The organism is Streptomyces sp. NPDC006476 (assembly GCF_040612015.1).
Lineage (GTDB): Bacteria > Actinomycetota > Actinomycetes > Streptomycetales > Streptomycetaceae > Streptomyces > Streptomyces griseorubiginosus_B.
Genome location: NZ_JBEXPK010000042.1, coordinates 1 through 57186 on the forward strand (window position 1 = coordinate 1; position 57186 = coordinate 57186).

The 57186-nt window shown below is 71.2% G+C and carries 46 protein-coding genes (1 of these 46 only partly in view); 19 read left to right on the forward strand and 27 right to left on the reverse strand.

Annotated features, from left to right (window positions below):
• Positions 1-330: 330 nt before the first annotated feature.
• A complete protein-coding gene (locus ABZZ74_RS35480; RefSeq protein WP_356772101.1) occupies positions 331-1572 on the forward strand; it encodes a PP2C family protein-serine/threonine phosphatase in 1242 nt (413 codons plus the stop codon).
• 356 nt (positions 1573-1928) lie between these two features.
• Here the strand turns inward: ABZZ74_RS35480 and ABZZ74_RS35485 are convergent, their stop codons facing one another.
• The 5 genes from ABZZ74_RS35485 to ABZZ74_RS35505 all read right to left on the reverse strand — a co-directional run bounded on the left by ABZZ74_RS35485 (position 1929) and on the right by ABZZ74_RS35505 (position 12980).
• Positions 1929-3578 (reverse strand): hypothetical protein, encoded by a 1650-nt coding sequence (locus tag ABZZ74_RS35485; protein ID WP_356772103.1) that lies wholly within the window; start codon positions 3576-3578, stop codon positions 1929-1931.
• Between the two features lie 144 nt (positions 3579-3722).
• Positions 3723-5072 (reverse strand): hypothetical protein, encoded by a 1350-nt coding sequence (locus ABZZ74_RS35490; protein ID WP_356772105.1) that lies wholly within the window; start codon positions 5070-5072, stop codon positions 3723-3725.
• A 141-nt stretch (positions 5073-5213) separates the two neighbouring features.
• Positions 5214-10115: a DNA repair ATPase gene (locus tag ABZZ74_RS35495; protein WP_356772107.1), complete on the reverse strand. Its 4902-nt coding sequence runs from the start codon at positions 10113-10115 to the stop codon at positions 5214-5216.
• Between the two features lie 94 nt (positions 10116-10209).
• Entirely contained in the window at positions 10210-12288 is a 2079-nt protein-coding gene (locus ABZZ74_RS35500) for a flotillin family protein (protein ID WP_356772109.1), read from the reverse strand.
• 59 nt (positions 12289-12347) lie between these two features.
• Positions 12348-12980: a hypothetical protein gene (locus tag ABZZ74_RS35505; RefSeq protein ID WP_356772111.1), complete on the reverse strand. Its 633-nt coding sequence runs from the start codon at positions 12978-12980 to the stop codon at positions 12348-12350.
• Between the two features lie 194 nt (positions 12981-13174).
• On the opposite strand from ABZZ74_RS35505, the gene ABZZ74_RS35510 reads away from it, so the two are divergent.
• Positions 13175-14233 carry a helix-turn-helix domain-containing protein gene (locus ABZZ74_RS35510; protein WP_356772113.1) on the forward strand — a complete coding sequence of 353 codons (1059 nt, stop codon included), beginning with the start codon at positions 13175-13177 and terminating at the stop codon, positions 14231-14233.
• A gap of 6 nt (positions 14234-14239) precedes the next feature.
• Here the strand turns inward: ABZZ74_RS35510 and ABZZ74_RS35515 are convergent, their stop codons facing one another.
• Positions 14240-15010, reverse strand: coding sequence for a TIGR03943 family protein (locus tag ABZZ74_RS35515; RefSeq protein WP_356772115.1), 771 nt, complete (start codon positions 15008-15010; stop codon positions 14240-14242).
• Entirely contained in the window at positions 15007-16197 is a 1191-nt protein-coding gene (locus tag ABZZ74_RS35520) for a permease (protein ID WP_356772117.1), read from the reverse strand. The genes ABZZ74_RS35515 and ABZZ74_RS35520 overlap by 4 nt, the downstream gene beginning before the upstream one ends.
• 173 nt (positions 16198-16370) lie before the next feature.
• Between ABZZ74_RS35520 and ABZZ74_RS35525 the strand changes: the two genes are divergently transcribed.
• A complete protein-coding gene (locus tag ABZZ74_RS35525) occupies positions 16371-18287 on the forward strand; it encodes an NAD(P)-binding protein (RefSeq protein ID WP_356772216.1) in 1917 nt (638 codons plus the stop codon).
• A 62-nt stretch (positions 18288-18349) separates the two neighbouring features.
• Here ABZZ74_RS35525 and ABZZ74_RS35530 read toward each other — a convergent pair whose 3' ends face one another.
• The gene (locus tag ABZZ74_RS35530) at positions 18350-20170 is read right to left on the reverse strand and encodes a prolyl oligopeptidase family serine peptidase (protein ID WP_356772119.1); all 1821 of its coding nucleotides are present in this window, start codon (positions 20168-20170) and stop codon (positions 18350-18352) included.
• A 114-nt stretch (positions 20171-20284) separates the two neighbouring features.
• Here ABZZ74_RS35530 and ABZZ74_RS35535 point away from each other — a divergent pair, with 114 nt between their 5' ends.
• Genes ABZZ74_RS35535 through ABZZ74_RS35545 form a run of 3 tightly spaced genes read left to right on the forward strand, consistent with a single transcriptional unit; the run spans position 20285 to position 22372 of the window.
• Entirely contained in the window at positions 20285-21124 is an 840-nt protein-coding gene (locus tag ABZZ74_RS35535; RefSeq protein WP_356772121.1) for a class I SAM-dependent methyltransferase, read from the forward strand.
• A gap of 30 nt (positions 21125-21154) precedes the next feature.
• Positions 21155-21529: a nuclear transport factor 2 family protein gene (locus ABZZ74_RS35540; protein WP_356772123.1), complete on the forward strand. Its 375-nt coding sequence runs from the start codon at positions 21155-21157 to the stop codon at positions 21527-21529.
• Between the two features lie 45 nt (positions 21530-21574).
• Complete coding sequence (locus ABZZ74_RS35545) at positions 21575-22372, forward strand: SURF1 family protein (RefSeq protein ID WP_356772125.1); 798 nt, start codon at positions 21575-21577, stop codon at positions 22370-22372.
• Positions 22373-22397: 25 nt separating this feature from the next.
• On the opposite strand, the gene ABZZ74_RS35550 is transcribed toward ABZZ74_RS35545, so the two are convergent.
• The 4 genes from ABZZ74_RS35550 to ABZZ74_RS35565 form a co-directional block, all read right to left on the reverse strand.
• A complete protein-coding gene (locus tag ABZZ74_RS35550; RefSeq protein ID WP_356772127.1) occupies positions 22398-23444 on the reverse strand; it encodes a hypothetical protein in 1047 nt (348 codons plus the stop codon).
• A 113-nt stretch (positions 23445-23557) separates the two neighbouring features.
• Positions 23558-24133 carry a SigE family RNA polymerase sigma factor gene (locus tag ABZZ74_RS35555; protein ID WP_133044365.1) on the reverse strand — a complete coding sequence of 192 codons (576 nt, stop codon included), beginning with the start codon at positions 24131-24133 and terminating at the stop codon, positions 23558-23560.
• A 444-nt stretch (positions 24134-24577) separates the two neighbouring features.
• Positions 24578-25636: an aspartate-semialdehyde dehydrogenase gene (locus ABZZ74_RS35560; RefSeq protein ID WP_356772129.1), complete on the reverse strand. Its 1059-nt coding sequence runs from the start codon at positions 25634-25636 to the stop codon at positions 24578-24580.
• A 40-nt stretch (positions 25637-25676) separates the two neighbouring features.
• Positions 25677-26948: an aspartate kinase gene (locus ABZZ74_RS35565; protein ID WP_356772131.1), complete on the reverse strand. Its 1272-nt coding sequence runs from the start codon at positions 26946-26948 to the stop codon at positions 25677-25679.
• A 187-nt stretch (positions 26949-27135) separates the two neighbouring features.
• Between ABZZ74_RS35565 and ABZZ74_RS35570 the strand changes: the two genes are divergently transcribed.
• Together ABZZ74_RS35570 and ABZZ74_RS35575 are read left to right on the forward strand one after the other, a co-directional pair.
• Complete coding sequence (locus ABZZ74_RS35570; protein ID WP_356772133.1) at positions 27136-27825, forward strand: response regulator transcription factor; 690 nt, start codon at positions 27136-27138, stop codon at positions 27823-27825.
• Positions 27822-29189, forward strand: a complete 1368-nt coding sequence (locus ABZZ74_RS35575) for an ATP-binding protein (protein WP_356772135.1) — start codon at positions 27822-27824, stop codon at positions 29187-29189. Before ABZZ74_RS35570 ends, ABZZ74_RS35575 begins: the two co-directional genes overlap by 4 nt.
• On the opposite strand, the gene ABZZ74_RS35580 is transcribed toward ABZZ74_RS35575, so the two are convergent.
• Positions 29155-29655, reverse strand: a complete 501-nt coding sequence (locus ABZZ74_RS35580; protein ID WP_356772137.1) for an SgcJ/EcaC family oxidoreductase — start codon at positions 29653-29655, stop codon at positions 29155-29157. The two genes, ABZZ74_RS35575 and ABZZ74_RS35580, sit on opposite strands and share 35 nt — an antisense overlap.
• A gap of 326 nt (positions 29656-29981) precedes the next feature.
• On the opposite strand from ABZZ74_RS35580, the gene ABZZ74_RS35585 reads away from it, so the two are divergent.
• The gene (locus ABZZ74_RS35585) at positions 29982-30839 is read left to right on the forward strand and encodes a PhzF family phenazine biosynthesis isomerase (RefSeq protein WP_356772139.1); all 858 of its coding nucleotides are present in this window, start codon (positions 29982-29984) and stop codon (positions 30837-30839) included.
• Here the strand turns inward: ABZZ74_RS35585 and ABZZ74_RS35590 are convergent.
• The 3 genes from ABZZ74_RS35590 to ABZZ74_RS35600 all read right to left on the reverse strand — a co-directional run bounded on the left by ABZZ74_RS35590 (position 30823) and on the right by ABZZ74_RS35600 (position 32511).
• Positions 30823-31482: a DUF5063 domain-containing protein gene (locus ABZZ74_RS35590; RefSeq protein WP_356772141.1), complete on the reverse strand. Its 660-nt coding sequence runs from the start codon at positions 31480-31482 to the stop codon at positions 30823-30825. The genes ABZZ74_RS35585 and ABZZ74_RS35590 overlap by 17 nt on opposite strands.
• Positions 31475-32074 carry a recombination mediator RecR gene (gene recR / locus ABZZ74_RS35595; protein ID WP_055536881.1) on the reverse strand — a complete coding sequence of 200 codons (600 nt, stop codon included), beginning with the start codon at positions 32072-32074 and terminating at the stop codon, positions 31475-31477. The genes ABZZ74_RS35590 and recR overlap by 8 nt, the downstream gene beginning before the upstream one ends.
• Positions 32075-32166: 92 nt before the next feature.
• Positions 32167-32511 (reverse strand): YbaB/EbfC family nucleoid-associated protein, encoded by a 345-nt coding sequence (locus tag ABZZ74_RS35600; RefSeq protein WP_356772143.1) that lies wholly within the window; start codon positions 32509-32511, stop codon positions 32167-32169.
• Positions 32512-32784: 273 nt separating this feature from the next.
• On the opposite strand from ABZZ74_RS35600, the gene ABZZ74_RS35605 reads away from it, so the two are divergent.
• Positions 32785-33537, forward strand: coding sequence for an SLATT domain-containing protein (locus ABZZ74_RS35605; RefSeq protein ID WP_356772145.1), 753 nt, complete (start codon positions 32785-32787; stop codon positions 33535-33537).
• Between the two features lie 55 nt (positions 33538-33592).
• Here the strand turns inward: ABZZ74_RS35605 and ABZZ74_RS35610 are convergent, their stop codons facing one another.
• The 4 genes from ABZZ74_RS35610 to ABZZ74_RS35625 all read right to left on the reverse strand — a co-directional run bounded on the left by ABZZ74_RS35610 (position 33593) and on the right by ABZZ74_RS35625 (position 38432).
• Entirely contained in the window at positions 33593-35122 is a 1530-nt protein-coding gene (locus tag ABZZ74_RS35610; protein ID WP_356772147.1) for a substrate-binding domain-containing protein, read from the reverse strand.
• Between the two features lie 91 nt (positions 35123-35213).
• Positions 35214-37283, reverse strand: a complete 2070-nt coding sequence (locus tag ABZZ74_RS35615; protein ID WP_356772149.1) for a protein kinase — start codon at positions 37281-37283, stop codon at positions 35214-35216.
• Between the two features lie 88 nt (positions 37284-37371).
• Positions 37372-37830, reverse strand: coding sequence for a helix-turn-helix domain-containing protein (locus ABZZ74_RS35620; RefSeq protein WP_356772151.1), 459 nt, complete (start codon positions 37828-37830; stop codon positions 37372-37374).
• Positions 37827-38432 (reverse strand): type 1 glutamine amidotransferase family protein, encoded by a 606-nt coding sequence (locus ABZZ74_RS35625; protein WP_356772153.1) that lies wholly within the window; start codon positions 38430-38432, stop codon positions 37827-37829. Before ABZZ74_RS35625 ends, ABZZ74_RS35620 begins: the two co-directional genes overlap by 4 nt.
• A 190-nt stretch (positions 38433-38622) precedes the next feature.
• Here ABZZ74_RS35625 and ABZZ74_RS35630 point away from each other — a divergent pair, with 190 nt between their 5' ends.
• The 4 genes from ABZZ74_RS35630 to ABZZ74_RS35645 all read left to right on the forward strand — a co-directional run bounded on the left by ABZZ74_RS35630 (position 38623) and on the right by ABZZ74_RS35645 (position 44024).
• On the forward strand, positions 38623-39996 hold the full coding sequence (locus ABZZ74_RS35630; RefSeq protein ID WP_356772155.1) for an aspartate aminotransferase family protein: 1374 nt from the start codon (positions 38623-38625) through the stop codon (positions 39994-39996).
• A gap of 140 nt (positions 39997-40136) precedes the next feature.
• Positions 40137-40838 carry a GntR family transcriptional regulator gene (locus ABZZ74_RS35635; protein ID WP_356772157.1) on the forward strand — a complete coding sequence of 234 codons (702 nt, stop codon included), beginning with the start codon at positions 40137-40139 and terminating at the stop codon, positions 40836-40838.
• Positions 40835-43288 carry a dolichyl-phosphate beta-glucosyltransferase gene (locus tag ABZZ74_RS35640; RefSeq protein ID WP_356772159.1) on the forward strand — a complete coding sequence of 818 codons (2454 nt, stop codon included), beginning with the start codon at positions 40835-40837 and terminating at the stop codon, positions 43286-43288. The genes ABZZ74_RS35635 and ABZZ74_RS35640 overlap by 4 nt, the downstream gene beginning before the upstream one ends.
• An 85-nt stretch (positions 43289-43373) precedes the next feature.
• Positions 43374-44024, forward strand: a complete 651-nt coding sequence (locus tag ABZZ74_RS35645) for a hypothetical protein (protein ID WP_208781117.1) — start codon at positions 43374-43376, stop codon at positions 44022-44024.
• A gap of 3 nt (positions 44025-44027) precedes the next feature.
• Here ABZZ74_RS35645 and ABZZ74_RS35650 read toward each other — a convergent pair whose 3' ends face one another.
• From ABZZ74_RS35650 to ABZZ74_RS35665, 4 genes are all read right to left on the reverse strand, one after another.
• Positions 44028-44318 (reverse strand): DUF3303 family protein, encoded by a 291-nt coding sequence (locus ABZZ74_RS35650; RefSeq protein WP_356772161.1) that lies wholly within the window; start codon positions 44316-44318, stop codon positions 44028-44030.
• Positions 44319-44414: 96 nt separating this feature from the next.
• Positions 44415-45671 (reverse strand): hypothetical protein, encoded by a 1257-nt coding sequence (locus ABZZ74_RS35655; RefSeq protein WP_356772163.1) that lies wholly within the window; start codon positions 45669-45671, stop codon positions 44415-44417.
• A gap of 191 nt (positions 45672-45862) precedes the next feature.
• Positions 45863-47680, reverse strand: coding sequence for a 5'-nucleotidase C-terminal domain-containing protein (locus ABZZ74_RS35660; protein ID WP_356772165.1), 1818 nt, complete (start codon positions 47678-47680; stop codon positions 45863-45865).
• A gap of 156 nt (positions 47681-47836) precedes the next feature.
• Positions 47837-49120 (reverse strand): adenylosuccinate synthase, encoded by a 1284-nt coding sequence (locus ABZZ74_RS35665; protein ID WP_356772167.1) that lies wholly within the window; start codon positions 49118-49120, stop codon positions 47837-47839.
• A gap of 206 nt (positions 49121-49326) precedes the next feature.
• On the opposite strand from ABZZ74_RS35665, the gene ABZZ74_RS35670 reads away from it, so the two are divergent.
• Positions 49327-50169, forward strand: a complete 843-nt coding sequence (locus tag ABZZ74_RS35670) for a diacylglycerol kinase (RefSeq protein WP_356772169.1) — start codon at positions 49327-49329, stop codon at positions 50167-50169.
• A gap of 39 nt (positions 50170-50208) precedes the next feature.
• Here the strand turns inward: ABZZ74_RS35670 and eutC are convergent, their stop codons facing one another.
• Both eutC and ABZZ74_RS35680 read right to left on the reverse strand, forming a co-directional pair.
• On the reverse strand, positions 50209-50979 hold the full coding sequence (gene eutC / locus ABZZ74_RS35675) for an ethanolamine ammonia-lyase subunit EutC (protein ID WP_356772171.1): 771 nt from the start codon (positions 50977-50979) through the stop codon (positions 50209-50211).
• Positions 50976-52355 (reverse strand): ethanolamine ammonia-lyase subunit EutB, encoded by a 1380-nt coding sequence (locus tag ABZZ74_RS35680; protein WP_356772173.1) that lies wholly within the window; start codon positions 52353-52355, stop codon positions 50976-50978. The genes eutC and ABZZ74_RS35680 overlap by 4 nt, the downstream gene beginning before the upstream one ends.
• A 149-nt stretch (positions 52356-52504) precedes the next feature.
• On the opposite strand from ABZZ74_RS35680, the gene ABZZ74_RS35685 reads away from it, so the two are divergent.
• Positions 52505-54016: an APC family permease gene (locus ABZZ74_RS35685; protein ID WP_356772175.1), complete on the forward strand. Its 1512-nt coding sequence runs from the start codon at positions 52505-52507 to the stop codon at positions 54014-54016.
• A gap of 64 nt (positions 54017-54080) precedes the next feature.
• Here the strand turns inward: ABZZ74_RS35685 and ABZZ74_RS35690 are convergent, their stop codons facing one another.
• Entirely contained in the window at positions 54081-54572 is a 492-nt protein-coding gene (locus ABZZ74_RS35690; protein ID WP_356772177.1) for a MarR family transcriptional regulator, read from the reverse strand.
• Positions 54573-54646: 74 nt separating this feature from the next.
• Here ABZZ74_RS35690 and ABZZ74_RS35695 point away from each other — a divergent pair, with 74 nt between their 5' ends.
• The 3 genes in view from ABZZ74_RS35695 to ABZZ74_RS35705 are tightly spaced (at most 40 nt apart) and all read left to right on the forward strand, a layout consistent with a single transcriptional unit that may run on beyond the window.
• Entirely contained in the window at positions 54647-55531 is an 885-nt protein-coding gene (locus ABZZ74_RS35695) for an ABC transporter ATP-binding protein (protein WP_356772179.1), read from the forward strand.
• Complete coding sequence (locus ABZZ74_RS35700) at positions 55531-57099, forward strand: ABC transporter permease (RefSeq protein ID WP_356772181.1); 1569 nt, start codon at positions 55531-55533, stop codon at positions 57097-57099. Before ABZZ74_RS35695 ends, ABZZ74_RS35700 begins: the two co-directional genes overlap by 1 nt.
• A gap of 40 nt (positions 57100-57139) precedes the next feature.
• Positions 57140-57186 carry the beginning of a hypothetical protein gene (locus ABZZ74_RS35705; RefSeq protein WP_356772183.1) on the forward strand. The gene runs 172 nt beyond the window's last position, so 47 of the gene's 219 nt are visible here — the first part of the coding sequence; it begins with the start codon at positions 57140-57142; its stop codon lies off the right edge, out of view.

A 57186-nucleotide genomic window follows, 5' to 3' on the forward strand; every position in this document is an offset into this window, starting at 1 on the left:
GCCGGCAACCACGCGTCCCTGCGGCTGCACCACCCATCCCCCCAGACCGCACGACTCCTCGCCGACACCGGCTCCGATCGCGTGCTCCTGTGACGGCTGTGGGAGAGACATGGTGCACAGCGGTACGGAGAGCCACCTTTTCTGATCATGTGTGACATGCCGTTCTCTGGAGTAATGGGCTGTTCGGGGTGACCGGCCGCGTCACTCTGTGCGGGTTGATCACGGTCGTGTCAGGAGCCCGTGTGTCGGTGCGGGCGCGGGACTCGCGGCACGAGGTGAGCACGGACACGGTCATCGATGCTTTGACGACGCCGGTGCGGGGGTGCGGTTGTGACGGAAGGCGAGCGCCGACCTGACGAGGTCATGCTGGACCGGTCGGAAGGGTTCGGTGAGCGGCTGCTGGGGGTCCTGCTGGACCGAGCACACGAGATGCCGCCGCAGCTGATCGCCCCGCTGATCGCGGAAGAGGTGGCCAGGGTCGGCGGCCACGACGTCTCGATCCTGTTGCAGGACTACGGCCAGCTGGTGTTGGTGCCGCTGTCAGGTCGGCGGCTGATGGTCGGCGAGCCCGAGCCGATCGACGACTCTCCCGCCGGCACGGCCTTTCTGCAAGCGACCACTGTCGAGGTGCCGGGGGCCGACGGCGTCCGGATGTACCTGCCGTTGCTGGACGGCAGCGACCAGGTGGGCGTGATGGCCCTCACCCTGGACACCGTCGATGACAACGACCGGCGGCTGCTGCGCAGACTCGCCGGCCTGGTCGCCGACATGCTGGTCACCAAGCACAGCTACACCGATCAGTTCTTCCGCGCCCGGCGCCGTGAACCGATGAGCGTGGCCGCGGAGATCCAGTGGTCCCTGCTGCCACCGTTGGCAATGGCCGTCCCGCAGGTCGCGGTGGCCGGAATCCTGGAGCCCGCCTACGACGTAGCGGGAGACAGCTTCGACTACGCCCTCAACGAGGACATCCTGCACGTGGCCATGGTCGATGCGATGGGCCATGGCCTGGACGCAGCCACGATGGCGACCGTCGCCGTCGGGGCCTACCGGCACGCCAGACGTGCCGACATCGGTCTGTCCGAGATCTACGCGTTCATGGACCGGGCCATCGCCGAGCAGTTCGGGCCCGACCACTTCGTCACCGCCCAGATGATGCGTCTGAACATCGTGACGGGCCACCTGCAATGGGTCAACGCGGGCCACCCCGCACCGCTGCTGATCCGCGACCACCGGGTCGTCCGGCAACTGGCAGGCCCTACCACCCTGCCCGTCGGCTTCGGCGGTGAAGAGCCTCGGATCAGCGGGCAGATGCTCCAACGCGGCGACCGGGTGCTGTGCTTCACCGACGGCCTGATCGAAGAACACGAAGCCGGCGAAGAACAGTTCGGCGAAGAACAACTCATCCACTGGGTCAATCGCATCGAACACACAACGAAGGGGGTACGAGCGGTGGTGCGCTCACTCTCCCACGCTCTGAAGGAGCAACGGGGCGGCCGCACCACCGACGACGCGACCCTCTTCCTGATCGAATGGCGCGGGGGCGGCGCCGACCACCTCGTGCTCCTGGAGTGAGCCGACAACCGCCCGGCGAAGACAGGGCCGACGCCACAGGGACCCGCTGCCTGACTGCGTCCGCGTTTTTTGCGGCGTCGCATCGTGGTCCTTGTGACTGCGCTGGGCCTCCTCGCCGTCCGCTGGTCCCACCGCACCGGTCGCCGCCCCCTCCGATGACGAACGACACCCTCTACGCCGCGGAAGCACAGCCGCTGGGAGCCGTTTGGGAGCCCCGGCTCCCGCCTCCTGATCATCATGCGCGCTCGCCACCGAAGGCCGGGCCGGCGACGGGACGTACCCCCCGCGGCCCGGCCTCAAGGTGGCCGGTGGGGCCGTAGCTGAGGAGCGTTGCCGGCTCGCTCAGGCGGCCGGTGCTACTTGGCGGCCTGGGTGGTGATCTCCCAGGTGGTGTTGTCGCCGTGCTGCTGGGTCCAGAACAGCCGCCAGCCGTCGCGGAACAGTGTCGGCACCTTGGCGCCGAGGATGCCGTGCGTGCCCGGGTCGCCGTCGGAAGCGTGGATGCCGGTGATCTCGTTGTCACCGTCGTTCTGGATACCGCCGTTCACCGAGGACAGCATGTTGTCCAGGGTCGCCGAGGGGTCGCGGCCCTCGGCCAGGAAGCGCACCGGCTGGGCACCGCCCGAGTAGTCGGTGGTCGTGGCGAAGACGTACCCGGAGTCCAGGGCACTGCGCTGGGTGTGCACCGTGTCGCTGGCGTCCTCGACGAAGGCGACGTGCGTGCGGTCGAGGAAGGTGACGTTGTCGATGCCGGTGTGCGCCTGGTCTCCGGTGTAGAAGACGCTGAGCTTGCCGTTGTCGGAGCGGGGGTCGCTCTGGGTGAGCTTGTAGAGGGTGCCCCAGCCGCCGTAGCCGTCGTTGGCGGTGCTGGTGGTGTTGGTGTCGCCGGTGGCGTCGAAGTAGAACTCGCGGAAGTCCGTGCCCGGGCGGAACTGGCCGTTCTCCGGACGCTTGAACGGGGTGGCCTTGGCCGCCTTCGCCAGGGCGTTCGCGTCGAACGCCTTGCCGCTGGTGTCGGTCTTGGTGTCGTGGATGGTCACCCAGTGGGTGCTCAGGGCCGGGCCGTAGTTGGTCAGGTCCTTCTCGTCGTCGGTGAACGCTCCGCCGGTGGGGTGCGCGCTGTCGACGCCCTGGTACGCGATGGGCGAGCCGCTGCGGCGGGAGACCACCTGCAGAGCCTGGAGCCTGCCGCCCTTGGTGAGGTCGTGCTTGTCGTAGGGGATCAGCCGGTAGACGAAGCTGTTGGGGATCTTCGCCTTGGTGGCGACCGTGGCTCCGCCGCTGTCCTCGACCAGCCAGATGTTGCCGGCGGAGTCGTTCTGCACGCCCTCGTAGCCGGCCCGCCCGGTGACGGAGGAGATGTCCTCGACCTTCGAGTCGATGTCCGGGGTGGCCTGGAGCACGGCGCCCTCGGCCCCCTCCTCGGAGGTGAACAGCAGCCGCTTGGCCCAGGGGTCCCAGGTGGAGCCGTCGATGGCGGGAATACTCGTGCCGTCGGTCTCCTTGGTGGCCAGCAGGGTCACGCGGTGGGCCTGGTCGGCGTCGAGATTGACGCGGGTGATGTACCCGGCCTCGCCGCCCTCGTGGCCCTGGAAGAGGAAGTGCTTGCCGTACGGGTACGACGGGTCGGCGCCGTGCAGGCCGGACATCCGCAAGTAGGTGTTCTTGTCGGGCTCGGTCTTGCTCGCCTCGATCTTCACACCCGGGGCCTGCTTGACGGCGGGGTCGGGCAGCAGCGTGCCGTCGCCGAGGTAGCCGTAGTACGGGACCTGGCCGGTCGGGTTCTCCAGCGTCAGGGAACCCTGCGCCACGGGGTGCTCGGCGAGTCCGGGCGACAGGACGTTCGGGGCGGTGACGCCGCGGGCGTCGGTGACCGCCGGCACCGACGACCACGCCGCGACGCCACCACTGGCGTCGGCCGCACCGGCGGACAGCGCGAGGCCGATCCCGATCGCACCCGTCGCCACCGCTGTCGCGACGACGCTGACACGTCTCTTCTTGACCATGTGTGCACACCTTCCAGATGGGCGGGGGCACACAGTCAAAACACAGCCATCGTCACAGGATGGCTGGATCGGTGTCTCTCCGATTGCCGATTCGTGAACGTTGTGCGGTCTTGCCCGGTAAGGAAGGTCCGGCGGGATCTCGTGTCAGGCCGTCGGGTTCAGTACCACCCTCGTCGTGTTGTTCTTCGGCTTGGGGTCGAAGTTCGCGGACGTGTCCGAGTGGGGGTGGACCGTGACGTGGCCCGTTGCGTTGGGGACCAGGCGGTCGATGTGGAGTTTGAAGGGGAAGGCGACCTTCAGGTTCGGCTTGGCCCAGAGGGGGAGCGTGCAGGCGTAGTGGCCGATCGTCGGGTCGTCGCCGGACGTCGAGGTGAGGTGGCAAGTGCTGGGGACCGACGTGGCGGTCGTGCCTTCGGGGAGGTAGTAGTCGATCACCGCCACCGGGTCGCCCGAGGCGACGTTGCCGACCCAGGCCGGGCCGTGGTTGACGAAGCGGAATCCGGCGGTGACCGTGTCGCCGGCGGCGCCCGTCGCCACGGTGCCGTGGACGGCGAAGTCGGCCGTGTTGTCGGCGTTGATGTGCCAGGAGCGGCTGTTGTCCGAGGTGTCGAGGTCGGCGGTGTCGCCGGCCGGCTCGACCTCGTAGTCGAAGCGCTCGTACAGGGCGTGGCGGGTCAGGGTGAGGCGGAGGGGCTCGGCGAGGTCCACCGTCGCGCCCGGGGGCACCTCCGTGTTGAAGGAGCAGGTCGCGACCGTCATCGGCGTGTACTCGCCGTTCGGGTCCGGCTCCGTGTAGGTGCACTGCGGATAGCGGGTGGTGACGTCCAGGCCGTACGTGGCGTACATGTGCACCGTGAAGCCGTGTGCTGTCTCGTTGCCTGTGTTGGTCACGGCGAACGGCACGGTGAGCGTGGTTCCGGGTGCCACGTCGGTGACGTCCTGCTGCGCCGGGATGCCCAGGTCGGGGCCGGAGCCGACCGTGACGAAGGTTTCCGCCGAGCCCTCCGGCGCGGTGAGCGTGCCGTCGGGGCCGCCGGTCGCCGTGGCCGAGTACTCGATCGCGCCCTGTGCGCCGACCGCGGCGCCCGCCGCGGCCCGTACCCTCAGCTGCACCTGCGCGCTGTAGCGGGTCGGCACGTTCCCGGTGTCGCACACGGCGACGGTGCCCGCGTCGTTCGGGGTGCAGTTGTCGGGCCAGGACACGTCCGCGATCCCGGCGAGCCCGGAGACGTCGACCGTCAGCCGGCCGTCGGTCACGGTGAAGTCGCCGTTGTCGTGGTAGAGGCCGAGCGCCAGCGAACGGTACTGCGCCGTGCCGCCGTCCGGCGCGACGGTGACGGACTGATCGTACGGAGCCTGGATCCACAGCTGGTCGGACTGCGGTGTGTCGTCGGCGACCGCGACCCCGCTCCCCAGACCGGCGACGACCAGCGCGCCCGCGGCTGCGGCACACGCCCCGCGGCGCACCATGCGCCCGACGGAGACAGGACTCATGACATCCCCCAAGACATCCCCAGATGGGACAGAGACGGACTCACTCCGGCGCACTGAATCGGCGTCGGACGCGAATTGGACGGTTTGGAGAGGGAAAAGGTTGTCTGCGGAGATCGTTTTTTACCGTTCTCTTGAGAGACGTCACTCTCGTCTCAGGACCGGCTCCCCCGCCGACCTGATCGCCGCCTCCACCGCCCCCATGCGTTCCGCCAGCAGGCCCAGTGCCGCGACCGCGCGGGTGAGTGCGTCCGTGTCCGGGCCGCCGAGCGTCTGGGTGCGGATGTGGGTCTTCTTCAACTCCGCCCAGCGGTAGGCCTGTTCAGGCGTCAGAGTGCCTCGCAGTTCCGCCAGCTTGAGCAGGTTCGCCTCCGCGTCCGTCGTCAGGGTCTGCGCCTCGGCGCGGTAGTGGTCGTCCACGACGGCGGACAGCTCCTCGGTGTTCATGGAGGGGCGGATGCGCTGGGCGATGCGGTTGAGGTTGCGGTAGGAGCCCTGGAGGTGGAAGGGGGGTTCCGTGCGGGTCGTGGCGGGCCGGGTCGCCGAGGAGATGTACGTCGCGTTGACCGCCAGCACCGTGTCGCGGGCCGTCAGCACGTGGCGCAGGACCGCGAGGATCTGCGTCAGTTCCGCGGGGGCACAGGGGTGGGTGAGGCGGTCGGGGTGCGCCGTGGGGTCGTTCTCGGCCAGGCGGAGCAGAAGGTCGAGGTCCGCGCGGTCGCGGCCCGCGAGCGGGGACAGGACCGGGTTGGACGTCAGCGCGTTCTCGACGAAGCTGAGGGCGAAGGTCTTCTCCTTGCCCGTCAGTACGTCGCCCAGGTTCCACACGTCGGCCCGGTTGGCCAGCATGTCCGGGACGCGGAAGCCCGTGCCGGACTCGGTGTAGGGGTTGCCGGTCATGCAGACGGCGAAGCGTTTGCCGCGCAGGTCGTAGGTGCGGGGCTCGCCGGACCGGACGCCCTCCATCCGGCGCGTGCTGTCGCACAACGGGACGAATTTCTGGAGGAGTTCGGGGCTCGTGTGCTGGATGTCGTCGAGGTGGAGGAGGGTGTTGTTGCCCGCGGCCAGGGCGAAGTTGATCTTCTCGACCTCCTGGCGGGCGGCCGCGTTCGGGGCCTCGGCCGGGTCCAGGGACGTGACGGACCGGCCCAGCGCCGGGCCGTCGACCTTGACCATGAGCAGGCCCAGACGGTCGGCGACATACTCCATCAGCGTCGTCTTGCCGTAACCCGGCGGGGAGATGAGCAGGAGCAGGCCGCCGGTCGGGGGGCGGCCGTCGGGACCGGTCGTGCCCAGTTGCCCGGCCAGGCTCTCGCCGATCAGGGGCAGGTAGACCTCGTCCACCAGGCGGTTGCGGACGAACGTCGTCATGACCCGGGGGCGGTGGTCGTCCAGGCGGACGCGGGCGCGTTCGGCGGTCAGCAAGGCGGTGCGGCGGCGCTGGTAGGCGCGGTGGCCGGGGACCGACCGGGTTCTGAACTCCTCGGTGCGGTGCAGGAATTCGTCGACACGGAGGGCGAGGGTGCCGGCCGTGACGCGGGGATGGGTGCCCAGGAGGCCGGTGACCGTCTCCCGTACCGGGGCGTCGGACTCGTAGCGCGGCAGGTCGGGGCAGAGTTCCGCGGCCACCGCCTCCGCCAGGTCGCCGGCCGGCAGGTCGGCGTGTCCGCCGGCCGTGGCGTACGACGACAGCCATGCCTCCACCAGTTGGCGACGGGCGGTGAGGTCGGCGAGGGCGGTCAGGTCGTCGTCGTAGGCCGAAGTGCCCGCCGAGCGGCGGAACTTGTCCAGGAACTCGCGGGTGGTCGCGCTGATGACAAAGCCCTCGGGGCCCGTCGTCAGCTCCTCGAAGAGGTAACGCGCCGCGGCCTCGTCGCCCACCGCCGCCGTCCACTCGGTGTGGAAGGCAGCGGTCGCGGGGGTCGGGCCGAAGGTCTCCTGGGCCCGGGAGAGCGAGCGGGCTCGGCGGGTCCAGTCGGCGCGGGATTCCGGGGTGGTGCCGTGCGCCCAGAAGAGCTGGGCCGCGGCACGGGCGGCGGGCTGGTGGCGGAGCAGGCCGGCGGAGGCGTGCAGGCGGAGGAGGGTGGTGAGGATGGCGGTCGCGTCATGGTCGTGGACGCCGCGTTCGTAGCCCTCGTCGTACGACTCCTCGGCCGCGCGGCGGACCAGCGGTGCGAGGTCGGTGCCGGTCAGCGCGGTGGCACCGTGCTCGTGCAGGAGGCGGGCGGCGAGGTGTTCGGCGCGGTAGACCTCGGGGGATTCCGAGGGCAGCGGGCGGTCCCAGTAGGGGCGGGTGGCCGCGAAGTCGGGGTCGGTGACCGGGGCGCGGTAGTCGGTGCCGGTGATGGCGAGGGCCAGACCGTCGGTGCCGTCCGGGACCAGGGTGAGGGCCGGGGGCTCGGTGGTGACGGTGAAACGGTGGCTGCCCAGGCGCAGGGTGCGGCCGGCGTCGGCGTACAGGTCGCTGCGGTCGCGCAGGGCGCGGGCGGCCTCCTGGCGGGCGGCGGTGAGGCGTCCGGTCAGTTCCTCGGCGCGGGTGCGGTCGCCGAGGGCGCGCAGGGCGTCGGCGGTGCGCTGGACCTTGGTGACCATCAGGTCGGAGGCGAAGTACGCGCCGATCGCCTCGGCGTCGGGGAGGGTGGCGGCGCGGCGGGTCACCGTCTCCAGGACGCGGTGGGCCGAGACGGTCAACTGCTCGGCCCGGCGGGCTTGTTCGTCGGTGAGGGTCTGTTTGCGGGCGGCGAGGGTCTCGTGGATCTCGGTGCGCTTGTCGGCCAGTTGGGCGAGGAAGTCGTCGAAGTCCGCGAAACGGGCTTCCAGGTCCTCCAACTGGACCAGCAAGCGGGTGAGTTGTGTGTCGCAGGACTCCGGGTCGGGGGTCGCGGCGAGGGAGCCGGTTACCGACTGGGCGAGCAGCGCCAGCTCCGCGGCGAACTCCGCCCGGCCCTCGCTCCCCCGGAGTTCACGGCGGCGGGCGTCCAGCACCGCCCGGGCGCGGTTGACGCCGCCCAGCACCTCGGCGACTCGCTGAAGGACGGACGTACGGACCGTGGCGTCGGCGATGTCCAGGCCGGTCACGACGTCGGTGACCGTGCGCAGCTGCTCGGCCAGGTCGTCGAGGCGGGCCGCGAGGGGTGCCGCGCCGGCCGCTGTCGTGAGGGCCTCGGCCTCGGCGAGCAGGGCCTCGATGTCCGTGTGACAGCCGGCGAAGGCGTCCTCGCGGGCCAGCGCGGCGACCGCCCTCTGACCGAACCCGGCGAGGTCGGCCTCTACGTCGGCCGCGAGGGCGTCGATACGGGCGGTGTCCGCGTACCGCATCTCCTTCAGGGTGAGCAACCGGCCCTGTGCGCGACGGAGTTCGGTCAGCCCTCCGGCCCAGCCGGCGGCGTCGCGCGGAGCCTCGCCGCGCAGGCGGCGGACGAGGGCGGTGACCCGGTCGGCCGCCTCCGTCAGCGCGTCGGCGGCCCGGCGGGTCAGCTCCCGGACGGTCGCGAACTCGGCCAGCACCTGCTCGGCCGTGTCCCGTACGTCGTCCAACGGCGCGCGGAGATCGCCGAGTTCGGGGTCGCCGAGCCAGTGGTGGGTGTCGGCCGCCCGGACACAGGCGGCGACCAGCGCCTCGTACACCTCGGTCGTGGGGGTCATCTCGGCTGCCGCCGCCGTGAGGGACAGACAGTCGGAGATGCCCCGGACGAGGTCGGCGTTGCCGACGCGGGCCAGCGGGCCGGGGCCGGCGGGGCGGGCGGCGGCGTACGTGTCGGAGACGTACGGCGAGCTCCACAGCTGCACGGGGTGCACGCGCGCGGGCTCGTCCGAGTCGCCGCGCAGGACCACCAGCGCGCCGTCCTCGAACAAGGCCCAGCCGTGGCAGGGCAGTGGGGTCGCCACCTCCTGGCGGACCAGGTTGTACGACAGCAGCAGGCCGCGCCCGCTCACCCGCGCGTGGTACGCGAACAGGACGTCCTCGCCGTTCGGCGAGCGCACCGTCCGCTCGAACTCCAGATCACTGGAGTCCACGCCGTCGAAGGTCTTGTACGCGCCGGTGGCCAGGCAGTATCCGCCCGGGAAGACGATGCCCTGGTCCTCGGGCAGCCGACGGCAGGACCGGCCGATGCCGTCGAGGCGGACGACCGTCCTGGTCAACGTGTTGAAGACCAGGTGGCGGTGGGTGTCCTCCTTGTAGGGGCGCACGCGCAGCAGGATCAGGGCGCCCACGCGCGCGTAGGCGATCTCGGCGTCGGCGAGGGACTGCAACGGCTCGTCGACCGGCTCGCTGTGGACGCCCTCTGCGGTCTCGGTGTCGTTCTCGACCTTCACGGTGAGGGTGCCGCCGGAGGTGCCGACGAACACCGCGTCCTGAACGGAGACATGCGGGTGGCGGCCGAGGACGTGGTCCTCGCGGGTCGTCTCCGTCCAGGTGAAGTCATGGGCGGGCGGCAGGACATGGTCGCGTTCGCCGCGCGCGTCGAGGAAGGAGACCCGGCCGTCGGTGGCGAGCGCCCAGCGCAGGACCCGGATGTCGTCCGCCTGCTCGCCGATGCGGAACACGGCGAGCAACCTGCCCTCCGCGTGCCGCAGTTGGAGCAGCCGCGCGTCCCGGTAGTAGCGGTGCAGCTCGGTGAACTCCCGTACGAAGGCCGGGTCGTCGAGCAGTCCCGGCACCGCGTTCTCGGGCAGGCGGTTCAGGTCGCGGTCGTAGAGGGCGAGGACGTCGGCGACCGTCGTCTCCGGCGTGTGGCCGGGGGGCGGGGCGCAGCCGAGGAGCAGGGCGTCCCCCACGGCGACGAGGTCGCGGGGCAGCCGGCTCTGCTCGGTGCCCAGAGCGGCGGTGCCGGTGAGCTCCAGGCGGGTGGAGCCGAACTCCTCGATCCGCCGTGCGTTCAACACCTCGGCCCGGCGGCCGAGTTCGGCCGCCCGGTCGGCGAGTCGGTCGCGCAGGATTTCGTACGTGCCGTCGCGCGGACCGTCCGGCGACACGGCCGCCGTACGGGTACTGCCGGCTTTGTTGATGGTGCCGGTGACACCGGTGTCCTGGCCGGTGGTCATGGATGCCTCTCAACGGGTCGGAAAGGGCCCGGAGCCGCCGTCCCCTGTGCGGCGGCTCCGGAACCGTCGGCGGATCGGAGCCCGGCGCGGGCCGTCAGGCCCTGACGCTGCCGTTCAGAGCGGCCAGCGGAGTGTCCGCCAGACCCAACTCCCCTGCCCGGTCAAGCAGTTGCCGCAGCGCTCCGGCCTCCGAGCCGCCCGTCTTCATGAGCTTCATCAGCAGGGCCGAGACGGTGAGGTTCTGTACGTCGGCCGTGGAGACCGAGCCCAAAACGCCGGCCAGGTCGTCGGTGAAGCTGCCGGTGCCGTCCAGCCAGGGCCGGGCGAGCGCCTGTGCCGTCTCGGAGTTGCGCACGAAGCCGTCGACGCCCTTGCCGAGCCCGACCGCGGAGACCAGCCGGTCGAAGAAGACGGAGTCCCCGCCGACGATGTCGATGTCGGCGTGCTCCAGGCCCGTCGCCAGGACCGTGGCCTGCGCCTCGGCGACCTGCCGCTGCACGTCGAGGCCGGCCAGCCGGACCTCCTTCTCCGCCTGGAGCCGCAGCCGATACTCCTCGTGCCCGCGCGAGGCGTCGTCCAGCGCGGCCATCGCCGCCGCCTTCTCGGTCAGGCCCTCCGCCTCCGCCTTCAGCTTCTCGCCGATCGCCGTCGCCTCGGCCAGCGCCTTGGCCCGCGCGCCCTCCGCCTCGGCCCGCAGCAGCGCCCCGGTGCCCTCCGCCTCCGCGCGCATCCGCGCCTCGGTGGCCACGGCCTGAGCGCGCCCGGCCTTCTCGGTGACCTCGGCCTCCTTGTCGCGGACCTGCACGGCCGCGAGCCCCTCGGCGGCGGCCTCCGCCTGCACGCCCTCCGCGAGCCGCAGCTTGGCCCGGGCGTCTAGGTCGGCCGACTTCAACCGGGCCTCGGCGAGGGTGAGTTGCTCGGCCGCCCGGTGTTTGGCCGCGGACTCGGCCGCCTCGGCGGCCTTGATGTCCTTGACGAGCTTCTCCTGCGCCTCGGCCTCCGCGGCGATGATCACCGACTGCCGCTCCCGCTCGGCCTCCTCGACCACGCGCAGTTTCTTGATGGCCTCCTCCTGCTCGGCCACCGTACGGTCCACCGCGATCCGCTCCCGGACCACGTCCGCGACCTCGCGGCGTTCGGCCTCGACCTCCTTGTCCTTGGCGATCTGCGACAGCGAGGTCTCCCGTTCACGGGCGATGACCTCCAGCAGCCGGTCCTTCTCGATGCGCTCGTTCTCCACGGCGATGACCCGCTCGCGGTTCTTCTGCGCGACGGCGATCTCGCGGGCCTGGTTCTCGCGCTGGACGCCGAGTTGCTCCTCGGTGCGCAGGAACGCGGTCTGCGCGCCCAGGCGTTCCTCCTCCTGCACCTTCGCGGTGACGGCCTCCTCCTTGGCCCGCAGCGTCTCGACCTCTCTGCGCTGCCTGATCTCGGCCTCGGCCTGCCGGCGCTCCAGCTCCAGGATGGTCTCCCGGGCCTCCACGTCCTGCCGGGTGATCTCCTTCTGCTCGGTGCGCTGGTACTCGTTGGTGCGCACGTGCTCGAGGGTCGTCAGCTCGGTGATCTTCCGGATGCCCTGCGCGTCCAGGATGTTCGCCGCGTCCAGCTGGGTCAGCGGCGTCTGCTCCAGGAAGTCGATGGCGGCGTCGTCGAGGTGGTAGCCGTTGAGGTCGGTGCCGATGACCTGGATGATCCGGTCCCGGAACTCCTCGCGCTTGGTGTAGAGGTCGACGAAGTCCAGCTGTTTGCCGACCGTCTTGAGGGCCTCGGAGAACTTCGCGGCGAAGAAGTCCTGGATCGCCGCCGGGTCGCTCGCGGTGTGCGTGCCGATGGCCTGGGCGACCTTGATGACGTCCTCGACGGTCTTGTTGACCCGCACGAAGAAGCTGATGTGGATGTCGGCGCGGATGTTGTCCCGGCAGATCAGGCCCTCGCGGCCGGTGCGGCGGATCTCGATGGTCTTCACCGAGATGTCCATGTACTCGGCCTTGTGCACCACCGGCAGCACGACCGCCCCGGTGAAGGTGACGTCCACCTTCTTCGTCTTGGAGATGATCAGCGCCCGGCCCTGCTCCACCTTGCGGAACAGTCGGCCGACCACCAGCAACAGGGTGAGCGCGATGAGCAGCACGACGGCGACGAGCACGCCGATGCCCACGGAGATGGCGTTCATGACATGAGCCTCTTGGGTCCTGTGGAGGAGAGAAGGGTGAAGCGCGGCGGTGCCGGTGTTCAGCCGGAGTCGGGGCGCGGGTCGAGCGCGCTGTCGTAGGGCGCGACCCAGAAGAACTCGCCCACGTCGTCGTAGGCGTAGAGCAGGGCGGTGCTGCCGCTGGTGAGGGCGTTGCCCACGCGCCTGGCGTCCTCGCCCGTCTGGCGCACCTGGACCACCGCGCTGGAGCCGTCCGCCGCCCGGACCTCGGCCTGTCCGAAGGTGCCGTCCACCCGTCCCGTGCGGACGGTGCAGACCAGGCCGACGAAGTCCTGCCGGGAGGGGCCGGGCGTGTCGGGGAAGAGGTGACGCAGGGGCCGTACCAGCAGCCGGGTCGTCCACCAGGCGGCGACCACCGCGCCGGCCAGGACCGCGGCCCTGGCAGCGGCGCGGGCGAGCCCGTTCGGCGCGAGCGGATCGAGCAGCACCGTCGCGCTCAGGCTGACGAACCAGGCGATCGCGGTGAGCAGCGAGAAGGCGACCGTCACCGGTACGCCGCCCATCCCCCAGGCCTCGACGTTCCGGTGCCCGTGGAAGCCGTGGTGGTCGGCCGCCCCGAGGGCCGCCAGCAGCCAGAAGACGACGACCACGGCGAGGGCCGAGGTGAACAGGATGGTGGGAAACCCCGCGGCGGCCGCGAGAAACGCCCGCATGATCCCGACCCCCCGTCCAGGGTCCCGATGCCGAAGTCCGGCACCGGGACCGCCCGTTGTGCTCCCCTGGCGCTCATGGTGCGCGCGTCGCGCGCCCCCGCGCATTGCCGGTTTCCGGCAGTGTTCACTAGGGTTTCGATGCCGGGCAGGCGCTAAGAAAGCGTTACCGGCGCGTCAGGAAAACGGGGGACGAAGTGGCGGAGCACGCGATACCCGACCACTATCTGGACGGGTATGCCCAACTGCTGGCCGACGTCTCCGCGAGCGGCCGGCGGCTGACCCGGGACGAGCTGGAGGCCCGGCGGGCTCTCGGCGAACAGGCCGCGGAGGCCGGACACGGGCTGCGCGCCCTGGTCAACGCCCACCTCGCCGCCACCCGCGCCGCCTGGCCCCGCAACCCCGGCTCGGCCGACAGCATCCTGGCCGCCGTACAACAGGTCGTCGACGCCTTCGCCGAAGGCTACGAACGCGCCCAACTGCTCGCCGTGCGGCGGGAGGAGGCGGCCCGCCGCGAGTTCATCGACGACCTCCTCTACGGCCGCAGCGACCTGGGCCGGCTCGCCGAGCGCGCCGAACGCTTCGGCCTGCGCCTCTCGCACACCCACGCCGTCGCGGTGGCCGAGGGCCCGACGGCGTACGACGAGGCGGCGCCGGTCCCCCGCCGCGTGGAACGCTCCCTCAACTCCCGCTTCGGCGAGCGCAACATCCTGTTCACCACCAAGGACGGCCGGATGCTGTGCGTCGCGCCCGGCGACCAGGACGAGATCATCACCCACTTCGCGCGGCAGGCGTACGCCGCCACCGACGGCGGCCGGGTCGCCGTCGGCCGGGCGCAGCACGGGGTCGGCGGGATCGTCCAGTCCTACGAGGAGGCCCTCAACACCCTCGAACTGGCCCAGCGGCTCGACCTGGAGGACCCGGTGCTGTACGCCGCGGACCTGCTCGTCTACCCCGTCCTCACCCGCGACCGGCAGGCCATGGCCGACCTGGTCCAGGACGCCCTGGGCCCCCTCACCACCGCCCGCGGCGGCGCCGAGCCCCTGCTCGCCACCCTCAGCGCCTACTTCGACTCCGGCTGCGTGGCCGCGGAGGCCGCGCGCCGTCTGTCGCTGAGCGTGCGGGCGCTGACGTACAGGCTCGAACGCATCCACAAACTCACCGGCGCCGACCCGGCCGACCCCGCGCACCGGTACATGCTGCAGACGGCGGTGATCGGTGCGCGGCTGCTGGGGTGGCCGGGCCAGGAGCTGTGAGCGCGGCTACTGGTTCCAGCTCTCGTCGTACGGGTCCGACGGCGTCGGTACCGGTTTGGCCGACGTGATCTTCAAGTACGGGATCGGGCGGTTGTTCACCGGGTCCTTGATCTGCTGGGTGGTGTAAGTGCCGGTCACCTCCAGCCACTTGTCCGGCTCCAGGACCGGCGGGACCTTGCCGGTCAGGGCGATCTTGACCGGCTGGGCGTCCGCGGCGCAGCAGTTGAGGGCCATGCGGACCAGGTAGGGGGCGCCCGCGTGGTCCAGGGCGACGAAGCCGGTCACATGGATCTGGCGGCCGGCTATGGAGCGTCCGTGGTCGTAGACGGCGCGGCCCGCGTAGTCGACCACGGTGAGGTTCAGCGGGCCGGTCGCGGGCAGCTTGTTGTAGCCGTACGGCTGCTGCAGGGCCGTACCGGTGCGCATCGCGCTGTACGAGCCGAGGGCCGGCGGGGCGACGAGGATGAGGGCGAGGAGGGGGAGGACCAGGAGCCAGGAGATGCGCGGTTCGCGGTGCGTGTGCTCGTGGTCGTGGGCGTCTTCCGGCGTGTGCTCATGGTCATCGCCGTGGTCGTGGGTTTCCGTTGCCTTGGGCTTGCGGCCCCGCCACTCGTACCAGACCGTCGCCAGCGAGGCGAGGATCAGGATCGCTCCCGACGCCAGCAGCAGGGGTTGCAGGCCCGCCTTGACGTAGCGCAGATAGAGGTTGGTGAGGCCGGCGTGGAGCAGGGCCGCGCCGGTCAGGAACAGGATCGCCGCCTGGGCCTGCCGGTTCACAGGAGCACCGCCCCGGTCAGGACCGCGCCGACGATCGCCAGGGCGAAGGTGGCGGGCGCGAACCGCAGGGCGAAGCCGCGGCCGAAGGTGCCGGCCTGCATCGCGAACAGCTTGAGGTCGATCATCGGTCCCACCACCAGGAACGCGAGTTTGGCCGTCAGGGAGAACTGGGTCAGCGAGGCCGCCACGAACGCGTCCGCCTCCGAGCAGATCGACAGCAGCACGGCGAGGACGGCGAGGGCGAGGATCGCGACCAGGGGGTTCTCCGCGGCCGTGCGCAGCCAGCTCGCCGGGGCCAGTGCCTTCAGCGTCGCCGCGGCCATCGCGCCGACGACCAGGAAGCCGCCCGCGTGCATCACGTCGTGCCGCACCGAGTTCCAGAAGGCGGCGCCCTTGCTGGGGCCCTCGTAGTGCGAACGCTCCGGTGTGCGCAGCCAGTCCGTGCGGCCGAGGCGCTGCCACAACCAGCCCATCACGCAGGACACCAGCAGGCTGGCGAGGAACCGGGCGAGGACCATCTCGGGGTTGCGGGGGAAGGCCACCGCGGTCGCCGTCAGCACGATCGGGTTGATCGCCGGGGCGGAGAGCAGGAAGGCGAGCGCCGCGGCCGGGGTCACGCCCCTGCGTACCAGCGCTCCGGCCACCGGGACCGACGCGCACTCGCAGCCCGGCAGCATGGCACCCGCCATTCCGGCCACCGGCACCGCCAGCGCCGGGCGGCTCGGCAGCGCGCGGGCGAAGAACGACGCCGGCACGAACACCGCGATCGCCGCCGAGAGCAGCACACCGAGCACCAGGAAGGGCAGCGCCTGCACCAGCACGGCCACGAACACCGTCATCCAGCTCTGCATCACCGGCGCGGACAGCGCCCCACGGATGGGGCCCTGCAACAGCACCACGGAGAGCAGCAGCAGCGTGAGGACCAGGGGCGACTTCGAGTCGGCGGGCTTCGCGTCAGCGGCCTTTGCGTCGGGCGACTGCGCGTCGGCGGGCTTCGTGTCCGGTGACTTCGGGTCGGCGAGTCGCTCGTCCGCAGAGCTCGCACCCCCAGGCCTCGCGTCCGCGGGCCGCGCGTCCGGTGACTTCGGATCGAACGGCTTCGGGTCGGCGGGCTTCGGCCGCGTCTGTGTCGGTGGAGCCGGGGCGTGGCTGTTCGGCCCTCTGGGGGCTTCTTCGGTGATGGCCACGGGCGAGGTACCTCCGGTGCTGCGGCAGGGCGCTGGTTCCCTCCCCTTCACTACGGGGGGAGGACGGTGAACGTTCAGTGGCTGCTGGAACCACCTGTCTCTTTGGGGCAGTCTTTGACCTCGTGGGGAGCGTTCCGAGTCAAGGTGTGCCGAGTGGTGATCCCTCCGGGCACATGGTGGTGTGCGGCGACGACGGCCTGGCACACCGCCTGGCCGCCGAACTGCGCGGTGTGTACGGCGAACAGGTCACGCTCGTCGTGCCGCCCTCCGAGCGGAGTGTGCGCCCGCCGGTGGTGGGGCGGGCCCGGGCGACCACGGCGGCGCTGCTCGACCGGGTGAGCGCGGCGGTCAACCGCGCGGGCGGCAACGGTGAGCCCGTCGCCGGCGCCCCCGTCATGGAGGCCCCCGAGCCGAACGAGGCGGTGCTCGCCGCCGCCGGCGTCGAACGGGCCGCCGCGCTGGCGCTCGTGTACGACGACGACGAGACCAACATCCGCGCCGCGCTCACCGCCCGCCGTCTCAACCCCCGGCTGCGGCTCGTGCTGCGCCTGTACAACCGACGGCTCGGCCAGCACATCGAGGAACTCCTCGACCAGGCGGCCGCGTTGGCCGCGGGCGACGGCGACGGAGCCGGCGTCGACGCCTCCACGACCGTGCTCTCCGACGCCGACACGGCCGCGCCGGCGCTGGTCGCCACCGCCGTCGCCGGCACCAGCAAGGTCGTACAGACGGACGGGCTGCTGCTGCGGGCGGTGGAGCGGACGCCGCGGCCGGGGCAGGTGGCCGAGCCGGGGCTGGCCACGCTCGCGGTGCTGTCCCCGACCGGCAACGGCTCGGGCGTCCCGGAGGGCTCCGGACCCGGCGACGAGGGGCCGTCCCTGCTGCCCGACGCGGAGGCGGTGCGCGGCGCGACCGGGCGCGGGACGGTCGTCCTGGAACAGGTCTCCTACGCCGGCCCCTCGCTGCCGCCGGCGCGCGGTGCCGTGCCGTTCGCCTCGCTGTTCTCGCGCCGGCTGCGGTGGTCGCTGGCCGGGATGGTCGCCTGCGTGGTCGCGCTCGCGGTCGCCCTGTGGCTGGTGACCGGGATCCATCCGCTGAAGGCCTTCTATCTGACGCTGCTCGATCTGTTCGCCATCGACGACCCGGCCATCGGCGCCTCCGTGGGGAGACAGATTCTCCAACTCCTCTCCGGACTGGTCGGGTTGCTGCTGCTGCCGGTGCTGCTGGCCGCGGTGCTCGAGGCGCTGGGCACCTTCCGGAGCGCCTCCGCGCTGCGCAAGCCGCCTCGGGGGATGGGCGGTCATGTCGTCCTCCTCGGGCTCGGCAAGATCGGTACGCGCGTGTTGACGCGGCTGCGGGAACTGAGCATCCCCGTGGTCTGCGTGGAGTCCGATCCCGAGGCGCGGGGGCTGGCCACGGCCCGGCGGCTGCGGGTGCCGGTGGTGCTCGGGGACGTCACACAGGAGGGGGTGCTGGAGGCCGCGAAGATCCATCGGGCGCATGCGCTGCTCGCGGTGACCAGCGCCGACACGACGAATCTGGAGGCCGCGCTGTACGCGCGGTCCGTGCGGCCGGATCTGCGGGTGGTGCTGCGGCTGTACGACGACGACTTCTCCACGGCCGTGTACCGGACGCTCAGGGCCGCCCATCCCCGGGCGTCCACCCGGAGCCGGAGCGTGTCGCACCTGGCGGCTCCCGCGTTCGCCGGGGCGATGATGGGGCGGCAGATCCTGGGCGCCATTCCGGTGGAGCGGCGGGTGCTGCTGTTCGCCGCGGTGGAGGTGGCCGGGCATCCACAGCTGGAGGGGAAGACCGTCGCGGAGGCGTTCCGGGCGGGTTCCTGGCGAGTGCTGGCGCTGGACACGGGTGCTTCCGCCGGGCGGCGGGAGGAGTCGGCCGCGGAGGAGGCGTACGAGGACGGGCGGAACTCGGGGCTGGTGTGGGACCTGCCCGACGCGTATGTGCTCAGCGGGACGGACCGGGTGGTCCTCGCGGCCACGCGGCGGGGGTTGGCGGAACTGCTGGGCCGCCGTCCCCCGGAGCGAGCGGTGCCGGGGGCCACCGCCCCCGGACGCCCGCTCCGGCCGTGAACGGACCTCGTCCTCGACCGCCGGCCGGGCCGACAGCACCGCCCGGGGCCGCGAACCTCCCGTCAGCCCAGGTGCCGGTCCGCGAAGTCCAGCTCCAGGCGGACCTGTTTGATCCGTTCGTCCACCACCAGTGAGCCGTGCCCGGCGTCGTAGCGGTACACCTCGTGGGTCGCCCCTCTGGCCTCCAGGCGTTTGACGTAGTTCTCGATCTGGCGGATGGGGCAGCGCGGGTCGTTGACGCCGGCCGAGATGTAGACCGGGGCCGTGACCTTGTCGACGTAGGTGATCGGGGAGGACGCCTCGAAGCGGTCGGGGACCTCCTCCGGGGTGCCGCCCAGGAGGGTTCTGTCCATGGCCTTCAGCGCCTCCATCTCGTCGTGGTACGCCGTGACGTAGTCGGCGACGGGGACCGCCGCGATGCCCAGCGTCCACGCGTCCGGCTGGGTGCCGAGGCCGAGGAGGGTGAGGTAGCCGCCCCAGGAACCGCCGGTGAGGATCAGCCGGGCGGGGTCGGCGAGGCCCGAGGTCACCGCCCATTCGCGGACCGCCGCGATGTCCTCCAGCTCGATCAGACCGACGCGGTGCTTGAGGGCGTCCGTCCAGGCGCGGCCGTAGCCGGTCGAGCCGCGGTAGTTGACCCGGACCACCGCGTAGCCGTGGTCGACCCAGGCCGCCGGGCCCGCCGCGAAGGAGTCGCTGTCGTGCCAGGTGGGACCGCCGTGGATGTCGAACACCGTGGGCAGGGGGCCGGTGGCGCCCGCCGGCTTCTGCACGAGGGCGTGGATGCGGCCGCCCGGGCCCTCCACCCACACGTCCTCCACCGGGACCGAGCCGGGGGACTTCATGCCGGGCGGGTCGAGGACGACCTCGCCCGTGGTGGAGCGGACCGCCGACGGCTCGGCGGCCGAGGACCACAGGTACTCCACGGCGCCGTCGGGGCGGGCCGTCGCACCGGAGACCGTGCCGGGCGGGGTCGGGATCCGCTCCAGGGAGCGGCCGGCCAGGTCGTACCGGAAGAGTTCACTGCGCGCCTCGAAGCTGTGGGCGATGAGCAGGCCCGTGCCGTCCGGGTACCACTCGGCGCTGACGTCGCCGGGCAGGTCCAGGGCGAGGTCGGTCTCCTCGCCGGTGGTCACGTCCCACACCGCCGGCTCCCAGCGGCCCCGGCGCTGGTGTCCGACGAGCAGGCGGGTGTCGCCCTCGACGGGGGCGAAGCCGAGGACCTCCAGGCCGAGCTCCTCGGTGCCGCCGCGGGTGTCGTCGAGCTCGGCGACGGCCGTGCCGTCGGGGCGCAGGACGCGCAGCGCGGAGTGCATCGCGTCTCCGTGCTCGGTGTGCTCGATCGCGATCAGCGAGCCGTCGTGGGAGAGGTCGCCGACGCCCGCGGACTCGCGGTGGCGGTAGATCTCCACGGGGTCCTCGCCGGTGCGCACCAGGTGGATCGTCGTGCCGTCCTCATCCGTGGAGCGGCCCACGACGGCGGTGCGGCCGTCCCGGCCCAGGGCCAGGCCCGCCGGGTAGGAGGCGTCCAGGCCCGGCGCGGCGGGTTCGTCCGCGCCGCCCGTGAAGGGCTGTCTGCGCCAGACGCCGAACTCGTCGCCGTCCTTGTCGTCGAACCACCAGATCCAGGCGCCGTCCGGGGAGAGCACGCCGTCCGTCGTACCGTTCGGCCGGTCGGTGACCTGGCGCTGGACACCGGTCGAGCGGTCCCAGGCGTACAGCTCGTAGGTCCCCGTCGCGTTCGACACGAACAGGGAGCGGTCCGGTGCGTCCTCCGCCCAGTCGGGCAGCGACACCCGCGGCGCCCGGAAGCGCTTCTCCCAGTCCGGCATGTTCTCGTTTTGTACCTGATCCGGCGCGTCGGACCCGTTGCTCTCAGTCATGGCCCCATAGTGCCCGTCCTCGCCGACAATTCGCTGGCCCGGGACCCAGGCTGTGGATAACTTCTACCCGTCACTTACCGAACACCCGTCCAAGCAGGTCAGAAAGGCGCGATCATGTCCTCCACCGTCCCCGCCGAGGTCCCCTCCGACTGGCGTGAGACAAACCGCGCCAACTGGGACGAGAGGGTCCCGCTGCATGCCGCCGGCGACTTCTACGACCTCGACGCTTTCCGGGCCGGCAAGGAGGCCCTGCGCTCCTTCGAACTGGCCGAGGTCGGCGATGTGACCGGCAGGACCCTGCTCCATCTGCAGTGCCACATCGGCACCGACACCCTCTCCTGGGCCCGGCACGGCGCGGCCCGCGTCGTCGGCCTCGACTTCTCCGCACCGGCCGTCGAGGTGGCCCGGGACCTCGCCGCCGGCCTCGGGTTCGGGCCGGAGCGGGCGGAGTTCGTGGCGGCGGACGTGTACGACGCGGCGAGCGCGGTGCCGGAGCCGTCGTACGACATCGTCTACACCGGGGTCGGAGCGTTGTGCTGGCTGCCCGACATCCGGCGGTGGGCCGAGACGGCGGCCGCGCTGGTCGCGCCCGGCGGGTTCCTGTATCTCTGCGAGTTCCATCCGCTCACCGACGTCCTCGACGACGAGACCGGTTCGCGGGTGGTGCGGGACTACTTCGACCGGGCCGCGCAGGTGTACGACTACCCCGGCACGTACGCGGCGGACAGCACCGACACCGTCCACAACCGGACCGTGGAGTGGCAGCACCCGCTCGGCGAGGTCGTCTCCGCCCTGGCCGCGACGGGGCTGCGCATCGAGTTCCTGCACGAGCACGACGTCTCCGTCTTCCAGCGCTTCGAGGCGTTCGAGCGCCACGACGACGGCTACTACCGCTTCCCGCCGAGCCGCCCGGGCATCCCGCTGATGTACTCGCTGAAGGCGCGCAGAGACTGATTGTCAGTGGCGGCGTGCACACTCTTCGACATGACCGATCTGCGCAAAACAGTCGAGAGGTTCTGGGCCGCCGCCGAGGCCCGGGACTGGGACGCCTTCGCGGGCACGCTCGCCGAGGACGTCGTCTACACCCTGCCGCAGACCCGCGAGAGGATCAGCGGCCGGGAGCGGTACGTGCGGTTCAACCGGGAGTATCCGGGTGACTGGCATCTGCGGATCGAGCGCCTGGTCGCCGAGCCGGGGCAGGTGGTCAGCTGGACGCACTTCGCGGTGGGACTGGAGGAGATGTACGGCATCTCCTTCTTCACCGGGGACGAGGACGGCCGAATATCCGCGATCACCGACTTCTGGCCGGAGCCGTACGAGCCTCCGGCCGGACGGGACCACCTCACCGAGCGCTACTGAACCCCCCTGCCCGGCTCACCGGAACGGCACCGTACCGTTGAAGGCGTGTACCGGTTTCTGCTGACGCCCCGGTGGTGGGGGATCAACGTCTTCGTGCTGCTCGCCATCCCCTTCTGCATCTTCATGGGGTCCTGGCAGCTGAGCCGGTTCGAGGGCCGGGTGCAGGACCACCGCGAGGCGACCGAGCGGGTCACGACGGACCGGCACGAGGCGGCCCGGCCGCTGCGCGAGCTGCTGCCGGTGAACAAGGCGACCTCCGGCAAGCAGGCCACCGCGACCGGCCGGTACGACAAGCAACTGCTCGTCCCGGACCGCCAACTGGACGGCAAGCAGGGCTTCTACGTGCTGACACTGCTGCGGATCGACGGCGGCGAGGCGCTGCCCGTGGTCCGCGGCTGGCTGCCGGGCGCCGCCGATCCGGCGAAGGCACCCGCCGCACCCACCGGCGAGGTCACCGTCACCGGCGCGCTGCAGGCCTCCGAGACACCGGGCGACAACGGCGTCAGCGCGCAGGGCGGGCTGCCGGCCGGGCAGACCGCGGCGATCAGCGCGGCCTCGCTGGTGAACCTGGTGCCGTACGGCGTGGAGGACGCCTGGATCACGCTCGACAAGGCCGACTCCGGGATGAGGGCCGTGCCCGCGACGGCGCCGCCGGACTCCGGTCTCGACCTCAAGGCCTTCCAGAACCTCGGCTACACCGGCGAGTGGTTCGTCTTCGCCGGCTTCGTCGTCTTCATGTGGTTCCGTCTGCTGCGCCGCGAGATCGAGTTCGCCCGGGACGCGCGGATGGGTCTGGTCCCCGAGGAGGAGACCGTGTCCCAGGCCAGCCCGTCCGGCGTCTGACAGCCAGGCGTCCGACGGCCAGGCGTCAGGACCCGGCCAGCAGCCCGGTGTAGTACACGGCACCCGCGCACGCGCCGGACACCGTCGCCGAGACCGTCGGCGAGCCCGCCTCCGTGGTGTGTGAGATGACGACGGACCCGTCCGCCGTGCCACCGTCCTCGGTGAACATCTGGGTCGTCACCCCGCTGTCCGTGCCACTGGACGCGGAGCCGGAGGTGGTGCCCGCATCCGGTGTGGGCGTGGGGCTCGCGGTGGAACCGCCGTCCGTGGTGCCGCCGTTGCCCGTGCCGGTGGTGGGACAGGTCTCCGTGGGCACCCAGGCGAACTTCACCTCGTAGGAGGCCCCCGGCGCGAGCAGCAGCGAGGTGACCTCGGTCGCGGGGTCGGGCAGCGCGGCCGCCGCGTCCCCGGAGACATGCCGGGCCGTGGTGATCTTCGTGGCGTCGGCCGCGCCCTGGGCGAGCGTGCTCACCGAGCCGGGGCCGCCGACGGTGCAGGAGGCGGAGGAGACGTTGACGACGCGGAAGGTGCCGTACACCGCGCCGGTGGAGTCGGGCGCGGCGGTCGTCCCGGTGGCCGAGCCCAGCTGGGCCGCGGTGCACACCGCGGCGGACGCGCTGGTGGACGACGGGCCGGTGCCGGAGCTGCCGCCCGTGCCGGCGCCGTTGTTCTTGCCCTTGCCGTCGCCCTTCGTGTCGCCCTTGCCGTGGCCCGGGGAGGTCCCGGAGCCGCCGCCCGCGGTGCTCTCACTGCCGTCCGCGTTCTTCCCCTGACTCACCCCGCCCTGCGCCTGGGAGGCCTGGCCGGCGACGGAGGGGTTGACGTCGGAGCCGGTGGAGTTGGAGACGTGCACCAGGGCCGGCACGGCGGTGCCGATGAACAGGGCCGCCGCGGCCATGCCGACCATGGCCTGCCGCTTGCGTGCCCGCCGGGCGGGCACGGCACGGCGCAGATGGTCCAGGGTGCCGTCGCGCGGCTCGACCGTCTGCACCGCCTGGTGCAGCATCCTGCGCAGGGCCAGCTCGTCCGGGTCGAGCCCTTCGGCGCTCCGGTCCTCGAGGCCGTCGTTCACAGTTCCGTTCCCAGCGTGCGATTGGCTGTGTTCTTGCTCGTTCGTGCGCGTCGGCTCGTGCCACGCGAAGGGTTCATGGCGCTCGTGGGAGTCATGGGACTCGCCGTCCTTGCTCATGCCGGCGCCTCCATCGCGAGGCGGAGAGCCGCGATGCCCCGGGAGCCGTACGCCTTGACCGAGCCCAGCGAGATGCCGAGCGTCTCGGCGACCTGCGCCTCGGTCATGTCCGCGAAGTAGCGCAGCACCAGGACCTCGCGCTGGCGGCGCTGCAACCCCTTCATCGCCTTGATCAGGGAGTCGCGCTCCAGCTGGTCGTACGCGCCCTCCTCGGCGCTCGCCATGTCCGGCATCGGCTTGGACAGCAGCTTGAGGCCCAGGATGCGGCGGCGCAGGGCGGAGCGGGAGAGGTTGACGACCGTCTGCCGCAGATAGGCGAGCGTCTTCTCGGGGTCGCGGACGCGTTTGCGCGCGGAGTGCACGCGGATGAAGGCTTCCTGGACGACGTCCTCGCAGGAGGCGGTGTCGTCGAGCAGGAGGGCGGCGAGGCCCAGCAGCGAGCGGTAGTGCGCGCGGTAGGTCTCGGTGAGGTGGTCGACGGTGGTCCCGGCGGCCGTCACGTCCTCGACGCCGTCGCGCTGGTTCGGTATGCGGGTGGGCCGCGCCGCGGGCATGGGCGCGATCACCGGCATGCCGCCGGGCGCGCCGGGCATCCGGGGTCGGCTGCGGGTCGCAGCGGAGAAGTCGAGAACCTGAGCCACGCCAGTTGGACACGCTTCCCCCCGGGAGGGTTGTACGTGCCGGGCGTCACTTTCGCGTCATGTGCCGCAATCGGCCGTCTCGCTTCAGGCGGTACAACTGACCGTGCGCCAAACGCCCTCATGCGTACCCGCTCTTCCCCTGTGTCCTGAATGACCGAGACGTCCCCACGCCTCGGGCCGCATCCCCGCCGACCCCCTGAAGGGCGTTCGCAAAGACGCTCCCCGCCCTTCGCGCGGTTGCGGAGAGCGGGGAGAAAAATCTTCGGACGCCAAGCGGGTCCACAGCAAGTGGTCCGGACCATCGACCGGCTCACACTTCGTTTATAGATCATACAAACTGACCCCGAAGTGGCCCGGTGGCCGGCGCCCCAGCTGTCAGGCCAGCTCCGCCGCCAGCAGCTCGGCGATCTGGGCGGTGTTGAGGGCCGCGCCCTTGCGCAGGTTGTCGCCGCAGACGAAGAGTTCGAGCGCCGTGGGGTCGTCGAGCGCGCGCCGCACCCGGCCCACCCAGGTCGGGTCGGTGCCCACCACGTCGGCGGGGGTGGGGAACTCACCGGCGGCCGGGTTGTCGAACAGGACCACCCCGGGCGCGGTGGCGAGGATCTCGCGGGCCCCGTCCACACTGACCTCGCCCTGGAAGCGGGCGTGGACGGTCAGGGAGTGCGTGGTGACGACCGGCACCCGGACGCAGGTGACGGCGACCGGGAGATCGGGCAGCCCGAGGATCTTGCGGGTCTCGTCCCGTACCTTCATCTCCTCCGAGGACCAGCCGTCCTCGCGCAGCGAACCGGCCCACGGGACGACGTTCAGCGCGACCGGCTCCGGGAACGGCCCGGTGTTGTCGCCCACGGCCCGGCGCAGATCACCGGGGCTGGTCCCCAGCTCGGTGCCGGCGACCAGTTCGAGCTGGCGCCTGAGCGTGTCGACACCGGCCCGCCCGGCACCGCTCACTGCCTGGTACGAGGAGACCACCAGCTCGCGCAGCCCGAACTCGGCGTGCAGCGCGCCCAGCGCGACGATCATCGACAGCGTGGTGCAGTTGGGGTTGGCGACGATCCCGCGCGGCCGGCGGCGGACGCAGTGCGGATTGACCTCGGGCACCACCAGCGGCACCTCCGGGTCCATCCGGAAGGCGCCCGAGTTGTCCACCACGACCGCGCCCTTGGCGGCGGCGATCGGCGCCCAGTGCGCGGAGACCTCGTCGGGCACGTCGAACATGGCGACGTCGACCCCGTCGAAGGCCTCCTCCGACAGGGCCACCACCTCGGTCTCCGTGCCGCGCACGGCCAGCTTGCGACCGGCCGAGCGCGGGGAGGCGATGAGCCGGATCTCGCCCCAGATGTCCGCGTGCTGGGACAGGATCTGCAGCATGACGGTACCGACGGCCCCGGTCGCCCCCACGACCGCGAGCGTCGGACCAGGCCTTGCCGTCACTTTCCCGCCTGCCGCGCGACGCCGGGCACGCACGGCCTCGTCATCGCCCGGTGCCCCCGTAGACGACCGCCTCGGCGGTGTCGGAGTCGAGGCCGAAGGCGGAGTGGACGGCGCGGACCGCCTCCGTGACGTCGTCGGCGCGGGTGACGACCGAGATACGGATCTCGGAGGTCGAGATCAGCTCGATGTTCACGCCCGCGTCGGACAGCGCCTCGAAGAAGGCCGCGGTGACGCCCGGGTTGGTCTTCATGCCCGCGCCGACCAGGGAGATCTTGCCGATCTGGTCGTCGTAGCGCAGCGAGTCGAAGCCGATGCCGCTCTTCGCCTTCTCCAGGGCGTCGATGGCCTTGCGGCCCTCGGACTTCGGGAGGGTGAAGGAGATGTCGGTCAGTCCCGTGGACGCGGCCGACACGTTCTGCACGACCATGTCGATGTTGATCTCGGCGTCGGCGATCGCGCGGAAGATGACGGCGGCCTCGCCCGGCTTGTCCGGCACGCCGACGACCGTGATCTTGGCCTCGGAGGTGTCGTGCGCGACACCGGAGATGATGGCCTGCTCCACCTTCTGGTCCCCAATCGGCTCACTGCTGACCCAGGTGCCCTGCAGCCCGCTGAAGCTGGACCGGACATGGATCGGGATGTTGTAGCGGCGGGCGTACTCCACGCACCGGTGGAGCAGCACCTTGGACCCGGACGAGGCGAGTTCCAGCATGTCCTCGAACGAGATCCAGTCGATCTTCTTGGCCTTCTTGACCACCCGCGGGTCGGCGGTGAACACACCGTCGACATCGGTGTAGATCTCGCACACCTCGGCGTCGAGGGCCGCGGCCAGCGCGACGGCGGTCGTGTCGGACCCACCGCGCCCCAGCGTGGTGATGTCCTTCTTGTCCTGCGAGACACCCTGGAACCCGGCGACGATGGCGATGTTGCCCTCGTCCAGCGCCGTCCGGATCCGCCCCGGCGTCACGTCGATGATCCGGGCTTTGTTGTGGACCGAGTCGGTGATGACGCCGGCCTGGCTGCCGGTGAACGACTGGGCCTCGTGGCCCAGGTTTTTGATCGCCATGGCCAGCAGCGCCATGGAGATACGCTCTCCGGCGGTCAGCAGCATGTCGAACTCACGCCCGGCAGGCATCGGGGATACCTGCTCGGCGAGATCGATCAGCTCGTCCGTCGTGTCGCCCATCGCGGAAACGACGACAACCACCTGGTTGCCGTTCTTCTTCGCTTCCACGATCCGCTTGGCGACGCGCTTGATGCCCTCGGCATCGGCTACGGAGGAGCCTCCGTACTTCTGCACGACAAGGCCCACGTGCGCTCCTCGCTCAGTCCGTGTGTGTCGGCTCAGTTTAACGAGCGCCCGAAATCCGCCCCCGCGGTATCGCATGGTGAGATTCGCGCGCCCAGGTCAGCGCATGCCCAGAGAACCGTCCGGGGAAAAGTGCAGCGCGTCACAAGGGACGGGTGTGAATTAAAGTTCAAGCACTAGTGTTCGTCGCGTGCGCGTACTGCTGGTGGAAGACGATGAGCCGGTCGCCGAGTCCCTGCGCCGCGGCCTGATCCGCTACGGCTTCGCGGTGGAGTGGGTCACCACGGGCGGCGCGGCCCTCGCCCATGAGGGCCCCTACGACGTCGTACTCCTCGATCTCGGCCTGCCCGACGCCGACGGCCTGGACGTCTGCAAGGCGCTGCGCGGGCGCGGTGACGTGCCGATCATCGTGATCAGCGCGCGCAGCGACGAGACGGACCGGGTGGTCGGCCTGGAGCTCGGCGCGGACGACTACGTCTCCAAGCCGTTCGGGGTGCGGGAGGTCATCGCGCGGATACGGGCGGTGATGCGGCGCGTCCGGCCCGCCGGTCGCGCCGTCCCGCCGCCCGGCCCCGACCGCTACGGCCCCCGGCTCACCGTCGACCGCAAGGCGGCGCGGGTCCGGCTGGACGGCGAGGAGGTGGCGCTCGCCCCCAAGGAGTACGACCTGCTGGCCTTCCTCACCGAGGAGCCGGGCGCGCTGATGTCCCGGGAGCAGATCATGGAGGCCGTCTGGGACGCGAACTGGTTCGGGCCGACCAAGACGCTGGACGTGCATGTGGCGGCGCTGCGGCGCAAGCTCGCGGGCGCGATCACCATCGAGGCGGTCCGGGGCGTGGGCTTCCGCCTGGAGATCGTCAACGGCGACGGGGCTTCATGAACCGGCAGCTCATCCGGAGCTACATCCTGCTCGTCGCGGTCGCCATCCTGCTGTTCACGGTGCCGGTGGCGTTCACGCTCACCGCGCAGCTGCGCGACGACACCGAGGCGTCCCTCAAGCGCGAGGCGACGACCATGGCGCTGCTGCTCGGCAACGGCAACGCCGCCTCCTGCCAGGCGCTGGCGGAGCTGGCCGGGGCGTACGCCCAGGAGACCCACGACCAGGTGCAGGTGACCGCCACCGACCGCTGCCGCCCGGCCGGGGTGCCCGTGCCGAAGCAGGACGCGGCCCTCACCGCCGCCGTGGACCACGGGACCGCGACGACCGACTGGGGCCCGGACCTCATCTGGGGCCGCACCCTGGTCGTCACGGTCCCCGCGAAGGACGAGGGCCGGATCGTCGGTGCCGTGCGCATCGTCTACTCCACCGACGACCTCACCCACAGGCTGTGGACGATCTGGGGGTTCCGGGCCGGACTGGCGGTGGCCGTGCTCGGCGTCGCCGCGCTGATCGGCGCCTTCGTCGCCCGCCGGATCACCCGGCCGCTGCGCCAGCTCAACGACATGGCGAGCAGGTTCAGCGACGGCGACCTCACCGCGCGCTCGCCCGTGGAGGGACCGCCGGAGACCCAGACCCTGGCCCGCACGCTGAACCAGGCGGGCGAGCGCCTGGACACCCTGATCGCCTCGCAGCGCATCTTCGTGGCGGACGCCTCGCACCAACTGCGCACCCCGCTCACCGCGTTGCGGCTGTCGCTGGACAACATCGCAGACGGGGTGGACGACGCGTTCGTCCGGGAGGACGTGGAGCAGGCGACCGCCGAGGTCGTCCGGATGAGCCGGCTGGTCAACGGCCTGCTGGTGCTGGCGCGGGCCGAGGCGAAGGTGACCGCGGCCGAACCGCTGCCGCTGACGGACATCGTGGAGGAACGCCTGTCGGTGTGGAGACCGGCCGCCGACGAGCGCGGAGTCACCGTCGCGCTCAGGGGGAGTGCCGACGGCCGGCCGTCTGTGCTGGCCAGCCCCGGTCATCTGGAGCAGGTGCTGGACAACGTGCTCTCCAACGCGCTGGAGGTCTCCCCGGACGGCGGCACGATCACCGTCCGGGTGGAGCCGAGCGGCGACGAAGTGGTGCTCTCCGTCCTGGACGAGGGCCCCGGCATGTCGGACGCGGAGAAGTCCCGCGCCTTCGACCGCTTCTGGCGCGGTCAGGGCCTGACCGGGCGCTCCGGCTCGGGCCTCGGCCTCTCCGTCGTCAAACAGCTGGTGGCCGACGACGGCGGCACGGTGGCCCTGAAGGACGCGCCCGGCGGCGGGCTGTGGGTGGTCATCAGCCTTCGGGCATCTTCGAGGAGTGGTGGTTGACGATGAGCCATGTGCCGCCCCGCTTCTCGTACTCGTACGTGTAGCGGGCCTCGACGGTGCTCTTCTCGCCGGTCTTCGGGTCGGTGAGCGTGAACTCGTAGATCCCGGTGTCGATCGCGGAGTTCCGGTCGAGCACGTTGACGATCGTCTCGACCTTCTTGCCGACCGGCTTGTTCTTCAGGAAGTGCTCGAAGTAGTCGACTATCTCCGCGTGGTTGGTTCTGATCTTGTTGGAGACGGTGGGCAGCAGCACCGCGTCCTTCGCGTACAGGTCGGCGACCTTCTCCGGGTCGCCGGTCCGCAGCGCGGCGTTCCAGCGGTCGAAGAGCTGGGCGATCTGCTTCTTGCCTGGCTCCCCGGCCCTCTTCTCGGTTCCGGCCGCACTGACCCCGGCCGTCACGGTGGCGGCGGTGACAACGGCGGTGGCGGTGACGAGGGCGGCGCGCAGACGGGTCTTTCGGGTCATCGCAACTCCTGTGCGGCTGGTGCCTGTTCGGGATGACTCAAGACTCGCTTCTCGCTGGTTAGGGCCCGTGCAGGCGATGTCCAACGCAGATCCAGGACACGTCCAATTCACGGGGAGTGCCCGCGTGCTCACGGGCCGTACTCACGCTGCGGCCCACCGCAATGGTGCCGCTGTGCGTGGCGGCGGCCTGCATGGTCCCGGCGGGGGCCTGGCTGACCCGCCAACTCCCCGAACCGGCCCTGCTGTTGGTGAGGGGCTCTCCGGTCGAAGGGCGGGTGGGCGCTGGGACGGCGGTTGGTGGGTGGTGGTTCGGATACGGTCGGTGGATGGAGATTCTGCGCTACGTGGCCTTCAGCACCGACCCGGCGGGAGGCAACCCCGCGGGCGTGGTGCTCGACGCCACCGGGACCGACGACGCGACGATGCTGGCGACGGCGGCCGAGGTGGGCTACTCGGAGACGGCGTTCGTGGTGCCGTCGGCGGACGGCGCCCTGGACGTCCGCTACTTCAGCCCGCTCGCCGAGGTGCCGTTCTGCGGGCACGCGACGATCGCGACGGCGGTCGCGCACGCGGAGCGGCACGGCACCGGACGGCTGCTGCTGCGCACCCAGGCGGGCCCGGTCACGGTGAGCACGGAGCGGACGGCGGACGGCACGCTCATGGCGACCCTGGTGAGCGTCCCCCCGCGCACCGCACCGCTCCCGGAGGCCGACCTGGCCGAGCTGCTGGCCGCCCTGCGCTGGTCCGACACGGATCTCGACCCGGCGCTGCCGCCGCGCGCGGCCTTCGCGGGCGCCTGGCATCCGGTGATCGCCGCCGCGACCCGGGAGCGGCTGGCCGACCTGGACTACGACATGGACGCGCTCGGCGCCCTCATGGACCGCAGGGGCTGGACCACCGTCGACCTGGTCTGGCGGGAGTCCCCGACCGTCTTCCACGCCCGCGACCCGTTCCCGCCCGGCGGGGTCGTCGAGGACCCGGCGACCGGCGCGGCGGCGGCCGCTCTCGGCGGCTACCTGCGGGAGCTGGGCCTCGTGGCGACACCCGCCACCGTGACGGTCCACCAGGGCGCGGACATGGGCCGGCCGAGCACGATCACCGTGACCGTTCCGGAAGGAGCGGACACCGGGATCGGCGTGGCCGGAGCGGCCGTACCGATCCGGCCGGCTACTGACCCCGCCTGATCCCGAGCGGTCCGGCGATCTCCTGCGCCATCACCTTGCCCGCCTCGAACTCCAGCGTCTCGTCGCCCATGCTCTGGTCCGTGTCCAGCCCGTCCAGCTCCTCCAGGGGCTGGTTGAGGCGGACGTGGATGAGGACGGACTGCAGGGCGCGCAGGGCGGCGGAGGCGGTGGGGCCCCAGTTGGAGAAGTAGGAGAACTGCCACCACCACAGGGCCTCCGTCACCCGGCCGGCACGGTAGTGGGCCATACCGTGGCGGAGGTCGGTGATGACGTCGGCGATGTCGTCGGAGAGCCGGGCCGGAACCGGGGCCGTGCGCGGCTCGTAGGGGTCGAAGACCTCCGAGTAGACGTCGACCGGGTCCAGCAGACGGGCGAGGTTCTCGCGCAGTTCGTCGACGTCGGCGTCCGGGCCCGTGTCCGGCTCGTAGCGCTCGTCGGGGACGATGTCCTCGTGCGCGCCGAGCCGGCCGCCGGCCAGGAGGAGCTGGGAGACCTCCAGCAGCAGGAAGGGCACGGCGGAGCCCGGCTCGTCGCCCTTCGCGACCTCCGTCACCGCCACCAGGAAGCTCTCCACCTGGTCCGCGATCTGGACCGCGAAGTCGTCCGGGTCCCGCGTCGTGGCATGCAGCGTGGCGTCAGACATCTAGGAGTCGTCTCCCCTCGAAGGCGCGGCCGAGGGTCACCTCGTCCGCGTATTCCAGGTCGCCACCCACCGGGAGGCCGCTGGCCAGGCGGGTGACCTTGAGGCCCATGGGCTTGATCATCCGGGCGAGGTACGTCGCCGTCGCCTCGCCCTCCAGATTCGGGTCCGTGGCCAGGATCAGTTCCGTGACCGTCCCGTCGGCCAACCGCGCGAGAAGTTCTCGTATACGCAGGTCGTCGGGGCCGACACCCTCGATCGGGCTGATGGCGCCGCCGAGCACGTGGTAGCGGCCCCGGAACTCCCGGGTCCGCTCGATCGCCACCACGTCCTTCGGCTCCTCCACCACGCAGATGACCGAGGGGTCGCGGCGGGTGTCACGGCAGATGTTGCACAGCTCCTCCTGCGCGACGTTGCCGCACGTCGCACAGAAGCGGACCTTCGCCTTGACCTCCATCAGGGCCTGGGCGAGGCGTCGTACGTCCGTCGGTTCCGCCTGCAGGATGTGGAAGGCGATCCGCTGGGCGCTCTTGGGACCGACGCCGGGCAGCCGCCCCAGCTCGTCGATGAGGTCCTGCACCACGCCTTCGTACACGGACTGCCGTCCTTCCCGGGGGTTCCTTACACGTACGTACGGTAGTTGGCGGACGCCCCTCTTAGAAAGGCGGGCCGGGTCTCGACAACGGCTCAGAAGGGCAGGCCCGGGATGCCGCTGCCACCGCCGAGGCCCTGGGCCAGCGGGCCGAGCTTCTGCTGCTGGAGGTTCTGGGCGTTCTCGTTGGCCGCCTGGACGGCCGCGACGATCAGGTCGGCGAGGGTCTCGGTGTCCTCGGGGTCCACCGCCTTGGGGTCGATCCGCAGGGCGCGCAGCTCACCGGCGCCGGTGACGGTCGCCCTGACCAGGCCTCCGCCCGCCTGCCCGTCGACCTCCGTCCGCGCCAGCTCCTCCTGCGCCTTCTGCAGGTCCTGCTGCATCTTCTGGGCCTGCTGGAGCAGCTGCTGCATATTGGGCTGGCCACCACCGGGAATCACGATTCAGCTCCTGGATTCGTCGTTTCATCCGTTGTGTTTCCGTTGGCACGAGCCTACGTGGTCCGCGCAGCCATCGCCCCGCCACTCTTTCGAGTGAGATCGCCGTGACTGCCATACCTGATCAAGGCCCTCTTGCGGGCGGAAAAGCGGCGAAAGGCACGCCCGCGCCACCCATTGGGCGGTAGGAAGGGTCCCGCTGAGCGGTAGGAAGGGGTCCGCGTCGGCATGCGATGTCACGCAACGTGAGCGGCCGTGATCAGTAGGGAGTGCCGGGTGGGTCAGCCGGAGATGCAGCCCGAGGGTCCCCCTCAGGACGAGCGGGGCGAGGGCGCGGCCGGACTGCGGCCGGGGGATCTGGCCGGGCGGTCCTTTCCGCTCGGGGACTGGGGCGAGCCGGCCGAGCGGCTGCACGAGCTGTACCGGTGGGTGGAGCGCGGGGCGCTGGAGACGGCGGCCTGGTATCTCGCGGACCGGGTGTGGAAGCGGCGGGGCGCGCGGTCGCTGCGGGCCGGGGCCGCCGCAGGGGCGGTCACCGGGGCCGCGATGCCGTTGCTGGACCTGACCGGGGTGCTCGGCGGGGCGGCCGCCTGGGGGTATCTGGCGCTGCTGCTGGCCGTCGCGTGTGTGGCGGTGGACCGGTTCTTCGGGGTGACGTCCGGCTGGATAAGGGACGTGGCCACCGCGCAGGCCGTGCAGCGGCGGCTGCAGGCGCTGCAGTTCGACTGGGCGTCGGAGAGCGTGCGGGAGGTCCTGGGGCCGACGGAGGGGACGGCCGGGGAGGCCGCCGAGCGGTGTCTCGGGGTGCTGCGGCGGTTCTCGGAGGACGTGACCGAGCTGGTGCGGACCGAGACGGCCGACTGGATGGTGGAGTTCCGGACCGGGTCGGCACCGATGGGGATCCAGTCGGCGGTGGCGTCCCCGGCGCGCGGCACGGACGGCGCCGGCCTCAACGGCCGTTTCCCCCTGCCCCCGGGACCCAACTCCCGCCCCAACATGCCCCGTCAGCGCCCGCCCGAGCCCAGGTGACCTCGCGGCCGTACGGCAGGACGAGGACTCCCGTCCGTCTTCCGTCGGTCTCCCGTCAGTCCCCGGAGCACAGCCCCGTGGCCACCGTCGCCGAGCACGGCAGATGGCCGTGGGCGCGGATGACGTTCTCGTTGGCGGTGTCGCCGATGTAGGCGAGGAAGGCGGCGGCCAGGGAGCCGGAGGAGGGGGTGCCGTAGGTGTAGGCGTACTCCACGCCCCGGTAGGGGTACTCGCTCCTGCCGTACTCGATGTCCTCGACGGAAGGGGCGGCGCCGTCGAGCGGGACGGTGCGCAGTCCGCGGTGGCCGGAGGAGGCCAGGGTGAACTCGGAGTAGCCGAGCGCCCCCCGGATCCGGGCCACCGTGGTCAGCACGTCCTCGGTGGAGTCGAGTTCGCAGCGCATGACCGGCGCGGAGGTGTCGTCCTTGTGCACGCAGTCCAGCGAGGTACTGGGCACCCGCTCCCAGGTGCCGAGCACCCGACGCTGGAAGATCTGCCGGGTTCCCGAGTCGGCGTTGCGGCTGACCAGGACGATCGGCAGGTCGGGCAGCGAGGCGTCGAGCTGCTTCCAGCGGGTCACCTCGCCCCGGTAGATACGGCGCACGTCCCGCACCGACAGGCCCTTGGCGGGCAGCCGGACGCTGTCGTTGACGACGAGGGTGAACACGGACAGCGCGATGCGCTCGCCGACCAGCTTCCCCGGCCCGCCGATTGCCGGGCCGTCGGAGAAGGCGATGACCGAACGGCTGTCCGCGGAGAGCGCGTTGACGCCCGCGGAGCTGCCGCGCGCGTCCACGGTGATGACGGAGTCCGGGCACTTGCGCTCGTAGTCCTTCGCCAGCTGCCGTACGACGGGCGCGAAGGCGGTCGACCCGGTGACCGTGACGCGGCCCTTCTCGCAGCCGATGGGGACCCGGTCGCCGTCGCGGGCCACGACGATCACCGCGAGGGTGAGGACGCTGACCGTCAGCATGATGGTGATCAGCCGGGCGGCACGGCTGAACAGGGGCGGTTTCTCGTCGGGCGTGGCACTGCGGTTGGGGTGCACCTCGCCTTCCCGGATGCCGCCGAACAGCCGTATCTCGCGGCCGACGTCGCCGCCGGAGAGCAGCACCAGCAGCTTGTAGTGGTCGCCCCGGTTGAGCGGGACGCGCGGGATGCGCAGGGTGTTGCCCTCGTAGCCGAAGCCCCGGGCCGGGGTGAAGTGGTCCATCAGATGGTCGGTGTCGGAGGGCTGGGTGACCGAGACACCGCGGATGGTGCGGTCGTTGAACACCGCGGTCAGGCCGTGGACCTCGGGGCTGGTGTAGTCGTCGCGGTCGATGCCCTGGGATCCGTCGTTCTCGACCCGGATCAGCACGAGGGTGGCGTCGGACATTTCGGGGGCCTCGTCGAAGAGGCCGAGTCTGACGTTGGCTCTGCCCAGGCGTACGTCGTCGCCGATGGGGTTGTCCATCTGGACGCGGTAGCCGATCCGCTTACGGCGCGGCACCCGGCGCTCGTACCAGACCATGACGCCGGACGCGGCGATGCCGAGCACGGCCGTGCCGACCGCGACGACGTTCTCCGGGCTGAACCACTGCACTTGGGTGCCCCCGCAACTCCCCGAGCCGGATCAGGGAGGTCACCGTACGTCCGTGCGAGTTCAACTTCCTTAAGAGCACCGGTACTTGAGGTTACTGTCGGGTGTAGTCCAGCTTCTCGCCGTTGCTGGTGTTGACGCGCTGGAGGGTGCCGTCGGGGAGCAGGGCGATCTCGGTGGCGCTGCCCGGTTTGCAGTAACCCGAGTCGCCCTCGGTGACGTTGGACGGGCCGATCTCCAGCGGGCCGTTGCCGCTCGGGGCGGTCGTGAGCTGCGCCTGGAAGACGCAGTGGTAGTCGCCGCTGGTGGTGGGGCCGTCCGCGACGAGGGTCAGTACGGCGTCGCCCACCTGCCCCTGTCGGATGGTGAGTTGGCGGGTGTTCTCGCCGTCCTTGTTGGTGATGGTGGCGGTCCAGGTACCGAGGTAGCCGGCCGGGACCGCTCCGTCCGTCGGCGCGGAGGTCGTCGGGGAGGCGGTGGTCGGGGACGGCTGCCCGGTGGTCGGGCCGGGGCTCGGGGGTGCGCTGGTGGTCGGGGCCGGGCTCGGCTTGTCGTCGCCCTGGTCGCTGCCGCCGCCGTTCATGAGCGCGTACACGGAACCGCCGGCACCGAGCGCGACGACGAGGGCGACACCGACCAGCAGCGCCGTGGAACGGCCGTTCCTGCTGGGCGGGGCGGGCGGCGCGGTGACCGGTCCGGCGTAGGAGGAGGGACCGTACGGCGGGGTGGAACCGAGGGCGCCATAGGGCCCGGCCTGGGGGTACCCGTAGGCGGCCTGCTGCTGGGGGTACCCGTACCCGGGCTGCGGCTGAGGGTGCTGCTGCGGGTACCCGTAGGCGGGGTGACCGGGCGGCGGGGTCTGGCCGTGGCTCGGCGGGGGCGTCTGAGCACCGCCCTGCCCCCCGACGACGGTCGGCAGATGATTCAACGGCGCGCCGCCGCCCGGCTGACCGGGAGGCGCAGGGGCGACAGGCGTCCGCGCACCCGGATCGGCACCCGGACCGACTCCGGCACCTACGCCGCCACCGGCGCCGGACCCCGCCCCCGCACCGGTGTGCGGCCCCCGCGAGGTGTCATCGGCGGCCGCCGCATGCTCGGGCGATGCCCCGCGCTTCTCGAACGACGGCCCCGCCGATCCTCCGGCCCCGGCGGGCGTCCCGAACGCCCCGGCCTGCTCTCCGGACGCTCCGGCCCCCGCGCCCCCGGAGCCTCCGCCCGTGGCGATCCCCTCCCCCGCCGTCCGTTCCGGATCCTCGGTGTCCAGCAACTGCACGGCGTGCCGCCCCAGTTGGGCCACCAGGGCGCTCGGCAGCCACGGGTCCCGGGAGCGGCCGTCCTGGACGGTGTCCTCGGCGCCCGTGCGTTCCAGGACCTGGTCCAGCGTCGGGCGGGCGGCCGGGTCCTTCTTCAGGCAGTCGCGTACGAGGACGGCGATCCCCTCCGGCACGCCCTCGAGGTCGGGTTCCTCCTGGGCGATGCGGAACATCAGGGCGTGCACGCCGCTGTTCGCGGTGCCGAAGGGGAGGGCGCCCGTGGCGGCGTACGCCAGCACGGAGCCCAGGCAGAAGACGTCGCAGGACGGGGTGATCCGGTCGCCGCGCACCTGTTCCGGCGCCATGAACCCCGGCGAGCCGACCAGCGCGCCGGTGCGCGTCAGTCCCCCGTCCGTCACCGTCTCCAGCGCCCGCGCGATGCCGAAGTCGATGACCCGGGGCCCGTCGATGGTGACGAGGACGTTGGACGGCTTGAGGTCGCGGTGGATGATCCCGGCGGCGTGGATGTCCTTGAGGGCCTGCGCGAGCCCCGCGGCCAGGATGCGCACGGAACGCTCCGGCAGCGCGCCGTGGTCGTGCCCCACGACCTGTTGCAGGGTCGGTCCGGCGACGTACCCGGTGGCGACCCACGGCACCGCGGCCTCCGTGTCGGCGTCCAGGACCGGTGCCGTCCAGTACCCGCCGACCTGCCGCGCGGCCTGCACCTCCTGCCGGAACCGCGCCCGGAACTCCTCCTGCGCGGCCAGTTCGCGCCGCACCAGCTTGACCGCGACGGTCCGCCCCCGGTCCGACCGGGCGAGGTACACGAACCCCATCCCGCCGGCCCCAAGCCGCGCCAGCAGCCGGTACGCCCCGATCCGCTGCGGATCCCCGGCCCCGAGCTTCTCCATCGCAGGTCCCCCCGAAATCCCCCGATACGCCCCTGTACGACAGCCCCACGATAGTGCGGGCACGGGGAGAGGAGGACGGGAGCGGTGTCTACGGTTCCGTAACGGGGGGTCCCAGTTCGTCCAGCACCTTGGACAGCCGTTCCAGGGTCTGCACGGCCTCCGCCAGTTCGGCCTCCCCGAAGGCCTCCGCGAGCCGGTCGGCGAAGGCGGCGTGACCGGGGTTGATCCGGTGGTTCGCCGCGCGCCCCTCCTCCGTCGGCGCGAGGAGTTTGGCACGGCGGTGGGCCGGGTTGGGCCGGTACTCGGCGAGCCCGCGTTCCACCAGCAGGTCGGCGATGCGCTGCACGCTCTGCCGCGTGATGCCCATCGCCCGCCCGATCCCGGCGACCGTCAGCGGCTCCCCCAGCACCGCGCCGAGCACCTGCCACCAGGCCGCGGTGAGGCCGGAGGGCCTGGCCAGCTCCTCGGCCACCCCGAGGAACTGACCGTTGAGCCGGAAGACCCCGAGGGCGCTGCGGCTGAGCAGGTCCTGTCGCTCCCGGCTCACCCCGCGGCCGCCTTCTGCAGCACGGCGAATGCCTCCGCGTCCGAGTCGTGGTGGAGCCGGTACCAGGCGTCGAGCACCTCGCCCTCGTACACCCCGAGCAGCCGGAAGACCTCCCGGGCGAAGGCGACGGGCTCGGTGGGCCCGGCGGTGACCAGGTGTCCGTCGGTGACGGCGTCCGCGTCGACGTACCGCTCGCCGCCCCGGTAGCCGGTCGCGGCGAGGTAGAAGGACACCGCGCTGGTGTGGTCGCGGTCGTCGAGCAGCCCCTCCCGCGCGAGCCCGGCGGTGGCCCCGCAGATCGCGGCGACGGGCGTCCCGGTGTCCAGGAACTCCCGCGCCTTGCGGGCGAAGGGCGCGAGGTCGTCGCCTTCGTCCCAGGCGTCGGCGCCCGGGAGGATCAGCAGGGAGCTGTCCTCGGGTCGTACGTCGTCGAGCGCGAGGTCCGGCTGGACGCGCAGTCCCCCGATGGACCGGACGGGCTCGCGCGTCGGGCCCACCGTCCGGATCTCGTACCCGGCACGGGCGAGGTACGCGGTGGTGTGTCCCGTCTCCCAGTCGGCGAGCGTGTCGTAGACGGCGAGGTGCACTGGCTTGCGGCTCATGACGTCTCCTCCGGGCGAGGTCACATGACAACAGGCTGTCACTTCGACAGCATCCTGTCAATATTCCCGTCGTGGACCCCATCGCCGGCCCCGTCGCCGCGCCACCGTCGACAACCTGTCGTGGAAAGCCCCGCACCGCAGACAGGTCGCCGATATCGCCCCCTCCCACCCCGCCCCTACGCTCGCCGCCATGACCCCTCAGCCAAACCCCGAGGCCGGCGCCGCCGTGAAGGCCGCGGACCGTGCGCACGTCTTCCACTCCTGGTCCGCGCAGGAGCTCATCGACCCGCTCGCCGTCGCCGGTGCGGAGGGGTCGTACTTCTGGGACTACGACGGAAAGCGGTACCTCGACTTCAGCAGCGGGCTCGTCTACACCAACATCGGCTACCAGCACCCGAAGGTCGTCGCCGCGATCCAGGAACAGGCCGCACACCTGTCCACCTTCGCGCCGGCCTTCGCGATCGAGGCCCGTTCGGAGGCGGCACGGCTGATCGCCGAGCGGACCCCGGGCGACCTGGACAAGATCTTCTTCACCAACGGCGGTGCCGACGCCGTCGAGCACGCGGTGCGGATGGCGCGGCTGCACACCGGGCGCCCCAAGGTCCTGTCGGCGTACCGGTCGTACCACGGCGGTACCCAGCAGGCCGTCAACATCACCGGGGATCCCCGCCGTTGGGCCTCCGACAGCGCCGCCGCCGGGGTCGTGCACTTCTGGGCGCCGTACCTCTACCGCTCCCGCTTCTATGCCGAGACCGAGGAGCAGGAGTGCGCGCGGGCGCTGGAGCACCTGGAGACGACCATCGCCTTCGAGGGGCCCGGCACGGTCGCCGCGATCGTCCTGGAGACCGTTCCGGGAACGGCCGGGATCATGGTTCCGCCGCCCGGGTATCTCGCCGGGGTGCGGGAGATCTGCGACCGGCACGGGATCGTCTTCGTCCTGGACGAGGTCATGGCCGGCTTCGGGCGCACCGGTGAGTGGTTCGCGGCCGGCCTGTCCGGCGTCACGCCGGACCTGATGACCTTCGCCAAGGGCGTGAACAGCGGGTATGTGCCGCTCGGCGGTGTCGCGATCTCGGGGGCGATCGCCGAGACCTTCGCCCGGCGGCCCTACCCCGGCGGGCTGACCTACTCCGGGCACCCGCTCGCCTGCGCCGCCGCCGTCGCGACGATCAACGTGATGGCGGAGGAAGGGGTCGTCGACAACGCGCGGCGGCTCGGCGAGGACGTCGTGGCGCCCGCGCTGCGCGAGCTGGCCGAGCGGCACCCCAGTGTCGGCGAGGTGCGCGGGGTCGGCATGTTCTGGGCGCTGGAGCTGGTGAAGGACCGGGAGACGCGCGAGCCGCTCGTGCCGTACAACGCGACGGGCGAGGCCAACGCGCCGATGGCCGCCTTCGCCGCCGCCGCGAAGAAGCACGGCCTGTGGCCCTTCGTGAACATGAACCGCACCCATGTGGTCCCGCCGTGCAACGTCAGCGAGGCGGAACTGAAGGAGGGCTTCGCGGCACTGGACGTGGCGCTGTCGGTCGCCGACGAGTACACCGCGCAGGCAAGTTACCGCGGGTAGTCGATCGCTCGCCCTCAGGTGTGGCACCGGCCGCGCTCAGTTACGCGGGTAAACACCGAGGGAACCCGAACGCGTAAGGTGGCGTGCTCGTAGATAGGGACGAGTACGCCACCCGACGTTTTCGAGGAGACGCCCCGACCATGCCCGGCAGCAGCGGCAACGGCTCCGTGACCCGCAGCACCCTGCGGCAGCAGATCGCCGACGCGCTTCGCGACGAGGTGCTGGCGGGCCGGCTCCAACCGGGCCAGGAGTTCACCGTCAAGGAGATCGCCGAGCAGTACGGCGTCTCCGCGACCCCCGTGCGCGAGGCGCTGGTCGACCTGTCCGCGCAGGGGCTGCTCGACGCCGACCAGCACCGCGGCTTCCACGTCCACGAGTACTCGACCGCCGACTTCCGGGGCATCGTCGAGGCCCGCAGCCTGATCACCGACGGCATGTTCCACGCCCTGGAGACCGGCGCCGACCGGCTCCCACCCCCCGACGACGCTCGCGCCAACGCCTCCCTCGCCGGGGTGCGGCGGCGCGGCGAGGAGGCGCGGCGGGCCTCGCTGGCCGGTGACCTCACCGTGCTGATCGGTTATGACCTGCGCTTCTGGCACGAGCTCGGCGTCATGTTCGGCAACCCCTATCTCGCCGACTTCCTGCACCGGCTGCGCGTGCAGTCCTGGGTGTGCGCGGTGCAGCATCTACGGCGGCTGAAGGACCTGCGCGGCGCCCTGTGGTCCGGCCACACCGATCTGGTCGACGCCCTCGCCCGCCGGGACACCAAGGCGGCGCGGTCGATCGTCGCCGGGTACAACGACCACGCGCTGGCCCTCATCGAGGGGCTGGCCGACCGGTGAGCGCCCTGGACACGGAGGCCGTCGGCCTCCCCGTCGGCCCGCCGGTGAACCTCTCCGTCGTCATACCGGCCTTCAACGAGGAACTGCGGCTCGGCCCCACCCTGGACGCGGTCACCGGCTATCTGCGCGACAACGAGGGCCGCTGGGGCACGTGGGAGGTCGTCGTCGCCGACGACGGATCCACCGACGGCACCGGCGCGCTGGTCACCGCCCGCCAGGACCCCCGGATCCAGCTGGTCACCAGCCCCCGCAACCGCGGCAAGGGCAACGCCCTGCGCCTGGGGGTCGCCGCCACCCGCGGCCGGCGGGTGCTGGTCACGGACGCCGACCTGGCGGCGCCGATAGAGGAGCTGGAGCAGCTCGACAAGGCGCTCGGCGAGGGCGGCTCGGCGGCGATCGGCTCCCGTTCCGTGCCCGGCGCCACGATCGAGGGCCGCCAGCACCGCATACGTGAACTCCTCGGCCGCGCCGGAAACTTACTCATACGCCGGATCGCCGTGCCGGGGATACGGGACACCCAGTGCGGCTTCAAGCTCTTCGACGGCGACCGGGTCCGCGAGGCCTTCGCCGCCTCCCGGCTCAACGGCTGGGGCATCGACGTCGAGGTCCTGCGCCACTTCCACCGCGCCGACTGGCGGATCGCCGAGGTACCCGTCCGCTGGTCCCACCAGCCCGGCTCCAAGGTCCGCACCCTCGACTACGCCCGGGTCCTGACCGAACTGGCCCGGCTGCGCGCCCGCACGGTGCGCCCGGCGGACCTGTTCGTCACCCTCGTCTTCCTGCTGATGTCGGCCGCCCTGTACTCGGGCCGTCTCTTCGACCCGAACCACCGCTATCTCCCCGACTCCCTCCAGGACCAGAACCAGTGGGAGTGGTTCTTCGCGGTCACCGCCCACAACCTCGCCCACCTGGACAACCCGTTCTTCTCCGACCTGCAGGGCTTCCCCGACGGCGTCAACCTCATGGCCAACACGGTCATGCTGGGCCTCACCGTCCCCTTCGCGCCCCTGACCCTGCTGGCCGGCCCGGCGGTCTCCCTCAGCGTCTGCATGGCCCTGGGCCTCGCCGCGACCGCGGTCGCCTGGTACCGGCTGATCGTGAAGCGGGTCGTACGGCACCGCCCCGCGGCCTTCGTCGGCGCCTCACTGGCCGCCTTCGCGCCGCCCATGATCAGCCACGCCAACGCGCACCCCAACTTCGTGATCCTGTTCATGATCCCGCTGATCGTGGAGCGCGCCCTGCGTCTGTGCGAGGGCACCCGGGTCGGGCGGGACGGCGTGGTGCTGGGCCTGATGGCGACGTACCAGATCTTCCTCGGCGAGGAGCCCCTGCTGCTCGCGGCGCTCGGCATGCTCCTGTTCGCGGGCGCCTACGCCGTCGCCCGGCCGGATGTGGCCCGGGCCGCCTGGCGGCCGCTGCTGAAGGGACTGGCGATCGCGGGCGCGGTCTGTCTCCCTCTGGTCGCCTATGCGCTGACCTGGCAGTTCGCCGGTCCACAGAGCTACAAGAGCATCCTGCACGGCGACAACGCGGGCAACAGCCCACTCTCCCTCCTGTCCTTCGCGGAGCGCTCGCTGGTCGCGGGCGACGAGCTGCGGGCGAACTCCCTCTCCCTGAACCCGACCGAGCAGAACGCCTTCTACGGCTGGCCGCTGGTCCTGGTGGCGTTCGCGATCGTCGTACGACTGTGGGAGCGGGCCCTGGTCAGGGTGCTGGCGTTCACCGCGGTCGGCGCGGCGCTTCTCTCCCTCGGCCCGAAGATCCGCATCCCGATGACGGACGACGTCTATCCGGGCCCGTGGGCGCTACTGGCCAAGATGCCGCTGTTCGAGTCGGTGATCGAGGGCCGGGTCGCGATGATCTGCGCGCCCGTGCTCGGCATGCTGCTCGCCCTGGCGCTGGAACGGCTGGCGGCGACGAAGAAGATCGGCACGCAGTACATCGGTCTGCTCGGGATCAGCCTCGCCCTGATCCCGCTGATCCCGGCCCCGCTCAAGGCGGTGGAGCGCCCGCAGACACCGGCCTTCTTCACCGACGGGGCGTGGAAGGCGTACGTGGGCAGGGACGAGTCCCTGGTGATCGTCCCGCTGCCCGACTCCGGGTACGCCGAGCAGCTGCACTGGCAGGTCGAGGCGGGGCTCGGCTTCAGAATGCCCGGCGGCTACTTCAACGGCCCCTACGGCCCGGACCGTATCGGCATCTACACCGCCTCCCCCCGCTACACCTCCAACATGCTCCGTGACGTCCGCTACAGCGGGCAGATCCCCACGATCGGCAAGAACTGGCGGGCCCAGGCCCGGCGCGACTTCGCCTTCTGGAAGGCGGGAGCGCTGGTGGTGGCCCCGCAGCCCAACGACGGCGCCCTGCGCACGGCCGTCACCGAACTGGTCGGCCATGGCGGGAAGTGGGTGGACGGCGTCTGGGTATGGGACCTGCACAAGGGGAGCTGACCTGAGCCGAACTGTCCGAACGGGGCACTCCCCGAGCCGCACCGACTACCCTGCCATGACTGACCACCTCGCTAGGGAGCCCTCTTTGGCCTGTGACCTGTGGCTGGTACCGCTCGTCGACGTGTTGTGCCACACCCCCGACAATCCCTTCGCCGACGAACTCGCGCAGTACAACAGCGTGCTCGCCGCGGCCGGGCTCCCCCCGGTTCCGGTGTACCAGTACATGCCGGGCCTGTCCGGCGAGGTCGCCCCGGTGGCCGGCTTCGACTACGACGCCCTGCACTTCCTGCGCCGTGTCTATCTGCTGCAGGTCTGCGGGCTGCCGATGACGCCCGTCGACGAACTGGGCGGCGACTACGAGCAGTTGCTGGAGATGTTCGAGTCGACGGCCCAGCAGTCGCACCTGGTGTGGCACTACGACCACGCCGGCGCCTACGTCCCGGTCGACTTCCCGCACCCGCTCTCCAACGACGACCTGCTGGCCGGCGGCGGCCCCCTGGGCTCCTCCCAGGCCCTGCTCCGCGAGCTGGAGTACGTCGCCCCGGCCATCGGCATCGACCCCGCCAACCCCCCTGCGGCGCCGGAACCGCCACGCGCCCCCACGGAGTTGGAGGAGCCGGCCGTCCCGGCGCCGTACGACCCCAGCCCCTTCGCCCGGGAGCGGCACGTGTGGCTCGGCCTGCACGCGGCGGCGACGCGGAGTCTGGCGCAGGGGTCGATGATCGTCTTCAGCTGAGGCTCAGCCGAGCTGCGCCAGGCCCCGCTTCAGGTCCTCGGCGTTCATGACCGGGGTGTAGCTGATCTCGGCTTCCATGTCGAGGAAGAACGGCTCGGCGATCGCCGGCATCTGCGCGCTGTCCTGCATGTCGAAGACCAGGAACATGGTGCGCTTGCCGTGGTCGGTGGTGAAGTAGGCCGCCTCGGGCTTGACGTGCTCGATGGACTCCTGGACCAGCTTGGTCAGGGTGCCGTTCCGGATGGCCTCGTTCGTCTTCTCCGTGTTCATGGACGCCTTGAGCAGTACGCGCATCGCACTCACCTTCTTCTGATCGACGCACACACGTGCACAACTCCACCCTATGCCCGAAATGCAACGATCGCCCGCGCAGGCCTGAGGAGCGGCCGGCTACGGCAGCGAGCTGAGCGGTACCGCGAACACCGTGCGCAGACCCGGCCATTCGGTCAGTGACCAGACCTGGCCGGTGTTCCACCACAGCGACAGGGCCTCCCCGTGCTCCGCCCAGCACTGGTACGTGCCGCCACAGGTGGGTGTGGAGCTGCTGGTGGTCTGTCCCCACAGGTGCCCGTGCACTCCCGAGGTGTTCGACGCGTGGACGACGTACCAGGTCCTGTTGTGCGCTAGGACGCCCTGGATGTTGCCCACGCCGCTCTGGAACGCCTCGTGCGCGCCGACCTCCGTCCCCGCACCCCCCGCGGAGCTGTTGCCGAGCAGGTAGTCGCTGCCGAAGTCGTAGCGGACCAGCCGGGCCTTGGTCCCGTTGTTGAGGTACTCGGCGGTGACCAGGCTGTTCGGGACGCTGCTGCGGTCGAGGGAGATGCTGTCGAAGCAGGGCGTACCGGTGTTCTGGCCCCCGGTGCAGGTGGTGTCGTAGCCGTAGGAGCCGATGGCGGGCATGACGTACTGGTAGCCCCATGCCGAGTACCCGCCGTCCACCTTGCCGACGGTGGTGCCGTTCACCGACGCCTGGAGGATGTGGCTCATGCTGAACACGTACAGCCCGTTGTTGCTGCCCTCCTGGCCGGAGACGAACAGTTTGTCGCCGTACCAGGCGATGCCGCCGGCGTGCGCCTGGACCGCGTGGTAGTTCTCGCCGCCGGAGGTCGGGGTGACCAGAAGCACCCAGCGGTACTTGGGCGCCGAGGGGTTGTTGTAGTCGATGAAGGCCACCCGGACCGTGTTGTGCAGGTGGCCCGTGCTCTCGTCCGTGGGGCCGACGTAGCTCCAGGCCGACAGCAGGAGCTTGTTGGTGCCCCAGGCACCGTCGTCGTCCGCGTCGCCGGAGCTGGTGATGGACTGCGGGTGCCAGTCCTCCGTGGTGGCGTCACCGGTGTCCCAGCAGAAACTGGTGCTCGCGGTGGGCTGCGTCGGCAGGGTCTCCGCTTCCGCCGCATCGCAGGAGCGGGTGGAGTGGTTGGCGCTGTTGAGAACCTCGGTCACACCCACGTTGTTCAGCTTGGAGTCGAGGTTGGCGGTGGTCGCGGGTGTGACCGGGTGCCACGTCAGGCCGAAACCTGACGAACTGACCGCCTGGAGCGGGTCCTTGTACGGGGTGTCGGCCGTGGCCGTGGCCGCCGCGAACAAGGTCACTCCGCTGGTCAGCAGGGCGAGAAGTGAGACGCGCAGGGAACGCCTGGGGCGCATGTGGTCCCTTCCAGGAAGTGGAGCCTGCCGTCCGCGTCCTGGCCCGGAGCCCCACCTCCGCTGTGGAGTCGGACTGGTCGGAGTGATCGTAGACGGGAAGGCTCGAACTGCCGTCCCCTTTTTCGCCGTTCACGGCCGTCATCCCCGCAGCGGGGTGAGCCCCCCGGCGGCCCGGGAGGCTCACGGGGTGGTCAGAACACCGGCGTCCCGTCCTGCGTCAGGCGCCAGTTCGTCACCGCGAAGTCCGCCGGGTTCAGGGCGCCCTTGGACGTCACGTAGTCGATCATCAGCTGGCGGATCTCGTTCGTGGAGCTGTACGCGATGTCCGCCGAGGCGATGTGCGGGTAGCCCGAGCCGCCGTTGGCGCGGTAGTTGTTGACGGCCACGACGAAGACCTGGTCGTCGGCGACCGCCGTGCCGTTGTAGGTGAGGTTCTTGATGCGGGAGCCCTCGGGCTGGGCGATGTCGATGTCGTACGAGACGCCCGCCGCCGTGTCGTACATGTAGTCCCAGAAGTTGTTGGCGTTGGTCAGCGTCGCGGTGTCGACCTTCGTGCCGGACGGGACCAGGTGGTAGTACTTCGCCGCGTACTCCAAGTAGTCCTTCAGCTGGGCGCCGGTGAGCTTCTTGCCGTAGAGGGTGTTGTCGTAGATGTAGAGCCCGGCGATGTCCTTGATCGTGACGCTGCCCGCGGGGATGTCGGCCGTGCGGGAGAAGGGCGCGGCGACCGAGATCAGCGGGAGGGCCGCATCGGACGTCGACAGGCCCCCCTTCACCGTGGCCGTCTGGACCTGGTGGATGAAGTCCATGATCGGTACGTCCTTCCAGCAGGACTCCGCCGCCGAGAGGTCCTCGGTGCAGGTGCCGACCGGGGTGTTGACGTACTTCACGACCAGCTGGTGGTCGGCCTGGAGGAGCTTCTTGATCTCCGGGTCCTCGTCCACCGTGTTGGGGTTGAGGGTCTGCGCCGTCTTGGAGGTGACCTTCCAGCGGCCGTGCTCCAGCTCGACCTCGAAGTCGAAGACGCTGAGCCGGTAGCCCCAGCAGTACGGCTCGGAGAGCAGGACGTCCTCGCCGGTCTCCGCGTTCTTGACGGTGTAGGAGGGGACCTCGACGTGGGTGTGGCCGACCAGGATCGCGTCGATGCCGGGGACCTGCTCGGCGACGAGGTTGGAGGCGTTCTCGACGTAGGGCAGTTCGTCGCCGTAGGAGGAACTGCCGTCCAGGCCCGAGTGGTCGGTCAGGAAGACCACGTCACAGCCCAGCGCGCGCAGCCGCGGCACGTACTTCTTCGCCTGCTCGACGAGCCCCGGGAAGACCATCTTCCCGCTGACGTTGTCCTTGTCCCACAGCGCGATACCGGGGTTGGTCAGGCCGAGGATGCCGACCTTGATGTCGGGGGCGCCGGGGACGCAGATGCGCTTGACGGTGTACGGGTGGAAGGCCGGCCGCAGGGTCTTCGCGTCGAGGGCGTTCGCGCCGAGCAGCGGGAAGTGACACTGCTTCTCGAACTTGCGGAGCGTCTCGATGCCGTAGTTGAACTCGTGGTTGCCGAGGGCGGCGGCGTCGTAGCGCATGTGGTTCATGGCGACGGCCATGGGGTGCTTGGGCCCCTTCTTGCCGTCCTTGCCGGTGATCGGGTCGACCCGCGCGAAGTAGTACGCGAGCGAGGTCCCCTGGATGATGTCACCAGCGTCGACGAGCAGGACGTGCTCCTCGCCCTTGGCCTCACGCTGCTGCTTGATGAGCGTGGCGACGCGGGCGACACCGACGGAGTTGCCGGCCTTGTCGCTGTAGGCCGCGTCCTTGTAGTAGTCCCAGTCGAAGACGTGGCTGTGCAGGTCGGTGGTGCCCAGGATGGAGAACGACCAGGTCTTCCGGTGCTGCTCGGGCGCGCGCTCGGCGGCCTGCGCGGTACCGCTGCCGACCGCTCCCGCGGCGGCGACGGCGGCCCCGGTGACGGCCGACTTCTTCACGAACTCCCGGCGGTTGAGCGGACTTGCGGGCATACGGGCTCCTGGGAACGGAGGGACTGGAGAGGGCGCGGCGGCGGGACTACCCGCGTAGATGGTTGCGCCCCGTCACTTCCGTACGGAACCAGGAGCAAGCCATGGGCCGGTCAAGGAAGTCCATGACCGGCCCAACTGACCACATACAAAAGGGGCCTAAAGGAACGAGTTGATCTCGATCGTCTCGTCCCGGCCCGGGCCCACGCCGATCGCGGAGATCGGCGCGCCCGACATCTCCTCCAGCGCCTTCACGTAGTTCTGGGCGTTCTTCGGCAGGTCGGAGAACGACTTGGCCTTGGTGATGTCCTCGTTCCAGCCCGGGAGGTACTCGTAGACCGGCTTGGCGTGGTGGAAGTCGGTCTGGGAGTAGGGGAGTTCCTCGACGCGCCGGCCGTCGATCTCGTAGGCGACACAGACCGGGATCTCGTCCCAGCCGGTGAGGACGTCGAGCTTGGTGAGGAAGAAGTCGGTCAGGCCGTTGACGCGGGTGGCGTAGCGGGCGATGACCGCGTCGAACCAGCCGCAGCGCCGGTCACGACCGGTCGTCACGCCCCGCTCGCCGCCGATGCGGCGCAGCGCCTCGCCGTCCGCGTCGAACAGCTCGGTCGGGAAGGGACCCGAGCCGACACGGGTCGTGTACGCCTTGAGGATGCCGATGACCCGGCTGATCTTCGTCGGCCCGACGCCGGCGCCGGTGCAGGCACCGCCCGCGGTCGGGTTCGAGGACGTCACGAACGGATACGTGCCGTGGTCGATGTCCAGGAGCGTGCCCTGGCCGCCCTCGAAGAGCACGACCTTGTTCTCCTCCAGCGCCTGGTTGAGGACCAGTACGGTGTCGGCGACGTACGGCCTGAGCTTGTCGGCGTACTCCAGCAGCTCCCCGACCACCTGGTCGACGGCGATCGCGCGCCGGTTGTACAGCTTGGTGAGCATCTGGTTCTTGACGTCGAGCGCCGCCTCGACCTTCTGGGTGAGGATCGACTCGTCGTAGAGGTCCTGGACCCGGATGCCGACGCGGTTGATCTTGTCCGCGTAGGTCGGGCCGATGCCGCGTCCGGTGGTGCCGATCTTCCGCTTTCCGAGGAAGCGTTCCGTCACCTTGTCCACCGTGACGTTGTACGGCGTGATGATGTGGGCGTTGCCACTGATCAGGAGCTTGGACGTGTCGACGCCGCGGGCGTTCAGTCCGCTCAGCTCGGAGAGCAGGACCGACGGGTCGACGACGACACCGTTGCCGATGACCGGGGTGCACCCCGGCGAGAGGATCCCGGAAGGGAGCAGGTGAAGGGCGTACTTCTGATCGCCCACGACCACCGTGTGGCCGGCGTTGTTGCCGCCCTGGTAGCGCACCACGTAGTCGACGGAGCCGCCTAGCAGGTCCGTCGCCTTTCCCTTGCCTTCGTCACCCCACTGAGCACCGAGCAGCACAAGTGCGGGCACGCGCGTACACCCCTTCCGGGCGGGGCATGTCCAAGGTCAGGGGCGTACGCGTAGGGTTTCCCGCCGCGTGCACCACGACCGGCCGCGAGCATCGTTGGCCGCGAACCGTCGGACCGGATGGCCCCGGAATAGACGAAGCCCCTGGCGCAATAGCGCAAGGGGCTCTTGCACAAAGATGCTACCCGAGGAAGCGAGGCAGGACCGAGGTGGCGACTTCCGCGACTTCCGAGGCGAGTTCCGACCAGCTGCTGGTGGTGATCGATCCGGCGGCCCGCCGGACGGACGGGGAGTCGGTACGCATCGCGAAAGACGTGCTCAGCGCGGGTGCGCAGACAAAGGTCTGTCTGCCGGAGGGACCGGAGGAGTTCGCCCGGGCGCTGATCAGGCGGGGCTCGCGACGGCCGGTGGTGGTGGGTGACGACCGGGCTCTGGTGCGTGCGGTGTCCGTGCTGCACCGGCGGCGGGAACTGGCCGGATGTGCGCTGTCGATGGTGCCGGTGGGGGCCGCGCTGACGGTGGCCGGGGCGCTGGGGGTGCCCATGGGGACGGTGGCGGCGGCGCGGGCGGTCCTGGACGGGGCCGAGCGCCGGCTGGACCTCCTGGTGGACGACAGCGACGGTGTGGTCCTGGGCGCGCTGCGGATTCCCTCGGTGGTCCAGCGGGAGCCGGTCGTCGAGGAGGGGCGCCCCTGGCTGCGTACGGCCCAGTCGCTGGTACGGACCCTGGTCCCGGCCCGCGAGACCACGCTCCCGGCACCCCGGCCGGCCCGTCTGCGCGTCGAGGTCGACGGCGTCACGCTGGTGGACCTGGACCAGCCGGTGGAGACGGTGTCGGTGACCCCGGGCGCCTGCGGGGTGGCCGAGGTGGAGGTCCGCCCCCTGTCGGTGGGCGCGGAGGCCTCACCGCTCCTGGCCCGGGGCCGCACGGTGAGCGTCTCCGGGGCGGACTTCCGCTACCGGGCGGACGCGGGCGTGTGGGGGCCGGTGCGCAGGCGGACGTGGACGGTGTGGGAGGGGGCCTGGGGGCTTACGGTGCCGGCGTCTCGGTAGGGGGAACCCGAAAGCCGGAGACGGGCGGCCACTCACCACTCAGGACGGCCGGTCGACTGCGCCGCCTTCATCGGTCTCGTCCTTGAGGCCCACCCCCGTCAGCCCCAGCGCCCGACCCCGCTCCATGAGCCCCGCCAGCTTCCCCGCCGCCGTCTCGTAGGTGAGCCCTGAGGGCGGCCGGATGTTGCTCAGACAGTTCCGGTCGGCGTCCGTCGTCACGCCCGGGACCGGCCGGTGGGTCAGATAGGCGCCCAGGGAGTCGGCCGCCGACATGCCGGGCCGTTCACCGACGAGGACCACGACCATCGTCGCCCCCATCGCGGACGCGACGTCGTCACCGAGGGCCACCCGGGCCTGTTCGGCCAGGACCACCGGTGCGATGCTCCACCCGGTCAGCCGCGCCGACGTCTCCCGCACCATCGCGGCCGCGTGCTCGTGCACCGCCCTGCTGGACAGCCCGTCCGCCACCACGAACACCACGTCCCAGTCGCCGGTCGGCAGATGCGCGCGGTCCACGGCCTGCAGCCGGCGGCCCAGGTCGGGGCGCTGCAGATAGGTCAGCCGGTCGCGCGCCGCGCTGCGCACCCGTACCGTCGGCGTCCCGCTCAGCCCGGCCGCGACCACCTCCGGCTCGAAGGGCGAGTGCACCGCGTCCCGGGCCGCGGCGTGCGCGGTCTGGAGTTCCAGGCGATGCACGGTGGGCAACCCGGAACCCGCCCGGCCCAGTCCGATGCGTGCTTGGGTGTGCCGCCGCATCGCGGCCCACAGGGGCGGATCGTCGGCGGACACCGCCGCCTGGGTGTCCGTCATGCCGCCAGTTCCCTTCCGATCGCCGTCAGCGGATGCGAGGTCACCTCACGGATCCGGCCCCGCTCGTCCAGCAGCCCGGTCGACTCCAGCCAGGTCTCGAACTCCGGCGCCGGGCGCAGGCCGAGCACCTCCCGGAGGTACAACGCGTCGTGGTAGGAGGCCGACTGGTAGTTGAGCATGATGTCGTCGCCGCCCGGTGTGCAGATCACGAAGGACGCGCCCGCGACGCCGAGCATGGTGAGCATGGTGGCGACGTCGTCGTCATCGGCGTCCGCGTGGTTGGTGTAGCAGATGTCCAGGCCCATCGGCAGGCCGAGGAGCTTGCCGCAGAAGTGGTCCTCCAGCGCGGCCCGGAGGATCTGCCGGCCGTCGTACAGGTACTCCGGGCCGATGAAGCCGACCACCGTGTTCACCAGCAGCGGCCGGTACCGGCGCGCGACCGCGTACGCCCTCGCCTCCACCGTCTGCTGGTCCACCCCGTGGTGCGCGTCCGCCGACAGGGCGCTGCCCTGTCCCGTCTCGAAGTACATGACGTTGTCGCCGACCGTCCCCCGGCCGAGCGCCCGGGCCGCCTCGTACGCCTCGTCCAGCAGGTCGAGCGTCACGCCGAACGCCGCGTTCGCCTTCTGCGTGCCGGCGACGGACTGGAAGACGAGGTCCACCGGGGCGCCGCGCTCCATCAGGTCCACGCTCGTCGTGACGTGGCACAGCACGCAGGACTGGGTGGGGATGGCGTAACGGCGGATCACCCCGTCGAGCAGCTCCAGCAGGTCCCGTACGGCCTTCGGGCTGTCCGTCGCCGGGTTGATGCCGAGCACCGCGTCACCGGAGCCCAGCAGCAGACCGTCGAGGAGAGCCGCGGCCACGCCCGCCGGGTCGTCGGTGGGGTGGTTCGGCTGCAGCCGTGTCGCCAGCCGCCCCGGCAGCCCGATCGTCGACCGGAACGCCGTCACCACCCGTGTCCTGCGGGCGACGGACACCAGGTCCGCGTTCCCCATCAGTTTGGACACCGCCGCGACCATCTCCGGTGTCAGCCCCGGCGCCAGCGCCGTGAGCGCCGGGCCGTCGGCCGCCAGCAGCCAGTCGCGGAACTCGCCGACCGTCAGGCCGGCCACCGGTGCGAAGGCGGCCGCGTCGTGCGTGTCGAGGATCAGCCGGGTCACATCGTCGGTCTCGTACGGGATCACCGGCCGGGTCAGGAAGGTCGCCAGCGGCACCTCCGCCAGGGCCCAGCGCGCCGCGACCCGCTCCTGGGCGCTCGCGGCGGCGATTCCTGCGAGGCGGTCACCGGAGCGTTCGGGGCTCGCCGCGGCCAGCAGCCGGGCGAGCGAGTCGAAACGGAAGCGGTGACCGCCGAGGGTGGACGTGTAGCTCATGGCGGCGACCGTACGGGCCGTGTGTTGCGGCCGGATTTCTAAAGGTCTGATTGACAAACATTTAATGCTAGGACGCCCTTGCGCGACTCATTCGGGCTGCAGAGTTCCGGTCCAGCACAGCTATGGACCACCAGGAGAGAGGCCACCCGATGGCAGTGGACGAAGGACTCGCCCCGACGGCGAAGACGGCCGGCACGGAGACGGTTCACCGACTGAAACCCAACGCCGTGGGCCTCCTGGGCGTGGTCTTCATGGCCGTCGCGACCGCCGCGCCGATCACCGCGATGACCGGCAACGTGCCCTTCATGGTGTCGTCCGGCAACGGCATCGGCGCACCGGCCAGTTACGTGGTCGCAATGGTCGTCCTGGCAATCTTTTCCGTCGGCTTCACCTCGATGGCCCAGCACATCACCTCCACCGGCGCCTTCTACGGCTTCATCTCCTACGGCCTCGGCCGCACCGCGGGGCTGGCGTCGGGGCTGCTCGCGACCTTCGCCTACGCCGTGTTCGAGCCGGCGCTGATCGGCATCTTCTCGACCTTCGCCACCGGAACCCTCAAGGATCAGACGGGACTTGACATCCCGTGGTGGGCGTTCGCGCTGGTGATGCTCGCCGTCAACGCGACGGGCACCTGGTTCGGCGTCTCGGTCGCCGAGAAGCTCCTCGTGGTCCTGCTCGGCACCGAGGTGACCGTGCTCGCGGCGATGGCGATCTCGGTCGCGCTGCACGGCGGCGGCCCGCACGGCTTCACCTTCGGCCCGGTCAACCCGGTCAACGCGTTCAAGGGCACGTCCGCGGGACTCGGTCTGTTCTTCGCCTTCTGGTCGTGGGTCGGCTTCGAATCGACGGCGATGTACGGCGAGGAGTCCCGCGACCCGAAGAAGATCATCCCCAAGGCGACGATGATCAGCGTGCTGGGCGTCGGTGTCTTCTACGTCTTCGTCTCCTGGATGGCCATCATCGGCAACGGAGAGACGGAAGCCGTCAAGGTCGCCTCGTCGGCGAACCCGCTCGCACTGTTCTTCAACCCCACCGAGCGCTACGTCGGCCACTGGGCGGTCGACCTCATGCAGTGGCTGATGATCACGGGCTCGCTCGCCTGCGGTATGGCCTTCCACAACTGCGCCTCCCGCTACATGTACGCCCTGGGCCGCGAAGGCGTGCTCCCCGCACTGCGGAACACCGTCGGCCGCACCCATGCCCGGCACGGCTCCCCGCACATCGCGGGCCTGGTGCAGACGGGGGTGAGCGCGGTGCTGATCGTCGGGTTCTGGCTCACGAGCAAGGACCCTGCCAACGCCCTCTACGTCCTGCTCGCCATCCTCGGCACCATGGCGATCCTGATCGTGCAGGCGGTGTGCTCGTTCGCGGTGCTGGTCTACTTCCGCGGCCACCACCCCGAGAGCCGGCACTGGTTCAGGACCTTCACCGCACCACTCGTCGGCGGCGTCGCGATGCTCGCGGTGGTGCTGCTCCTGGTCTCCAACATGAGCGTCGCGGCCGGCTCGGAGTCCGGCTCGCCGCTGCTGAAGGCGACACCGTGGCTGGTCGCCCTGGTCGCGGCGACCGGTGTCGGCTACGCCCAGTACCTCAAACGACGGTCCCCCGAGCGGTACGCCCTGCTCGGACGGACGGTGCTGGAGGAGACCAAGGAACGGTAGCCACAGCCGGCCACACCCGCGCCCGTCACCCTCCGGAACAGGTGACGGGCGTGGGCTTCCGGCTTCAGCCCGACCCGAACCGCTTCTCCCGGTGCACCCGCCACCGCTCCATCATCTCCGCGACCTCGCTCTCGACGAACTCGAAGAACGCGAGGGTCTCGGCCATGCGGCGGCCGGCCGGGGTGTCGGGGCCGAGGCTGGTCACGCCCTCGCGCAGGGCGCCCTCCCAGCGCTTGATGATGGCCTCGCGGTTGGTGAGCGCCTCGTACCACTGGTCGCCGTGCACCCGGTACCGCTCCCGACGCGACCCCGGCTCCCGCTCGCGCGAGACCATGTGGGTCATGGTCAGGTAGCGCACCGCCCCCGACACCGCCGCCGGGCTGATCCGCAGCTGTTCGCCGAGTTCGGACGAGGTCATCACCCCCGCGTCGGAGGAGAGCAGCGCCGCGAAGACCCGGGCCGGCATGCGCTGCATCCCCGCCTCGACGAGCTGCGCGGCGAAGCTCTCCACGAACTTCGAGACCGCCTCCGTGTCCCGCCCCACCTCGTCCGTCATGGGAACCACCCTAACCGGGCTTCGAAGACTTCCGTATCTTCACAAATTTCTGAAAGAAGCGTACGTTCTGAAGCATGACGAAGGCAATCACGGTCGCCGGGCTGCACAAGTCCTTCGGCCGTACCCACGCCCTGGACGGCCTGGACCTGGAGGTCGAGGCCGGCGAGGTGCACGGCTTCCTCGGCCCGAACGGCGCAGGGAAGTCCACCACCATCCGCGTCCTGCTCGGCCTGCTGCGCGCCGACTCCGGCGCCGCGCAGGTCCTGGGCCGCGACCCGTGGCAGGACGCGGTGGAGGTGCACCGCCGGATCGCGTACGTCCCCGGGGACGTGACCCTGTGGCGCAACCTCTCCGGCGGCGAGGTCATCGACCTCTACGGCCGACTGCGCGGCGGCCTCGACCCGGCCCGCCGCGCCGACCTGGTCGAACGCTTCGAGCTGGACCCGACCAAGAAGGGCCGCGCCTACTCCAAGGGCAACCGGCAGAAGGTCGCCCTGGTCGCCGCGTTCGCCTCGGACGTCGACCTGCTGATCCTGGACGAGCCGACCTCGGGCCTGGACCCGCTGATGGAGGAGGTCTTCCAGCGCTGCGTGGAGGAGGAGCGGGAGCGCGGCCGGACGATCCTGCTCTCCTCCCACATCCTCAGCGAGGTCGAGGAGTTGTGCGACCGGGTCAGCATCATCCGCAAGGGCCGTACCGTCGAGACGGGCTCCCTCGCCGACCTTCGCCATCTGACCCGGACCAGCGTCACGGCCGAACTCGCTGGCGCCCCCAACGGGTTGGCGCGGCTGCCCGGCGTGCACGACCTCGACGTCCAGGGGCGCCGGGTCCGGCTCCAGGTCGACACGGACAAACTCGACGCCGTCCTCAGGTCGTTGACGGAATCCGGCGTACGGTCGCTGACCTCCACTCCCCCCACGCTGGAGGAGCTGTTCCTGCGCCACTACCAGGAGGCGTGATGACCTCCCTCGCCGGAACGGGCACGCTGCTGCGGTTCTCGCTCCGCCGCGACCGGGTGCTGATCCCGGTGTGGGTGGCGGTGAACGCCCTGATGGTCCTGTCCATGCCGAACACGCTCAAGGGCCTGTACGGCACCGAGGCCGAGCGCACCGATCTGCTGCACCAGGTCGCCACCAACTCCTCCTTCCGCGCGCTGATCGGACCCGCCTTCGGTACGGACCTCGGCGCCCTGACCGCCTGGCGCGTCGGCGTCTACGCGGGCGCGCTCGCCGCCGTCACCGCCCTGCTGGTCGTCGTACGGCACACCCGGGACGAGGAGGAGAGCGGCCGGCAGGAACTCATCGCCTCCGGCGCCGTGGGCCGCCGCGCCTCGCTGACGGCGGCACTGCTCGCGGCGGCCGTCGCGAGCGGCGTGCTCGGTCTGCTGGTGGCGGCGGGGCTGGCAGGACAGGGCGCCACGGGGGCGCTCGCCTTCGGCCTCGGACTGGCGGGCGTGGGGATGGTCTTCGCGACGCTGGCGGCGATCGTCGCGCAGGTGACGGAGAGCGCGCGGCTCGCGCGGGGCCTGACGGCCGGGCTGCTGGGCGCCGCGTTCGTTCTGCGCGCGGCGGGCGACGCGGCGAGGACGGACGGCTCCTCGGCGTGGACCTGGGTGTCGCCCCTGGGCTGGCTGGAGAACCTGCGGGCCTTCGCCGGTGAACGCTGGTGGGTGCTGGGGCTGTTCGCGGCGGCGGCGGTGGGGCAGGGCGCGGTGGCGTACGCGCTGGCGGGCCGCCGTGACGTGGGCATGAGCTTCCTGCCGACGCGGCCGGGACCGGCGACGGGACGGCTCGGAACCGCGGCCGCGCTGGCCTGGCGGCTGCAGCGGGGAAGTGTCCTCGGCTGGTCGACCGGCTTCTTCCTGGCCGGGGTGGTCTACGGCGGCCTCACGGACGGCGTGGCCGACCTGGTTGGCGACAACGAGCAGGCCCGGGAGATCGTCGAGAGGATGGGCGGGCAGAGCGGCATCACGGACGCGTTCCTCGCCTCGATGACCGGGATGCTGGGGCTGGTGGCCGCCCTGTACGTCGTCGCCTCGGTGCTGCGGCTCAGCGGTGAGGAGACCTCGGGGCGCGCCGAACCGGTGCTCGCGAACGCGGTGGGCCGGCTGCGATGGGCCGCCGGCCACCTGACGATCGCCTTCGGAGGCGCCGTACTGATCATGATCCTGGCCGGACTGGGCTTCGCCGTCGGCTACGGCCACCAGGTCGGGCCCGTCCTGGGCGCCTGCCTGGTGCAGGTCGCCGGGGTGTGGGTGATCGGCGGGGTGGCGGTGCTGCTGTTCGGACTCCTGCCCCGGGCGGCCGTGGCGGCATGGGGGGTCGCGGGGGCGGTCCTGCTGATCGGCTGGATCGGACCGGCACTGGACGTACCGCAGGCGGTGCTGGACGTGTCACCGTTCGGGCATCTGCCGAAGCTGCCGGGCGGGTCGATGGAGTGGGGTCCGGTGCTGGTGCTGCTCGCGGTGGCCGCCGTGCTGGTGGCTGTCGGGCTGGCGGGGCTGCGAAGGCGGGACGTGACCACCTGACCGGGAACCCTCGGGCGGCCTTCGTACGTCCCTCCCGGACATGGGACAACGTACGGAGGCCGCCGCGGGCTGTCTGACCGCGGCCCT

Excerpts from the sequence above, each read along its gene's own strand:
- ABZZ74_RS35525 (WP_356772216.1), top strand. The coding sequence starts at position 16,371 with ATGGTGGTGTGCGGCGACGACGGCCTGGCACACCGCCTGGCCGCCGAA.
- ABZZ74_RS35530 (WP_356772119.1), bottom strand. The coding sequence starts at position 20,170 with ATGACTGAGAGCAACGGGTCCGACGCGCCGGATCAGGTACAAAACGAG.
- ABZZ74_RS35625 (WP_356772153.1), bottom strand. The coding sequence starts at position 38,432 with ATGAGCCGCAAGCCAGTGCACCTCGCCGTCTACGACACGCTCGCCGAC.
- ABZZ74_RS35580 (WP_356772137.1), bottom strand. The coding sequence starts at position 29,655 with ATGACCCGAAAGACCCGTCTGCGCGCCGCCCTCGTCACCGCCACCGCC.
- ABZZ74_RS35500 (WP_356772109.1), bottom strand. The coding sequence starts at position 12,288 with ATGAACGCCATCTCCGTGGGCATCGGCGTGCTCGTCGCCGTCGTGCTG.
- ABZZ74_RS35655 (WP_356772163.1), bottom strand. The coding sequence starts at position 45,671 with ATGCGCCCCAGGCGTTCCCTGCGCGTCTCACTTCTCGCCCTGCTGACC.
- ABZZ74_RS35690 (WP_356772177.1), bottom strand. The coding sequence starts at position 54,572 with ATGACGGACGAGGTGGGGCGGGACACGGAGGCGGTCTCGAAGTTCGTG.
- ABZZ74_RS35485 (WP_356772103.1), bottom strand. The coding sequence starts at position 3,578 with ATGGTCAAGAAGAGACGTGTCAGCGTCGTCGCGACAGCGGTGGCGACG.
- ABZZ74_RS35700 (WP_356772181.1), top strand. The coding sequence starts at position 55,531 with ATGACCTCCCTCGCCGGAACGGGCACGCTGCTGCGGTTCTCGCTCCGC.
- ABZZ74_RS35495 (WP_356772107.1), bottom strand. The coding sequence starts at position 10,115 with ATGACCACCGGCCAGGACACCGGTGTCACCGGCACCATCAACAAAGCC.
- ABZZ74_RS35575 (WP_356772135.1), top strand. The coding sequence starts at position 27,822 with ATGAACCGGCAGCTCATCCGGAGCTACATCCTGCTCGTCGCGGTCGCC.
- ABZZ74_RS35630 (WP_356772155.1), top strand. The coding sequence starts at position 38,623 with ATGACCCCTCAGCCAAACCCCGAGGCCGGCGCCGCCGTGAAGGCCGCG.
- ABZZ74_RS35555 (WP_133044365.1), bottom strand. The coding sequence starts at position 24,133 with ATGCCGGTGATCGCGCCCATGCCCGCGGCGCGGCCCACCCGCATACCG.
- ABZZ74_RS35590 (WP_356772141.1), bottom strand. The coding sequence starts at position 31,482 with ATGTCTGACGCCACGCTGCATGCCACGACGCGGGACCCGGACGACTTC.
- ABZZ74_RS35585 (WP_356772139.1), top strand. The coding sequence starts at position 29,982 with ATGGAGATTCTGCGCTACGTGGCCTTCAGCACCGACCCGGCGGGAGGC.
- ABZZ74_RS35650 (WP_356772161.1), bottom strand. The coding sequence starts at position 44,318 with ATGCGCGTACTGCTCAAGGCGTCCATGAACACGGAGAAGACGAACGAG.
- ABZZ74_RS35615 (WP_356772149.1), bottom strand. The coding sequence starts at position 37,283 with ATGGAGAAGCTCGGGGCCGGGGATCCGCAGCGGATCGGGGCGTACCGG.
- ABZZ74_RS35660 (WP_356772165.1), bottom strand. The coding sequence starts at position 47,680 with ATGCCCGCAAGTCCGCTCAACCGCCGGGAGTTCGTGAAGAAGTCGGCC.
- ABZZ74_RS35695 (WP_356772179.1), top strand. The coding sequence starts at position 54,647 with ATGACGAAGGCAATCACGGTCGCCGGGCTGCACAAGTCCTTCGGCCGT.
- ABZZ74_RS35635 (WP_356772157.1), top strand. The coding sequence starts at position 40,137 with ATGCCCGGCAGCAGCGGCAACGGCTCCGTGACCCGCAGCACCCTGCGG.
- ABZZ74_RS35505 (WP_356772111.1), bottom strand. The coding sequence starts at position 12,980 with ATGCGGGCGTTTCTCGCGGCCGCCGCGGGGTTTCCCACCATCCTGTTC.
- ABZZ74_RS35680 (WP_356772173.1), bottom strand. The coding sequence starts at position 52,355 with ATGAGCTACACGTCCACCCTCGGCGGTCACCGCTTCCGTTTCGACTCG.
- ABZZ74_RS35540 (WP_356772123.1), top strand. The coding sequence starts at position 21,155 with ATGACCGATCTGCGCAAAACAGTCGAGAGGTTCTGGGCCGCCGCCGAG.
- ABZZ74_RS35535 (WP_356772121.1), top strand. The coding sequence starts at position 20,285 with ATGTCCTCCACCGTCCCCGCCGAGGTCCCCTCCGACTGGCGTGAGACA.
- ABZZ74_RS35685 (WP_356772175.1), top strand. The coding sequence starts at position 52,505 with ATGGCAGTGGACGAAGGACTCGCCCCGACGGCGAAGACGGCCGGCACG.
- ABZZ74_RS35490 (WP_356772105.1), bottom strand. The coding sequence starts at position 5,072 with ATGAGTCCTGTCTCCGTCGGGCGCATGGTGCGCCGCGGGGCGTGTGCC.
- eutC (WP_356772171.1), bottom strand. The coding sequence starts at position 50,979 with ATGACGGACACCCAGGCGGCGGTGTCCGCCGACGATCCGCCCCTGTGG.